52 protein-coding genes (2 of these 52 cut by a window edge) are annotated in these 56504 nt (G+C 72.0%); 20 read left to right on the top strand and 32 right to left on the bottom strand.

Annotated elements, in window-relative coordinates; translation table 11 throughout:
• Window positions 1-594, bottom strand: partial view of a response regulator transcription factor gene (locus tag BKA14_RS42750; protein WP_184956407.1) — the 5' portion only. The gene continues 12 nt to the left of window position 1, outside the view; 594 of the gene's 606 nt are visible here — the first part of the coding sequence; the start codon lies at window positions 592-594; its stop codon lies beyond the left edge, outside the window.
• Between the two features lie 313 nt (window positions 595-907).
• Window positions 908-2227 (bottom strand): FUSC family protein, encoded by a 1320-nt coding sequence (locus tag BKA14_RS42745; protein ID WP_184956406.1) that lies wholly within the window; start codon window positions 2225-2227, stop codon window positions 908-910.
• Between the two features lie 150 nt (window positions 2228-2377).
• Between BKA14_RS42745 and BKA14_RS42740 the strand changes: the two genes are divergently transcribed.
• Window positions 2378-2890: a SigE family RNA polymerase sigma factor gene (locus BKA14_RS42740; RefSeq protein WP_184956405.1), complete on the top strand. Its 513-nt coding sequence runs from the start codon at window positions 2378-2380 to the stop codon at window positions 2888-2890.
• Window positions 2887-4275, top strand: a complete 1389-nt coding sequence (locus BKA14_RS42735) for a hypothetical protein (RefSeq protein ID WP_184956404.1) — start codon at window positions 2887-2889, stop codon at window positions 4273-4275. Before BKA14_RS42740 ends, BKA14_RS42735 begins: the two co-directional genes overlap by 4 nt.
• Window positions 4276-4287: 12 nt before the next feature.
• On the opposite strand, the gene BKA14_RS42730 is transcribed toward BKA14_RS42735, so the two are convergent.
• Window positions 4288-5085: an SDR family oxidoreductase gene (locus tag BKA14_RS42730; RefSeq protein WP_260417728.1), complete on the bottom strand. Its 798-nt coding sequence runs from the start codon at window positions 5083-5085 to the stop codon at window positions 4288-4290.
• A gap of 202 nt (window positions 5086-5287) precedes the next feature.
• On the opposite strand from BKA14_RS42730, the gene BKA14_RS42725 reads away from it, so the two are divergent.
• From BKA14_RS42725 to BKA14_RS45465, 4 genes are read left to right on the top strand one after another with little or no spacing between them, the layout of a single operon-like run.
• The gene (locus BKA14_RS42725; RefSeq protein WP_184956402.1) at window positions 5288-6250 is read left to right on the top strand and encodes a nucleoside hydrolase; all 963 of its coding nucleotides are present in this window, start codon (window positions 5288-5290) and stop codon (window positions 6248-6250) included.
• Window positions 6251-6262: 12 nt separating this feature from the next.
• The gene (locus BKA14_RS42720) at window positions 6263-7549 is read left to right on the top strand and encodes a sugar ABC transporter substrate-binding protein (protein WP_184956401.1); all 1287 of its coding nucleotides are present in this window, start codon (window positions 6263-6265) and stop codon (window positions 7547-7549) included.
• Complete coding sequence (locus BKA14_RS42715) at window positions 7546-8436, top strand: carbohydrate ABC transporter permease (protein ID WP_184956400.1); 891 nt, start codon at window positions 7546-7548, stop codon at window positions 8434-8436. Before BKA14_RS42720 ends, BKA14_RS42715 begins: the two co-directional genes overlap by 4 nt.
• Window positions 8437-9333, top strand: coding sequence for a carbohydrate ABC transporter permease (locus tag BKA14_RS45465; RefSeq protein WP_184956399.1), 897 nt, complete (start codon window positions 8437-8439; stop codon window positions 9331-9333).
• Here the strand turns inward: BKA14_RS45465 and BKA14_RS42705 are convergent.
• The 12 genes from BKA14_RS42705 to argC form a co-directional block, all read right to left on the bottom strand.
• Window positions 9291-10142 carry an inositol monophosphatase family protein gene (locus BKA14_RS42705; protein WP_184956398.1) on the bottom strand — a complete coding sequence of 284 codons (852 nt, stop codon included), beginning with the start codon at window positions 10140-10142 and terminating at the stop codon, window positions 9291-9293. The genes BKA14_RS45465 and BKA14_RS42705 overlap by 43 nt on opposite strands.
• Window positions 10135-11448: a hypothetical protein gene (locus BKA14_RS42700; RefSeq protein WP_184956397.1), complete on the bottom strand. Its 1314-nt coding sequence runs from the start codon at window positions 11446-11448 to the stop codon at window positions 10135-10137. The genes BKA14_RS42705 and BKA14_RS42700 overlap by 8 nt, the downstream gene beginning before the upstream one ends.
• Window positions 11449-11475: 27 nt before the next feature.
• Window positions 11476-12933, bottom strand: a complete 1458-nt coding sequence (locus BKA14_RS42695; RefSeq protein WP_203722110.1) for a mannitol dehydrogenase family protein — start codon at window positions 12931-12933, stop codon at window positions 11476-11478.
• A 108-nt stretch (window positions 12934-13041) separates the two neighbouring features.
• A complete protein-coding gene (locus BKA14_RS42690; RefSeq protein WP_239092622.1) occupies window positions 13042-14214 on the bottom strand; it encodes a sigma-70 family RNA polymerase sigma factor in 1173 nt (390 codons plus the stop codon).
• Window positions 14215-14330: 116 nt separating this feature from the next.
• Window positions 14331-15071 carry an HAD family hydrolase gene (locus BKA14_RS42685; RefSeq protein WP_203722112.1) on the bottom strand — a complete coding sequence of 247 codons (741 nt, stop codon included), beginning with the start codon at window positions 15069-15071 and terminating at the stop codon, window positions 14331-14333.
• 193 nt (window positions 15072-15264) lie between these two features.
• On the bottom strand, window positions 15265-16686 hold the full coding sequence (argH, locus tag BKA14_RS42680; RefSeq protein WP_184956396.1) for an argininosuccinate lyase: 1422 nt from the start codon (window positions 16684-16686) through the stop codon (window positions 15265-15267).
• On the bottom strand, window positions 16679-17191 hold the full coding sequence (locus tag BKA14_RS42675) for an arginine repressor (protein WP_184956395.1): 513 nt from the start codon (window positions 17189-17191) through the stop codon (window positions 16679-16681). The genes argH and BKA14_RS42675 overlap by 8 nt, the downstream gene beginning before the upstream one ends.
• Window positions 17188-18117 carry an ornithine carbamoyltransferase gene (gene argF, locus BKA14_RS42670; RefSeq protein ID WP_184956394.1) on the bottom strand — a complete coding sequence of 310 codons (930 nt, stop codon included), beginning with the start codon at window positions 18115-18117 and terminating at the stop codon, window positions 17188-17190. Before argF ends, BKA14_RS42675 begins: the two co-directional genes overlap by 4 nt.
• Window positions 18114-19268: an acetylornithine transaminase gene (locus tag BKA14_RS42665; protein ID WP_184956393.1), complete on the bottom strand. Its 1155-nt coding sequence runs from the start codon at window positions 19266-19268 to the stop codon at window positions 18114-18116. Before BKA14_RS42665 ends, argF begins: the two co-directional genes overlap by 4 nt.
• Window positions 19265-20134 (bottom strand): acetylglutamate kinase, encoded by an 870-nt coding sequence (gene argB, locus BKA14_RS42660; protein WP_184956392.1) that lies wholly within the window; start codon window positions 20132-20134, stop codon window positions 19265-19267. The genes BKA14_RS42665 and argB overlap by 4 nt, the downstream gene beginning before the upstream one ends.
• Window positions 20131-21303, bottom strand: a complete 1173-nt coding sequence (gene argJ, locus BKA14_RS42655; RefSeq protein ID WP_184956391.1) for a bifunctional glutamate N-acetyltransferase/amino-acid acetyltransferase ArgJ — start codon at window positions 21301-21303, stop codon at window positions 20131-20133. Before argJ ends, argB begins: the two co-directional genes overlap by 4 nt.
• On the bottom strand, window positions 21300-22301 hold the full coding sequence (argC, locus tag BKA14_RS42650; protein WP_184956390.1) for an N-acetyl-gamma-glutamyl-phosphate reductase: 1002 nt from the start codon (window positions 22299-22301) through the stop codon (window positions 21300-21302). Before argC ends, argJ begins: the two co-directional genes overlap by 4 nt.
• A gap of 156 nt (window positions 22302-22457) precedes the next feature.
• Here argC and BKA14_RS42645 point away from each other — a divergent pair, with 156 nt between their 5' ends.
• Window positions 22458-22691 carry a hypothetical protein gene (locus tag BKA14_RS42645; protein ID WP_239092623.1) on the top strand — a complete coding sequence of 78 codons (234 nt, stop codon included), beginning with the start codon at window positions 22458-22460 and terminating at the stop codon, window positions 22689-22691.
• A gap of 114 nt (window positions 22692-22805) precedes the next feature.
• Entirely contained in the window at window positions 22806-25052 is a 2247-nt protein-coding gene (locus tag BKA14_RS42640; protein ID WP_184956388.1) for an exo-beta-d-1,3/1,6-glucosidase, read from the top strand.
• Here BKA14_RS42640 and BKA14_RS45460 read toward each other — a convergent pair.
• Complete coding sequence (locus BKA14_RS45460) at window positions 25045-25767, bottom strand: GNAT family N-acetyltransferase (RefSeq protein ID WP_275412378.1); 723 nt, start codon at window positions 25765-25767, stop codon at window positions 25045-25047. The two genes, BKA14_RS42640 and BKA14_RS45460, sit on opposite strands and share 8 nt — an antisense overlap.
• A gap of 316 nt (window positions 25768-26083) precedes the next feature.
• On the opposite strand from BKA14_RS45460, the gene BKA14_RS42630 reads away from it, so the two are divergent.
• Together BKA14_RS42630 and BKA14_RS42625 are read left to right on the top strand one after the other, a co-directional pair.
• Window positions 26084-26350, top strand: a complete 267-nt coding sequence (locus BKA14_RS42630; RefSeq protein ID WP_184956387.1) for a hypothetical protein — start codon at window positions 26084-26086, stop codon at window positions 26348-26350.
• 366 nt (window positions 26351-26716) lie between these two features.
• Window positions 26717-27382: a SanA/YdcF family protein gene (locus tag BKA14_RS42625; protein ID WP_184957282.1), complete on the top strand. Its 666-nt coding sequence runs from the start codon at window positions 26717-26719 to the stop codon at window positions 27380-27382.
• Window positions 27383-27414: 32 nt separating this feature from the next.
• On the opposite strand, the gene BKA14_RS42620 is transcribed toward BKA14_RS42625, so the two are convergent.
• Genes BKA14_RS42620 through BKA14_RS42610 form a run of 3 tightly spaced genes read right to left on the bottom strand, consistent with a single transcriptional unit; the run spans window position 27415 to window position 30565 of the window.
• A complete protein-coding gene (locus BKA14_RS42620; RefSeq protein WP_221477441.1) occupies window positions 27415-28692 on the bottom strand; it encodes a glycosyltransferase family 2 protein in 1278 nt (425 codons plus the stop codon).
• Complete coding sequence (locus tag BKA14_RS42615) at window positions 28686-29657, bottom strand: glycosyltransferase family protein (protein ID WP_184956386.1); 972 nt, start codon at window positions 29655-29657, stop codon at window positions 28686-28688. Before BKA14_RS42615 ends, BKA14_RS42620 begins: the two co-directional genes overlap by 7 nt.
• Window positions 29654-30565, bottom strand: a complete 912-nt coding sequence (locus BKA14_RS42610; RefSeq protein WP_184956385.1) for a WcbI family polysaccharide biosynthesis putative acetyltransferase — start codon at window positions 30563-30565, stop codon at window positions 29654-29656. The genes BKA14_RS42615 and BKA14_RS42610 overlap by 4 nt, the downstream gene beginning before the upstream one ends.
• Before the next feature lie 174 nt (window positions 30566-30739).
• Here BKA14_RS42610 and BKA14_RS42605 point away from each other — a divergent pair, with 174 nt between their 5' ends.
• Genes BKA14_RS42605 through BKA14_RS42585 form a run of 5 tightly spaced genes read left to right on the top strand, consistent with a single transcriptional unit; the run spans window position 30740 to window position 35708 of the window.
• Window positions 30740-31843, top strand: a complete 1104-nt coding sequence (locus BKA14_RS42605; protein WP_184956384.1) for a glycosyltransferase — start codon at window positions 30740-30742, stop codon at window positions 31841-31843.
• Window positions 31840-32937 carry a glycosyltransferase gene (locus BKA14_RS42600; protein ID WP_184956383.1) on the top strand — a complete coding sequence of 366 codons (1098 nt, stop codon included), beginning with the start codon at window positions 31840-31842 and terminating at the stop codon, window positions 32935-32937. Before BKA14_RS42605 ends, BKA14_RS42600 begins: the two co-directional genes overlap by 4 nt.
• Complete coding sequence (locus tag BKA14_RS42595; RefSeq protein WP_184956382.1) at window positions 32928-33893, top strand: glycosyltransferase; 966 nt, start codon at window positions 32928-32930, stop codon at window positions 33891-33893. Before BKA14_RS42600 ends, BKA14_RS42595 begins: the two co-directional genes overlap by 10 nt.
• Window positions 33890-34678: a glycosyltransferase family 2 protein gene (locus BKA14_RS42590; protein ID WP_184956381.1), complete on the top strand. Its 789-nt coding sequence runs from the start codon at window positions 33890-33892 to the stop codon at window positions 34676-34678. Before BKA14_RS42595 ends, BKA14_RS42590 begins: the two co-directional genes overlap by 4 nt.
• A gap of 13 nt (window positions 34679-34691) precedes the next feature.
• Window positions 34692-35708, top strand: coding sequence for an LLM class flavin-dependent oxidoreductase (locus tag BKA14_RS42585; protein WP_239092624.1), 1017 nt, complete (start codon window positions 34692-34694; stop codon window positions 35706-35708).
• Here the strand turns inward: BKA14_RS42585 and BKA14_RS42580 are convergent.
• Window positions 35701-36147, bottom strand: a complete 447-nt coding sequence (locus BKA14_RS42580; protein ID WP_184956379.1) for a hypothetical protein — start codon at window positions 36145-36147, stop codon at window positions 35701-35703. The two genes, BKA14_RS42585 and BKA14_RS42580, sit on opposite strands and share 8 nt — an antisense overlap.
• A gap of 140 nt (window positions 36148-36287) precedes the next feature.
• On the opposite strand from BKA14_RS42580, the gene BKA14_RS42575 reads away from it, so the two are divergent.
• Both BKA14_RS42575 and BKA14_RS42570 read left to right on the top strand, forming a co-directional pair.
• On the top strand, window positions 36288-37031 hold the full coding sequence (locus BKA14_RS42575; protein ID WP_184956378.1) for an ABC transporter ATP-binding protein: 744 nt from the start codon (window positions 36288-36290) through the stop codon (window positions 37029-37031).
• A 10-nt stretch (window positions 37032-37041) separates the two neighbouring features.
• The gene (locus BKA14_RS42570; RefSeq protein WP_260416702.1) at window positions 37042-38913 is read left to right on the top strand and encodes an FtsX-like permease family protein; all 1872 of its coding nucleotides are present in this window, start codon (window positions 37042-37044) and stop codon (window positions 38911-38913) included.
• 4 nt (window positions 38914-38917) lie between these two features.
• On the opposite strand, the gene BKA14_RS42565 is transcribed toward BKA14_RS42570, so the two are convergent.
• Together BKA14_RS42565 and BKA14_RS42560 are read right to left on the bottom strand one after the other, a co-directional pair.
• On the bottom strand, window positions 38918-39982 hold the full coding sequence (locus BKA14_RS42565; protein WP_184956376.1) for a DUF3616 domain-containing protein: 1065 nt from the start codon (window positions 39980-39982) through the stop codon (window positions 38918-38920).
• A 35-nt stretch (window positions 39983-40017) separates the two neighbouring features.
• Window positions 40018-41379 carry a M20/M25/M40 family metallo-hydrolase gene (locus BKA14_RS42560; RefSeq protein WP_184956375.1) on the bottom strand — a complete coding sequence of 454 codons (1362 nt, stop codon included), beginning with the start codon at window positions 41377-41379 and terminating at the stop codon, window positions 40018-40020.
• A 110-nt stretch (window positions 41380-41489) separates the two neighbouring features.
• Here BKA14_RS42560 and BKA14_RS42555 point away from each other — a divergent pair, with 110 nt between their 5' ends.
• Both BKA14_RS42555 and BKA14_RS42550 read left to right on the top strand, forming a co-directional pair.
• Window positions 41490-41909 (top strand): hypothetical protein, encoded by a 420-nt coding sequence (locus BKA14_RS42555; RefSeq protein WP_184956374.1) that lies wholly within the window; start codon window positions 41490-41492, stop codon window positions 41907-41909.
• Between the two features lie 109 nt (window positions 41910-42018).
• The gene (locus tag BKA14_RS42550) at window positions 42019-42762 is read left to right on the top strand and encodes an SDR family oxidoreductase (RefSeq protein WP_184957280.1); all 744 of its coding nucleotides are present in this window, start codon (window positions 42019-42021) and stop codon (window positions 42760-42762) included.
• Between the two features lie 19 nt (window positions 42763-42781).
• Here the strand turns inward: BKA14_RS42550 and BKA14_RS42545 are convergent, their stop codons facing one another.
• From BKA14_RS42545 to BKA14_RS42535, 3 genes are read right to left on the bottom strand one after another with little or no spacing between them, the layout of a single operon-like run.
• The gene (locus BKA14_RS42545; RefSeq protein WP_184956373.1) at window positions 42782-44257 is read right to left on the bottom strand and encodes a hypothetical protein; all 1476 of its coding nucleotides are present in this window, start codon (window positions 44255-44257) and stop codon (window positions 42782-42784) included.
• A 12-nt stretch (window positions 44258-44269) separates the two neighbouring features.
• Complete coding sequence (locus BKA14_RS42540; protein ID WP_203722116.1) at window positions 44270-47095, bottom strand: ATP-binding protein; 2826 nt, start codon at window positions 47093-47095, stop codon at window positions 44270-44272.
• A complete protein-coding gene (locus tag BKA14_RS42535) occupies window positions 47092-48963 on the bottom strand; it encodes a DUF2267 domain-containing protein (RefSeq protein WP_184956372.1) in 1872 nt (623 codons plus the stop codon). Before BKA14_RS42535 ends, BKA14_RS42540 begins: the two co-directional genes overlap by 4 nt.
• Window positions 48964-49122: 159 nt before the next feature.
• Here BKA14_RS42535 and BKA14_RS42530 point away from each other — a divergent pair, with 159 nt between their 5' ends.
• The gene (locus tag BKA14_RS42530) at window positions 49123-49410 is read left to right on the top strand and encodes a hypothetical protein (RefSeq protein WP_184956371.1); all 288 of its coding nucleotides are present in this window, start codon (window positions 49123-49125) and stop codon (window positions 49408-49410) included.
• A 58-nt stretch (window positions 49411-49468) separates the two neighbouring features.
• On the opposite strand, the gene pheT is transcribed toward BKA14_RS42530, so the two are convergent.
• The 7 genes from pheT to infC all read right to left on the bottom strand — a co-directional run.
• A complete protein-coding gene (pheT, locus tag BKA14_RS42525; protein ID WP_184956370.1) occupies window positions 49469-51946 on the bottom strand; it encodes a phenylalanine--tRNA ligase subunit beta in 2478 nt (825 codons plus the stop codon).
• Between the two features lie 4 nt (window positions 51947-51950).
• Window positions 51951-53012, bottom strand: a complete 1062-nt coding sequence (gene pheS, locus BKA14_RS42520; RefSeq protein WP_184956369.1) for a phenylalanine--tRNA ligase subunit alpha — start codon at window positions 53010-53012, stop codon at window positions 51951-51953.
• A gap of 160 nt (window positions 53013-53172) precedes the next feature.
• The gene (locus tag BKA14_RS42515; protein ID WP_184956368.1) at window positions 53173-54177 is read right to left on the bottom strand and encodes an alcohol dehydrogenase catalytic domain-containing protein; all 1005 of its coding nucleotides are present in this window, start codon (window positions 54175-54177) and stop codon (window positions 53173-53175) included.
• Window positions 54177-54944 carry a TrmH family RNA methyltransferase gene (locus tag BKA14_RS42510; RefSeq protein ID WP_184956367.1) on the bottom strand — a complete coding sequence of 256 codons (768 nt, stop codon included), beginning with the start codon at window positions 54942-54944 and terminating at the stop codon, window positions 54177-54179. Before BKA14_RS42510 ends, BKA14_RS42515 begins: the two co-directional genes overlap by 1 nt.
• A 244-nt stretch (window positions 54945-55188) precedes the next feature.
• Window positions 55189-55581: a 50S ribosomal protein L20 gene (rplT, locus tag BKA14_RS42505; protein ID WP_133875640.1), complete on the bottom strand. Its 393-nt coding sequence runs from the start codon at window positions 55579-55581 to the stop codon at window positions 55189-55191.
• Between the two features lie 39 nt (window positions 55582-55620).
• Complete coding sequence (rpmI, locus tag BKA14_RS42500) at window positions 55621-55815, bottom strand: 50S ribosomal protein L35 (RefSeq protein WP_184956366.1); 195 nt, start codon at window positions 55813-55815, stop codon at window positions 55621-55623.
• 70 nt (window positions 55816-55885) lie between these two features.
• Window positions 55886-56504, bottom strand: partial view of a translation initiation factor IF-3 gene (infC, locus tag BKA14_RS42495; protein WP_184957278.1) — the 3' portion only. The gene runs 8 nt beyond the window's last position; the window shows 619 of its 627 coding nt (coding positions 9-627); the start codon falls outside the window, past its right edge; the stop codon is at window positions 55886-55888.

Raw genomic sequence — 56504 nt, 5'->3', positions numbered from 1 at the left:
GCCGTCCTTGCGAGCGATCCGGATCGCGTCGAGGCGGTTGCGCGCGCCGGTCTTGGCGATGATCGCGGACAGATAGTTGCGGACGGTGCCACCCGACAGGAACAGCTTGCGCGCGATCTCCTTGACCGGCTCGCCCTCGGCGGCCAGACCCAGCACCTCGAGCTCGCGCGTGGTCAGCCCCTTGTCGGTGAGCAAGGACGCCGTCTGCAACCGGGCCGACACCACCCGCTCCCCACCGGCCAGCCGGCGTACGGAGTCGGCCAGCAGGGCGGCCGACGCGTCCTTGGGCAGGAAGTTGAGCGGGCCGGACCGATGTCGCGGGGGCAGCATGCCCCGCTTGCTGGGGTCGCAGAGCAGCAGCAACGCGCAGGAGGGGTTGGCCGAGCGCACCGCGTTCGCCACGGGCAGCACCTGGCTCACCATGTATTCCGTGTCGATCACGATCACGGAGGGCCACATCTCGGACGCCACCTGCGGCAGATCGTTGCCGTAAGGAAGCGTGCCGATGAAATGCATGTCGGGGTTCGACTCGAGCAGGGCACGTACGGGGACGCCGAAGTATCCCTCGTCTCTGGCCACCGCAACCCGGATCACCACATCACCTCGCCGATGGACGCCAGCACCCGTGCCCGGATCTCGTATCCGGCAGGCACCCCGGAAAGCTCGTTTCTGTGTACTCCTGCCTGTCTATTCGTCGCGCTCGCGTCGACGGATGGGCGGACAGGGAGAAGAATTTCGATCCAGCCAGCTCGTGACACGCTTGTGCCACCGGTCACACGGGCCCCGGCGCCTCCTCACCGTAACCTCTCCGTCACAGTGGGGCGACAGGGCTGTCCGATCAAATGACCCAAGTGCACCGGATCTCCTGATCGGGCACTCGGAAATCAGCTGGAAACGGCCGTCCTCATCAGACGGATGTCTCCTCGCGCCGACGATCCCAGAGGCGGCGGACGGCCGGCAGCACCTCGGAGACCGCCGGGATGCCCGGCTCCGGCGCGGTCTCGCCGACCGCCAGGGCCGGCGCGGACCCGGCCAGCGAGCCGGCCATCCGGTCGACGTCGTTCATGATCGAGCCGGTGAGCACCAGCACGCCGGTGTCGGCGAGCTCGCTGCGCACGGTGCGCAACGTGCGGCGCGGGGCCTCACGCAGGTCGGCCAGCAGGTCGTCCAGGTGACCGGCGTCCTTGGTGACGTCGGTGTCGGCCTCCGACACCAGGTCGGCGTGCGCGGCGAACGCCTCGGCCGCGGTGGTGAGCACATGACCGATCTGCTCGGGCACGCCCGCGGTCATCGGCGTGGCGATCGCGTCGAACATCGAACGAGCCACCGAGTTCACCTGATCCACGCCGTGCTCCAGAGCCCGCAGTGTCTGCTGCAGCGGCACCACCTGGGCCACCGGCGTGGTCAGCGACCAGCGGGCCTGCTTGCTGAGGTCGTCGACCGCGGTCACCGCGTCGGCCAGATTCTCGCCCAGCCCTCGCGAGCGGGCCAGCCATTCGGTGGCCTCCTCGCGGGTGTAACCGCCGCGGGCGCCGGCGCCCAGGTCGCCCAGCAGCAGCGCGATCTCGGCCGAGACGTGCGAGAGCTTCGCGCGGGCCCGCTCGAGCGGCGTCTCCCCGCCGACCAGCGGCGACAGGATCACCCCGACCACGATGCCGAGGGCGGTGGCCGCCACGCGCTGCCACATGTAGGCCTCGGTGATCGAGCTGCCGGCGACCAGGATGCCCAGCGACGTCGCCGGCACCGCGACCGCGCCGTCGCCCAGCCGCAGCAGCCGCCCCGCGGCCAGCCCACAGCCGGCGATCACGGCGATCGACCACCAGTGCAGACCGAAGAAGTGCCACACGGCGACCGCCACCCCGATCGCGGCCACCGTGGCCAGCAGCCGTTTGGCGCCCTCGCGGACCGAGGCGTGCGAGCTGATCTGCACCGACAGGGTGGCCGAGATGGCCGCGATGACCGGGCCGGCCAGGTGCAGCAGGCCGGCCGCGGACCAGGCCAGGCCCGCGGCCACGCCGGAGACGAGGACGGTCCGGGCGGCGGCGCCGTCGATCCGGTCGAGACACCAGCGGGCGACGTTGCGGACGCGCTCGGGCAGGTGGGGTTGCACCCGGGCGTGCATGGCGTGATAGCCGGAGTGAACAGCGGGACGGACGGTGCGGCGCAGCAAGGTTGCGATCACGGCGCACAGGGCGAGGCCCCCGGCAACAATCAGCCACTCCAGCAACGAATCGTCTTTCTCTCATCACCCTCTGTTACAGCCAGTTCTCAAATTAGTCGTGACCGAGCGGCTTCATGGTGATATGAGAGGAATGTGATGGGGGTCGCGCCGTAAAATCCAGTCAACCTTTTGGATCCCGGGCGGCGTTAGCTTCACATGTCATCACATGCACCGCCGGACGACGGCTTCCGCGCCTTCGTCGAGCAGCACTGGGCGCCGCTCGTGCGGATCGCCTACCTGCTGACCGGCGATCGCGGCTACGCCGAGGACCTGGTCCAGGCGGCCCTGGAGAAGACCCACCGCAAGTGGGGACGCGTGGCGAAGATGGAGGCGCCGGTCGCCTACGTCCGCCGGGCCATGGTCAACACCGCGACCTCGTGGCGCCGGCGACGCCGCGTCGGCGAGGTCCCGCTGCTGACCACCGACGGCCCCAGCACCGACCCGTACGGCTCGGTCGAGCACCGGCAACAGGTCGTGGCCGCACTGCGCACGCTGCCCCCGCGGATGCGGGCGGTGCTCGTGCTGCGCTACTTCGGCGACCTGACCGAGGCCGAGATCGCCGAGACGCTCGGCTGCTCGGCCGGCACCGTCAAGAGTCAGGCCTCCCGCGGGCTCGAACGCCTGCGTGAGCTGATCACCCCCGCCGCGTTGGAAAGGACCCGAGGATGAACACCGAGACCGCCCTCAAGGACGCGCTCGCGGCCGAGGCCGACGCGCTCGGCGCCATCGACAACCCGTGGCCCGGCTTCCAGCAGCGCGAACGCCGGCACAAGCTCCGGCGCCGCACGGCCCTGGCCGGGGTCGCGGCCGTGGTCGCCGCGGCGGGCGGGGTGCAGGCCGGAGTGGTGCCGCTGCCCGGATGGGCGCCCGGCATCGCGGTGGCCGGTTTCAACCCCGTGCTCAACCAGGGCCCGGTCCGGGGGTCGCTGGCCGGCGACAAGGCCTTCCTGGAGGCCATGCGGCAGCAGTTCCAAGACGTCCAGGACCCCGGCGAGACCTGGCGGATCGCCGACCGCAACCAGATCGATTTCGTGTACGCCGCTGACGTCGGCGACACACGGCTCGTGCTGGCAGTCGTCCCGCTGCGCTTCGGCTTCCTCGAGGACAAGTCGCTGATCTGGTACGACGGCCCGGCCGGGGCGCCGGCGAGCAAGATGACCGAGGGCGGCCGCACCGACGCCGGCGACACCGTGGTGACCTACTCGCAGCGCAGCGCCGAGAAGCCCGGCGTCCTGGTGGTCGTCGCGCCGGCCGGGACCACGGTCGCGGTCAGCGAGGGCTTCCGCTACACCGCCGAAGGCCGCGTCGAACACGACCCGGCCAAGGTGCAGCAGCCCGGCACCGGGCTGACCGAGATGGTGCTACCGCCCGCGCCGAAGCCGCCCGAAAGCAAGATCACGGTGACCGACGGGGCCGACGTGATCTATGAGGGCGGCGCCGCGACCGGCTGGTCAAGCAGCCGCGACTACCGACCCGACGAATTCTCCGCGGCCACCGTGACGAAGGCGCTCGGCGGCCGAACGTTCGACCGCGAGACCATCGTGCGCTGGGCCAACTCCGCCCTGCAGGACGCCCGGCTCGGGGCCGAAGGCACCCGGCTCGAGATCCGCTGGACCGGCACGGTCAACGGGCAGCCCGCCGCGCTGCTGACCGTCCAGCCGCGTGGGGGCGGCGTGCTCGCGTACGCGTTCCACGGCAAGGCGAGCGCCTACCGCCAGGACCTGCGCCTGCTGCTGCCGGCCGCGAACGTGACCGAACGGCCCATCGGCTGGCGGCTGCGCGCCGAGAACAGCGACGACAAGACCGACCAGGTGATCGTCGTCGGCCCGGCCGGCACCGAGCGGCTGACCCTGCAACTCGGCTCGGCCGCACCCACGCAGCTCACTGCGGACGCGACCGGCGCGGCCACGACATCGGCGCCGCCGCAGGAAGAGGCGCGCGTGACCGCGTACGGGAAGGACGGGGTGGAACTGGGAACCACGCCGGTGCCGATGTTCGAGTACGACTCCGGCGGCCTGCCCGGCGACACCCCGAAGACCCGGATCGTCGGCTGAGGACGACAGGCCTCAGGACAACGGCTGACCGCCGGTCACGCCGAGCACCTCACCGGTGACGTAGCTGGACTCCTGCGACGCGAAGAAGACGTACGCGGGAGCCAGCTCCGCCGGCTGCCCGGCGCGACCCATCGGTGTCTGCTCGCCGAACGACTCCACCTTCTCCGACGGCATCGTCGCCGGGATCAGCGGCGTCCAGATCGGACCGGGCGCCACCGCGTTGACCCGGATGCCCTTCTGGGCCAGGCTCGCGCCCAGCGCCTTGGTGAACGCGACGATGCCGGCCTTGGTGGTGGCGTAGTCCAGCAGCTCCGGTGAGGACTGGTAGGCCTGGATGGAGGCCGTGTTGATGATCGTCGACCCGGGTCCCATCTGCTCGACGGCGGCCTTGCTCAGCCAGAACATGGCGTACAGGTTGGTCTTCAGCACCCGGTCGAACTGCTCGGTGGTGATGTCGCCGATGCCGCCGGGCTGGGCCATCTGGAAGGCCGCGTTGTTGACCAGGATGTCGAGGCCGCCGAGGTCGCTGACAGCGCGCCCGATGATGTCCTTGCAGTGCTGCTCGTCGCGGATGTCGCCCGGCACGGCGACCGCCTTGCGACCGGCCTTCTCGACCAGCTGCACGGTCTCGCGGGCGTCGTCCTCCTCCTCGGGCAGATAGGCGATGAGGACGTCGGCACCCTCACGGGCGAACGCGACGGCCACCGCCCGGCCGATGCCCGAGTCACCGCCGGTGATGATCGCCCGCTTGCCGGTCAGCCGGCCACTGCCCCGATAGCTGTCCTCACCGTGGTCCGGCTTGTCGTCCATCTGGCCGGTCGTGCCGGGATGCGGGATCTCGCTGCTCTGTTGTTCGTCCGCCTGCGGGAACTGATCCTGCGGGTTCTGCTTGCTGTACTGGCTGTCGGGCACGATGCCGCCTCTCGGGTCGATGGCGCGGCGTACCCCGTTATTCGGAACTGATGCCCGGCAACCGGCTGTTTGCGGGCGCAGGGCCCGGGTAGGCCGCCCGATGCCCAACCGCCGGATCATTCTCGACACCGACATCGCCATGGGCGCGCCGGGCTCGGACATCGACGACGGCTTCGCCCTGGCCCTGGCGATCGATCTGAGCGATCAGTCGCTGGAGCTGGTCACCACGGTGAACGGCAACATCGACGTCGACACGTCGACCGTCCTGGCGCTCAACCTGCTCGACCGGTTGGGCCGGCCGGAGATCCCGGTGGTGCGCGGTGCCCGGACACCCCTGCGACGCCCGGTGCACGAGCACCCGGCCCGCGACCGGGTGGCCGGCGTGCGCGCGGAACTGGCCGGCCGGGCCCCGGCTCCGGGCCGCGCGCCCACCGCGATCATGGAGCACGTCCTGGCCTGTCCCGGCGAGATCACGATCGTGGCGATCGGCCCGCTGACCAATGTGGCGATCGCCCTGGCCCTGGAGCCGGCGGTGGCCACCGCGGTCAAGGAAATCATCGTCATGGGCGGCGCTTTCATGCGTACCACCAGCCTGCTGTCCATGCCGGGCGAGTTCAACATCTGGGTCGATCCCGAGGCCGCGTCCATCGTGCTCGGCTCGGGGGCCCCGCTGCGCTTCATCGGGCTGGACGTGACCCTGCAGGTCGCGCTGGGCCGCGCCGACGCCGATCGGCTCATCGCCACCGGCCGGCCGTTCGCCGAGTACGCCGGGCGGTGCGCGCACGGATGGATCGACTACCTCCGGGAGGCCTACCCGGGGCAGGAGTTCCTGACGGCGCCCATGCACGACCCCCTGGCGGTGGCCGTGGCCAGCCGTCCGCACCTGGTGACCTGGCGCCCGGCCCGGGTCGAGGTCGAGGTCTGCAGCGACATCACCCGGGGCGTGACCGTGGCCGACCTGCTGGCCTCCCGCCACCCGCCCGAACCCAACTGCCTGGTGGCGACCGACGTCGACAGCCCCGCCTTCATCGACTTCTTCCTCAATCACGTCTACTCCCTCTGAAAGGGCACCGCCATGTTTCGCATACGCACCTTCGCTCTCGGCGCGGCCGCGCTGATGGCCCTGGCCACCGTTGGCTGCGGGGACGACTCCGGCGCCGAGGCCGGCGCCGACGGCAACGTCACGCTGACGTTCGTCAACGCGCAGGATCCGGGCACCTTCGACAAGGTCATCGCCGACTTCGAGAAGGCCAACCCCACTATCAAGATCAAACAGCAGGTCGTCCCGTTCGACGATCTGAATTCGACGGTGCAATCGCGGCTGGGGGCCCGGGATGCCGACATCGACCTCTACGACGTCGACGAGCCCCGGCTGGCGGCCTTCGCGTCGCGCGGCTTCCTGGAGCCGCTGGACGACCTGAAGTCGCAGGCCGAGGGCCGGATCGATGCCAACGCCCTGAAAATCACGACGTTCGACGGCAAGCAGTACGCCATGCCCCGCTGGACCTCGACCCAGCTGCTCTACTACAACAAGGCGCTGCTGGCCAAGGCCGGCATCAAGGCGCCCAGCAGCAATCCGGCCACCCCGGTGACCTGGGAGCAGGTGACCGCCGACGGCAAGAAGGCCCAGAGCGCGGGCGCCCGGTACGGCTTGATCTTCGACCAGGTCGACCGCTACTACCAGCTCCAGCCGCTGCCCGAGTCGCTCGGCGGAGGGCCCGGCCTGACCGGCGACGGCCTGCTGCAACCGGACGTGACCAACGCCGGCTGGACCAGCGCCTTCACCTGGTATCACGACCTGTTCGCGTCCGGGGTGGCACCGCGCGGCATCAACCCCGAGCAGACACCCGGCCTGTTCGCCACCGGCGCCGTCGCCTTCTTCGCCGGCGGGCCGTGGAACGCCGCCGCGTTCGACAAGGAGAAGGCCGTCGACTACGGCGTGGCCCCGTTCCCCCGCTTCGCCCAGGGCAAGCCGGCCACGTCGACCGACTCCTGGTCGACCGGCATCAGCCCGTTCTCCGACAGCAAGGACGCGGCCAAGAAGTTCCTCGCCTACATGACCACCGACCCGGCCGGCGCGACCGCGACCACGAGCAACAACATCCCGGTGCAGCAGCAGGCCTTCCAGACCTACCTCAAGGGGCTCGGCGGCAAGGGCGCCCGCTACCAGCAGATCGCCGACATCATCGAGCACTCGGTGGCCGGCACCGCGGTGTCCCGGCCGATCACCACCGGGTACGTCGACTTCGAGTCGGTCCTCAACAAGGCGTTCGCCGACATCCGCAACGGCACCGACGCGACCACCCGGCTCACCCAGGCCGGCGAGGAGCTCGAGCGTGCCCTGGCCAAGTACCGCAAGTGACCGCGCCGACCAGATCCAGGCGGGGCCGGTGGGGCGACCTGCCGGTCGCCGTCACCTTCCTGCTGCCGGCCCTGCTGGCCGCGGTGCTGCTGCGGCTCTGGCCCACCGTGCGAGCGGTCTGGGACAGTCTGCGCAGCACCGCGCTCGGGGTGGAGCCGACGCACTGGGTAGGTGCCGAGCAGTACCGTGCGCTGCTCGACGACCCGGCCTTTCTCAATGCGCTGAAGGTCACCCTGCTGTTCGGCATCGTGGTCAACCCGCTGCAGATCGCCGTGGCGCTCGCGCTGGCGGTGCTCTTCAACGAACGCATCCGCGGTGCGGGGCTCATGCGGACCCTGGTCTTCCTGCCCGTCGCCATCCCGCAGAGTGTGTCGGCGGTGATCTGGGCCGTCGCCTTCCGCCCCGACGGCCCGCTCAACGGGGTGCTGGCCCGGCTCGGCATCGCGCCGCAGGGCTTTCTGACCTCGTCCGGCCAGGCGCTGCCGTCGATAGTCGTGGTGGTCTCCTGGATCGGGGTCGGCTATTGGATGATGTTCCTGATCGCCGGGCTCAAGGAGATCGACCCCACGCTGTACGAGGCGGCAGCGCTGGACGGCGCGGGCCGGTGGGCCCGGTTCCGCAGCATCACGATCCCGCAGCTGCGCCGGCAGCTCGCCTTCGTGCTGGTGGCCGACACCATCTCGAACCTGCTGGTGTTCGCGCCGGTGCAGATCCTGACCGGCGGCGGACCCAACGGCCGGACCAACCTGATCATGAACGACGTGTTCGAGCGCGCCTACGTCCGGGCCGACGCGGGCGCGGCGGCCGCCGGAACGGTGATCGTGGTGCTGATCGCCCTGGCCGTCGTCCTGGTGCAGTTCCGCCTTCTGTCGAGAGGAAGTGACTGAGTGTCCACACAGACCCGGCAACGGCCGTCCGGGGCGAAGCCGGCCCCGGCTCCGCCCCGGCCCCGGCGACGGCCCTCACGCCGCATCGGCATGATCCTGCTCGGCTCGCTCATCGCCGTGCTGTTCGTCCTGCCGTTGTGGTGGGCGGCGGTCAGCGCACTGCGACCGCAGCGGGAGACGTTCGCCACCCTCTCCCCCGTGTCGCTGTGGACGCTGCTGCCCCGCGGGCTCACGACCGGCAACTTCGACCGGCTGTTCGACGCCGAGTTCGGCCGGGCGCTGCTCAACTCGACCGTCGTCACCGTGGCCACGCTGGTGGCGGGCCTGGCGATCTGCGCCACCGCGGCGTTCGCCCTGGCCGTGCTCAACTTCCCGGGGCGCGCGGTGGTGTTCGCCGTCATGGTGATCTCGTTCCTCATCCCGTTCGACGCCATCGCCATCCCGCTGATGTCGATCTTCCGGGAGGCGCGGCTGGAGAACACGTACGCCGCCCTGGTTCTGCCCGGTATCGGCAACGGCTTCGCGGTGTTCCTGCTGCGCGGGTTCTTCCTGGGCGTGCCGGCCGAGCTGGCCGACGCGGCCCGGGTCGACGGGCTCGGCTGGTGGGGTGTCTTCCGGCGGATCTATCTGCCTCTGTCCCGGCCCGCCCTGATCGGCGCCGGCCTGATCCTGTTCGTCTTCCAGTGGCAGGCCTATCTGTGGCCCCTGCTGATCGCGCCGGACCCGGAGATGACGGTCGCCCCGGTGGCCATCGCGCAGTTCGCGGGTCAGCAGGGGGTGGACTTCGGTGCGATCTTCGCGGGCGCGGTGCTGACCGCGCTCGTGCCGCTGCTGATCCTGCTGTTCTTCCAGCGCTACTTCACCCAGTCGGTGACCGCGTCGGGCCTCAAAGGATGATTCCCGTACGCGGGTGACAGCAGGCCGCGCAGTGGCTCGAACAGTCCCTTCGACGCCGCGAGGACGTCACCGCTGCGCGGCCAGGTGCCCTCGTGCCGCCCGTCGAGGTCACCGACGACCCCACCGGCCTCCAGCACCAGCAGCACACCCGCGGCGCAGTCCCACGGCTGCAGCCCGGGTAACCAGGCCGCGTCGGCCCGGGCCGTGGCGACGTTGGCCAGCGCGGCCGCAGCACTGCCGCCCCGGCGCAGGTCACGCACCCGGGACGCGAGCGCGCCGACCATGGCGGCCGCCCGGGGACGCTGCTCCGGCCGCCCCAGGTTGACCTCGACCAGGGTCCGGGCGAGATCGTCCTGTTCCAGGACGGCGACCGGTGCGCCCCGGGTGCGGGTGCCGCCGCCGCGGCGGGCCTCGGTCATCCGGTCCAGTTCCGGTTCCACCACCACCCCGGCCAGCAGGCGCCCACCCGCCGCGTCGCAGGCCGCCACGCTCACGGCCCAGTCGGATCGGCCGTAAAGGTAGCTCGTGGTCCCGTCGATCGGATCGACGAGCCAGCGCACGCCCGAACGCCCGTCGAGCGCACCGTGTTCCTCGCCCAGCACCCCGTCGCCGGGCCGGTGCGCGGCCAGCACGGCACGGATGGCCGTTTCGGTCTCGCGGTCGGCCTGACTGACCAGGTCCGCCGGTCCGGCCTTCTCCTCCACCAGCAGGCGGTCGGCGTGGGCCCGCCAGTCGAGCGCGACCCGCGCGCCGGCTCGGGCGGCCCGGCGCGCGGTGGTCAGCAGCTCGTCGAGCTCGCTGTCACGCACGAGCCGACCCGCGGCCGTGCAGCACCTGCCACGTCTCGCGCCCCAGCGTCGCCCGCGCGACCGGCGCGAGGGCAACACCGAGACGCGCGCGTACCCGATCGCCGAGCGCCCCCAGTGTCCGCAAAGAACCGGCCACGCACCGCACGTACGCGCCCATCACCACGGCCCACGGCAGGGCCGCGAGCATCGGTGCGCCGGCCCAGGCCCACACGGTGAGCGCCACCAGCACGGCGCCCGCCCCTACGACGGCGGCCCGGCCGCGCCCGGCCAGCACGACCGCCGTCGCTGCGACGGCCCCGGCCACGCCGGCCACCGCGACATCACCGGCCGTCGCCGGGCCGGTCAGCAGGCGACCGGAGATCACGGCGGCCGTTCCGGCGACGATCGCGGCGAGATTCCACGGGGCGCTGAGCGGGGTGCGACCGCGCAGCGCCGCCCACCCGGTGACGGACCCGTCGGCGGGACCACCGATGTGCCGTGCGTCCAGCCGCTCCGGCAACCACCGCACCAGGGCCAGCAGATGCTCGCGGGCGTGCCGGGCCTCGCACCGCCAGACGAGACGGTCGTTGCGCAGCCGGGCGAAAGCGGTCGACTCGATCGCCCACCGGCTGGTCACGAAGGCCACCCCGTACGCCCAGAGGGTGACGCCGGCCGCCACGCCGGTCCACGGATGCCGCGGCAGGTCGATCACCAGGGCCAGACCCGTCAGGCCACGAACGACGTAGCCGGCACCCACGACGATCCAGAGCAGGACGAGAGCGGGACTCAGGGGCGCCGGGACCGCACCGGAGCGGCCGGTCGCGGCGGCCCGCAGCCCCTCGTAGGCGATCGCCACGCCGAAGACGCCCAGCACCATCCAGAGCACGATCGGTCCCAGCTGCAGGCTCGGCAGCATCAGCACCAGAGCTGCGGCCAGGACGAGTCGGAGCAGGGCGACAGCCGCACTGGCTGTTATGTGCGAGTGCGCGCGGTCCAGCGGTCCCGGCAGGCGCCCGCGGTCCGCCTCGGCCGGATGGCGCTGGTCGGCCGCGAAACCCCGGATGTCGTTCCACTGATACCGGGCCGGATAGACCAGCAGCTCCAGCACCACCAGCGCCACGGCCGCCCGGAGCACCGTCCAGGCGTCCACGCCACCCGCTGCGAGCGTTGCCAGTCCGAAGGTGAGCGGCATCAGCAGGCCCTTGATCAGATCCTTGGGCCGGGGCATGAGGAGATAGCCGAGCAGGCTGCGTGCGGGGCGAACCGCAGGCACCGGGGGTGCCACCCGCGGCAGCACACCGGAATCCACGATTTGTGCGGTTGTCATGGCGCGGCCTTCCCACCGGGGCGAGCGTCAAACGACGGGTCGACCGGTGAGCAGTTCGGTCGCCAGATAGTCGCAGATGGTGGCGGCCGGGCCGTACACCTCCAGGTCGTGCAGGGCGTTCTCGAGCGTGCCGGCCAGCCCCGGATCCGCGGCCAGCGACCCGAAGAGGCGATGCTCGGCCAGCAGCGGGCGGGGGTCGTTGCCGCCGGCCCGGGCTCTGGCCTGCAGCGTTTCGGCCAGGGCGTCGCGGACCTCGATCGGTGCGCCGTTCAGGTCGTACCCGCGCAGATAGCAGAACCAGGCCGCCACCGCGAGGCTCAGCAGCAGGGCCGGGCGGCCGGTCCGGCGGGCGTCGGCCAGGCTGGGCAGCAGGTAGGCCGGCATCTTGGTCGAGCCCCGGCCGCACAGGCGGGAGAGCTGGTCGCTGATCCTGGGGTTGGCGAAGCGCCGCAGCACGCGGGCCTGATAGGCGTCCAGATCGATGCCGGGGACCTTCGGCAGCAGCGGCGCGATCTCCTCCCGCATGAGCACCGCCAGGTAGTCGGCGATGACCGGGTTCGTCATGGCCTCGCTGCTGGTGCGGTACTCGCCGGTCAGCGAGCCGAGGTAGCCCAGCGCGCTGTGACCGGCGTTGAGCAGCCGGGTCTTCATCAGCCGGTACGGCGTCACGTCGGGGACGAAGTGGACACCGAACTGCTCGAGCGGCGGCCGGCCGTACGGGAAGTCGTCCTCGACGACCCACTGGCGGAACGGCTCGGTCACCACCGGGCTCCGGTCGTCGATCCCGAACCTCGACGCCACCAGTCGCCGGGTGGCCGCGCCGGTGGCCGGCGTGATCCGGTCGACCATGCTCGCCGGGAAGGAGACGTGAGCATCGATCCAGGCCGCGAGGGCCCGGTCACGCAGGCGGGCCGGCCCCAGCACCGCGGCCCGCGCCGCAGCGCCGTTGTCCGGCAGGTTGTCGCACGACAGCACGGTGAAGCCGGGCAGGCCGGCCCGGCGGCGCCGGTCCAGCGCCTCGACGAGGAACCCGGCGGCGGTGGTGGGCCGCGCCGGGTCGACCGGACGGCCGGGGTGGTGGTAGCCGTCACCGGTGACGGTGAGCGTGACCAGCCGGACCCGTGGGTCGGCCAGGGCGTCCAGCACGGCGGCCGGACGGTCGGGCGCGTACCGGTAGCCGGTCATCGCACCGACCACGCGTCCCCGATCGCCGTCCTCGTCGCTCTCCACCACGGTGAACAGGCAGTCCTGCGGCAGCAGCGCGTCACGCATCCCCGGGGAGCGCAGGCCGACGCCGACCACGCCCCAGCCGAGGTCACCGCTACGGGCCAGATCGTCGAAGTAGACGGCCTGGTGCGCACGGTGGAACCCGCCCACCCCGAGATGCACGACGGCGGGGACGAGCGCGGACCGATCATAGGTGGGAACGTCGATCCGGTCGGCCAGAGAACGTACGGTCCGGTTGCTGAGGGAGATGCGATCCACGTCGGGCCCTTCGGTCGGGCCGTCCGGCGGCCCCTGAATGCGGTTCCGGCGCTTGCCCTCGAAAAGTGCTGAGAAACAACGAGTTTGCTGCTCCCGCCACCACAGTGGTCAGTTGGGCTGACCGGCCTCACCCGGGGGCAGGAGCGGGGTCAGGCCCACCACCGCGGCGAACCGCCGGACGAACGGCTGCATGGCCACGACGCTCACGACGACACCGCGGACACGGCCGGCGTCGTACGCGGCCAGCAGCGCCCTGGCCCCGGCCGCGGACAGCGACGGCACCCCGCCCAGGTCGACCTCCAGCTGCGCACCCGCGGGCGCCCGCGCGATGATCCGCACCAGCTTGCGCTGCAGGCGGCCGGCGTTGTCCCGATCCACCTCACCGGTGACGACGACACGCGTCGGTCCCGTCGCCGACCGGCGGATGGCCACGGCCGGTCCGGTCTGCGCCGGGTCGGCCGTGTCGCCGGGCCACAGCGGCGTCTCGTCGGTCAGCATGGCCGTCCGCAGCCAGCCGAGCACGCGGCTGATCAGCCGGGACACATGCATCTGGGAGATGCCCAAGTCGTCGGCGATCTCCGACTGGGAACGGTTGCCGTAAAAACGCTCCAGCAGGATCCGCTTCTCGCGGGCCGGCAGCCGCTCGATCAGCCGGCGCAGGGTCAGCTGATCGGTGACCAGCTCGAGATTCCCGTCGGCGTCGCCCAGCAGGTCGCCGAGCGCGGCCCCGGAATCACCCACCGGCAGGCTCAACGACACGGGCCGGTAGCCCGCGCGGGATGCGAGCGCCTCCGCCACCTCCGCCACGCCGGCACCGCACCGCGCCGCCAGCTCCTGCTCGGTCGGCGGGCGGTGCAGCTCCGCCGTCAGCTCCTCGGTGGCCCGCCCGGCCACCCGGGACAGATCCTGCAGCCGGCGAGGAACCTGCACGCCCCACGTGTGATCGCGGAAGTACCGCTTGAGCTCCCCCGAGATGGTGGTGACCGCGTACGCGGTGAAAGATCCGCGCTCCGGGTCGTAACGGTCGATCGCCTTGACGAGGGCGAGGCGGGCCACCTGCTCCAGATCGTCCATGGACTCCCGGCTGTGCCGGTACCGACCGGCCAATCGGCCCGCGAAGGGCAGCAGCCGGCGGATCACGTCGTCGCGCAAGCGCCCCGCCCGTACCGGGTCGAGAGCGGCACGGTCACGAATGTATCGCTCGGCGATCTCGTCCAGATCATCGGACAGCTCGACCGGCGCGTCGGCGCGGGCCATGACGCCATAGTGGTCCGTGAGCATGGTCACCCTCCGTGACATTTGCTCCGCGGACACAGGGCGGAAGGGGTCAGTACTCGAACCACGCTAGCCGCCTTACGCCGGATCGACACCTCGGGGCCACCGTCCGGCCGGCGCGATCACTCCACACTGACCGGCAGCGCGGCTTCGAGCTCCTGCCACGACTCGATCACGAGGGCGACGCCCGCGTCCTCGAGCGCCGCGCGGCGGGCCACCCGTTCGGCCGGGGGCACGAAGACCAGGTTGCCCACGGTGGGGATGCCCGCGGCCACGGCCGACCGGGCGCCGGGCCACGAGTCCTCGACGGCGACAGCCTGCGCCGGCGCGACACCGAGCTGCCGCACGGCGTACAGATAGATCGCGGGGTCGGGTTTGCTGGTGGGCCGGGGCAACGAGTCCTCGGCGCTGTACCGCCGCCCGGCCGGGAGCAACCCGGCCAGGCCGGTGGCTCGGAAACACTCGTCCAGCCGGGACAGGGCGCTGGAGCTGACCACTGCCAGCCGGTACCGACCCGCCAGCCGATGCAGAGGTTCCAGCACGGCCGGGTCGGGGCGCAACACCTGGCCGAGGTAGTCGGAGACGACCTTCTTCTCCTCGGCCACCCAGTCCGCGAGCACCTCAGGGGTCAGCACCCGGCCGTGCCCGGCCGCCAGATCGGCGGCCGTGGTGCGGAAGTTCTTGCCCGTCGTGGTCAGCCGCAACTCCTCGGCCGTGTAGGCGCGGGAGACGCCCAGCGAGGCCAGCAGGCGGTTGGTCACGTCGGCCGAGGCGACGAACGCGGGCTCCTCCGACGGGAACAGGTTGCCGTCGGCGTCCAGCAACAGGGCGCGCACCTCACCGGCGCGGGGGAGATCGATCACGGGACCGGGCTACCCGGTGGGCCAGGCCCTACACAGAGGACTTCAACCCGCCCGTTCCCCGTTTACTGACCGACGACCTGGTCGCGACCGGGCTCGCCGCCGGCGTCAGCGGCTTCCTGCAGAAGGGCGCAGACCCCTACACCCTCCTGCAGTCCGGCCGCGACGTCGCGCTGGGCTTCACCCGGGCCGTCGCTCAGCGCGGCACGACCTTCTCGACCGCCCACTGACGCCACGTGTCGAGGTGGTGCTGCACCTGCGCCAGCTGGTCGGCCACGGGGCCGGGGCCGGTCGAGCCGGGTGTGGTGCGCGAGGCCAGCGCCGAGTCGACGGTCAGGACCTGGCGCACCGTCGGGTCGAGGTGCTCGCTGACCGTCTTCAGGTCGTCGTCGGTCAGGTCCTCCAGCTCGCACTCGCGCACCGAGCAGATCGCGACCAGCTTGCCGGTGATCTCGTGGGCCTCGCGGAACGGCACACCCTTGCGCACCAGCCAGTCGGCGACCTCGGTGGCCAGCGAGAACCCGACGGGCGCGGCCGCGGCGAGGCGGTCCACCCGTACGGTCATCGTCGAGATCATGCCGGCCAGCGCGGGCAGGAGCAGCTCGAGCGTCTCGATCGCGTCGAAGACCGGCTCCTTGTCCTCCTGCATGTCGCGGTCGTAGGTCAGCGGCAGGCCCTTGAGCATGGTCAGCACCGCGACCAGCCCGCCGATCAGCCGGCCGCTCTTGCCCCGGGCCAGCTCGGCGATGTCCGCGTTCTTCTTCTGCGGCATGATCGACGACCCGGTGGCGAACGCGTCGTCGAGCTCGACCCAGCCGAACTCCGTCGACGTCCAGAGCACCACTTCCTCGCCCAGGCGGGACAGGTGCACCCCGATCAGCGACGTGATGAAGAGGAACTCGGCCACGAAGTCGCGGTCGGCCACGGCGTCCATCGAGTTGGCCGCGGGCGCGGCGAAGCCCAGCTCCTTGGCCACGGCGGCCGGGTCGAGGGGCAGGGAGGAGCCGGCCAGCGCGCCGCTGCCGAGCGGCGAGACCGCCGTACGGGCGTCCCAGTCCTTCATCCGATCGAGGTCGCGCAGCAGCGGCTGCACGTGGGCGAGCAGCCAGTGGCCGAACGAGACCGGCTGGGCGTGCTGCACGTGGGTCAGGCCGGGCGCGGGCGTGCCGACGTTGCGGGCGGCCTGCTCGGTCAGCGCGTCGGCCAGCTCGACCAGCGCGACGGCCACCCCACGGGCGTGGTCGCGCATGTAGAGCCGCAGATCGGTGGCGACCTGGTCGTTGCGGGAGCGGCCGGCGCGCAGTTTGCCGCCGAGCGCGCCGAGGCGTTCGAGCAGGCCGCGCTCGAGGGCGGTGTGCACGTCCTCGTCGTCGATGGTGGGCCGGAACTCGCCGGACGCGCAGGCCGCCTCGAGGTCGTCCAGGGCGGCCAGCATCTGGCCCAGCTCGTCGGGGTCGAGCAGCCCGGCCGCGGCGAGCACCCGGGCGTGGGCGCGGGAGCCGGCGATGTCGTACGGGGCGAGGCGCCAGTCGAACTGGACACTCACGGACAGCCGGGCCAGGGCGTCGGCCGGGCCACCGGCGAACCGGCCACCCCACAAAGAAGTCTTCTCAGTCATTGTCTTCCATTTTGCCGTGTTCAAGTTCGTGGTTGTGACCGGCCCAGTCGGCGAGCTTGGCCGCGAGCGCCTTGCCACCGGTGACGTCGCGGGAGACGACGAGGATCGTGTCGTCGCCGGCGATCGTGCCCACGACGTCGGTCAGCCCGGCCCGGTCGAGCGCGCTGGCCAGGAAGTGCGCGGCCCCGGGCGGGGTGCGCAGCACGGCGATGTTGCCGCTGGAGTCGACGCCGGTCAGCAGTTCGCGCAGCAGCCGCAGCAGCCGGGCCGGTCCCTGTTCGGTGGTCTCGCGCAGCGGGCGCTTGCCGTCCTCGGGGATCAGGTAGGCGCCGCTGACCTTGACCGCGCCGAGCTCCTCCAGGTCGCGGGAGAGCGTGGCCTGGGTGACCACCACGTCCCAGCCGGAGAGTTTCTCGGCCAGCTCGGTCTGGGACCGGATCTCAGAGGCGCGGATGAGTTCCACGATCCGGGCGTGCCGGCCCGCGCGAGTCACCGGCCCGGTCATGACTTGTTCACCGCCAGCAGCCAGGCCAGCAGGGCCTTCTGCGCGTGCAGGCGATTCTCGGCCTGGTCGAAGACAGCGCTCTGCGGCCCGTCCATGACCTCGTCGGTGATCTCCTCACCGCGGTGGGCGGGCAGGCAGTGCAGCACGATCGCGCCCTCCGCGGCCGCGCCCAGCAGCTTGCTGTTGACCTGGTAGGGCCAGAACGGGGTGAGCCGGTCGCGCCCGTCGCCCTCCTGCCCCATCGACGTCCACGTGTCGGTGGCCAGCACGTCGACACCGTCGGCGGCCTCGAGGGGGTCGCGCAGCACCTCGACCGAGCCGCCGGTCCCGGCCGCGATCTCGGCCGCGCGCGACACGACGGCCGGCGCCGGGTCGAAACCGGACGGGCCGGCCACCCGTACGTGCATGCCCGCGGTCGCCCCGGCCAGCAGGTAGGAGTGCGCCATGTTGTTGGCCGCGTCCCCCACGTACGCGAGCTTCTTGCCCTGCGGCGAGCCGAGACGCTCGCGGATGGTGAGCAGGTCGGCCAGCAGCTGGCAGGGGTGGAACCCGTCGGTCAGCGCGTTGATCACCGGCACGTCGACGTCGGAGGCGAGCTCGGTCAGGCGTTCGTCCCCGGTGGTGCGGAACACCATGGCGGCGACGTAGCGGGACACGACCTGGCCGGCGTCGCTGAGCGATTCGCCCCGCCCGAAGTGGGTGGCGTGCGTGTCGACGATCATCGGCTGGCCGCCCAGTTCGGCGATGCCGGCCTCGAACGACAGCCGGGTCCGCAGGCTGACCTTGTCGAAGAAGACGGCGACCGAGCGGGGGCCCTCGAGCGGCCGGTACGCGAAGCGGTCGGCCTTCATCTCGGTCGCCAGCTCGAGGACGGCGTTCTGCTCGTCGGGGGTCAGGTCGTCGTCGCGCAGGAAGTGGCGGGTCACAGCGCACCCCGCAGGGCCTCGATGAGCGCGTCGGCCTGCTCGGTGCTGATGATCAGCGGCGGGGCCAGGCGGATGACGTCGGGTTGCGGGGCGTTCACGAGGAATCCGGCTTCCTTGAGGGCGGCGGCGATGCGGGTGGCCTCGGGTGCGGTGAGCACGATCCCGAGCAGCAGTCCGGCGCCGCGCACGTGGGCGATCAGGGGGTGGTCGAGGCCTTCGATGCCGTGCCGCAGCTGCTCGCCGACGCGCTTGACGTGGTCGAGCAGGCCCTCGCCGGCGATCGTGCGGATCACGGCCAGGCCGGCCGCGCACGAGATCGGGTTGCCGCCGAAGGTGGTGCCGTGCGAGCCGGGGGTGAACAGCTCGGCGGCCGGGCCGAACGCGATGCAGGCGCCCAGGGGCAGGCCGCCGCCGAGGCCCTTGGCCAGCGTGATGACGTCGGGTTCGACGCCCTCGCTCTGATGGTGGAACCAGTGCCCCGTACGGCCGATGCCCGTCTGCACCTCGTCCAGCACCAGCAGCGCGCCGTTCTTGTCGCAAATTTCCCGTACGCCGGACAGGTAGCCGGGCGGCGGCACGACTACGCCGTTCTCGCCTTGGATCGGCTCGAGGATGACCATCGCAGTCCGGTCATTGACCGCCGCTTCCATCTCGGACAAATCACCGAACGACGTATGGGTGACGTCGCCGGGCAACGGCCGGAACGGGTCCGACTTGGCCGGCTGGCCGGTGAGAGCGAGCGCCCCCATGGTGCGTCCGTGGAATCCACCGTGGGTCGCGACCACATGCGTACGGCCGGTCAGTCGGGAAATCTTGAAGGCGGCCTCGTTGGCCTCGGCCCCCGAATTGGTGAAGACGACCCGCCCGGCCCGGCCCGCGAGCGCCAGCAACAGTTCGGCCAGGGCGACCGGCGGCTCGGCGACGTAGAAGTTGGACACGTGCCCCAGTTGCTGCACCTGCTGGGTGACGGCGGCGACCACGGCCGGGTGGGCGTGCCCGAGCGCGTTGACCGCGATGCCGCCGAGGAAATCGACGTACTGCCGGCCGTCCTCATCGGTGATCACCGCACCCTCGCCTCGGACGAAAGCGGCCTGCGGGGTGCCGTAGTTGTTCATGCCCGCGTGCGACCAGCGTTCGATGAGCGAACTCATGAGGGGACCACCATCGTTCCTATTCCTTCCGGGGTGAAGACTTCGAGCAGCGTCGAGTGGGCGACCCGGCCGTCGATGACGTGGGCCGCGGGCACGCCACCGCGGACGGCGCGCAGGCAGGCCTCCATCTTGGGGACCATGCCCGACTCGAGCCGGGGCAGCAGCTTGGCCAGGGCGTCGGCGTCGATCTCGGTGACCAGCGACGACGTGTCGGGCCAGTCGGTGTAGAGCCCGGGCACGTCGGTCAGCACGACCAGCTTCTGCGCGCCCAGGGCCTCGGCCAGCGCGGCGGCGGCGGTGTCGGCGTTCACGTTGTGCACCACCCCGCCGGCGTCGGGGGCGACGCTGGCGATCACCGGGATGCGGCCCGCCGCGATCAGGTCGTCGACGGCCGAGGTGTCGACGCGGTCCACGTCGCCGACCAGCCCGATGTCGACCTCTTCACCATCGATCAGAGCCCCCCGCCGTACGGCGGTGAACAGGTGGGCGTCCTCCCCGGAGAGCCCGACGGCGAGCGGGCCGTGACGGTTGATCAGCCCGACCAGTTCGCGGCCGACCTGCCCGGTCAGCACCATCCGGACGACCTCCATGGCCTCCGGGGTGGTGACGCGCAGGCCGCCGCGGAACTCGCTCTCGATGCCGAAGCGGTCGAGCATCCGGCTGATCTGCGGGCCGCCGCCGTGCACGACGACCGGGCGGATGCCCGCGTACCGGAGGAAGGCCATGTCCGCGGCGAAGGCCTGCTGCAGCGAAGGGTTGATCATGGCGTTGCCGCCGTACTTGATCACGATGGTCGAGCCGTGAAAGCGCTCCAGCCACGGCAGCGCCTCGATCAGGACCTCGGCCTTTTCGACAGGATCGCTCACGACGAGTACGCCGAGTTCTCGTGCACGTAGGCGTGCGAGAGGTCGGTGGTCCAGATCGTCGCGTCCATCTCGCCCTCGCGCAGGTTGATCGTGATCCGCACGTCGCGCCCGGAGAGGTCGACCTTGGACCTGTCCTCCGCGGCCGCCCCGCCCTTGCAGATCCACACGTCGTTGATCGCCACGTCGACCCGGTCGGGCTCGAAACGGGCCCGGGTGGTGCCGACCGCGGCCAGGATGCGCCCCCAGTTGGGGTCGTTGCCGAACAGCGCGGTCTTGACCAGGTTGTTGCCGGCCACCGAGCGGCCCACCTCGACCGCGTCGGCCTCGCTGGCCGCACCCTTGACCTCGATCGCGACGTGCTTGGTGGCGCCCTCGGCGTCGGTGATCAGCTGCTGGGCCAGGTCGTGGCAGACCTGAGTGACGGCGGCGGTCAGCTCCTCGGGCGTGGGCTGCACGTCCGAGGCGCCGCTGGCCAGCAGCAGCACGGTGTCGTTGGTCGACATGCAGCCGTCGGCGTCGATCCGGTCGAAGGTCAGCCGGGTCGCCTCGCGCAGGGCCGCGTCGAGCACCTCGTTGTCGGCGCTGGCATCGGTGGTGATCACCACGAGCATGGTGGCCAGGGCGGGGGCGAGCATGCCGGCACCCTTCGCGATGCCGCCGACCGACCAGCCCTCCTTCTCGACGACCGCGTTCTTGGCGACGGTGTCGGTCGTCATGATCGCCTCGGCGGCCCTCTCGCCGCCGTTCGTCTCCAAGGCGCGAGCCGCGGCGGCGACTCCGGGCAGCAGCTTGTCCATGGGCAGCAGCTCGCCGATCAGACCGGTCGAGCAGACGGCCACGTCGCCGGCGCCGATGAGCTGCGGCTTGGGGCCGCCGCGGAGCACGGCCGCGGTGTGCTCGGCGGTGGCGTGCGTGTCGCGGAAGCCCTGGCTGCCGGTGCACGCGTTGGCGCCGCCCGAGTTGAGCACGACGGCGCGCACGATGCCGCCCTTGAGCACCTGCTGGCTCCAGAGCACGGGCGCGGCCTTGACCCGGTTGCCGGTGAAGACGCCGGCCGCGGTGAAGTCGGGGCCGTCGTTGACGACCAGGGCCACGTCGAGGTTGCCGGTGGGCTTGAGGCCGGCGGCGACGCCCGACGCCCGGAAGCCCTTGGGGTGGGTGACGGTCACGGTGCGACTCCGAACACGGACAGGCCCATCGTCTCGGGCAGGCCGGACATGAGGTTGGCACATTGCACTGCCTGACCCGCGGCACCCTTGCCGAGGTTGTCGAGCGCGCTCACCACCACGATGCGGCCCGAGTCGACGTCGACCGTGGCCTGCAGGTGGCACGAGTTGGATCCGGCGGTCGCGGCCGTGTGCGGCCAGGCGCCCTCGGGGAGGACATGCACAAAAGGCTCATTCCCGTACGCCTGAAGCAGCACCTCACGCGGGTCGCCCTGCGCCGCGCGACGGGCCGTGACGGTGGCCAGGATGCCGCGCGGCATCGGGGCCAGCACCGGGGTCATCGACAGTGACGTCGCCCCGGTGGCCTGCTTGATCTCGGGCACGTGCTGATGGGCACCCACCTTGTACGGCGAGAGGTCGCCCATGATCTCGCTGGCCAGCAAGTTCACCTTGGCGCTGCGGCCCGCGCCGGACGTGCCGGAGCTCGCCACCACGACCACGTCGGCCGGGTCGGCGAGGCCCGCGGCGATGAGCGGCGCCAGCGCGAGTGTGATGGTGGCCGCATAACAGCCCGTATTCGCCACCCGGCTCGAGGACGCGATCAGCTCGCGATGGCCCGGCAATTCGGGCAGGCCGTACGTCCACGTGCCGGCGTGCTCGCCGCCGTAATACCGCTCCCACAGCGCCGCGTCCCGCAGCCGGAAGTCCGCGCCCAGATCCACGATCTTGACGGACTCGGGCAGCTGCGCCGCGATCGCCGCCGACTGCCCGTGCGGCAGGGCGAGAAACACCAGGTCGGCGTCGCTCAGGCCGGCCGCGTCGGTCGCGGTGAGCGTGAGGTCGAGACCGGCCAGCTGCGGGTGGACGGCGGTGACGTGCGCACCGGCCTGTGAGTGGGCCGTGGCGGCCACGAGATCGAACTCGGGGTGCCCGGCGAGCAGTCGCAGGAGCTCGCCCCCCGCGTATCCGCTTGCACCGGCGACCGCGACCCGGATTCCCATACCAACCTCCGCATGACTATGCAGAGGACCGTATCAACCGTGAATAGGGCCCGGCAACACCATTCCCCGTCCGAGTTGTTCCCGGCCGGCCCCGACGGGCCCACCGGAGGGTTCTCGACCGGGCCGGTGTCGTCCCCTGGTGATATGACTTCATCCATGGCTGACAAGACGATCATTGCCCTCCGGGAAGCCGCGGCGGCGTACGCGGAAGCGGTTCGCACCACGCAGCGGTTCTTCGACCGCGTGGAAGACACCGACGACCCGTCCGTGCTGGTCGAATACGCCACCCTCGTCGAGCGCGAGAAGGAGGCGGCCGAGGCCCGGCGCGACGCTCTGGAGGCCGCCGGCATCGAGGTGCCGAGCATCGAGGAGACCGATACTGACAACTAAGTGAAAAGTTCCGGAACCGGCCTGGTCTCCCGTAACCGGTTCCGGGCTGGAAGACTCCCGGTTGTTCGTGTTTCGCAGACCGTGCCACCGCGGTCATGACGACCGGAGGCGCACGTGCCTGCTGACGTCCCGTACCGGGATGCATCGCTCCCCGTCGACCAGCGTGTCGACGATCTTCTGGGCCGGATGTCCCTGCCCGAGAAGGTGGGGCAGATGCTCCAGCTGGACGCCCGGGGTGATGTGAAGGAGATCGTCAGCGAGAAGCTGGCGGGCTCGATCCTGCACACCTCCCCGGCGAAAATGCTCGAGGCGATCGATCTGGTCGCCAAGACCCGGCTGCAGATTCCGCTGCTCACCGCGGAGGACTGCATCCACGGCCACTCGTTCTGGCCGGGCGCGACGATCTTCCCGACCCAGCTCGGGATGGCCGCCAGCTGGGACGCGGAGCTGCTCGAGCGGGTCGCCCGGGTCACCGCCGTCGAGGTGGCGGCCACGGGCATTCACTGGACCTTCTCCCCCGTCCTGTGCATCACCCGCGACCTGCGCTGGGGCCGGGTCGACGAGACGTTCGGCGAGGACCCGTTCCTGATCGGCGAACTGGGCTCGGCGATGATCCGGGGCTATCAGGGCGGCGGCCTCGGCGACCCGACCGCGATCCTGGCCACGGCCAAACACTTCGCGGGCTACTCCGAGACACAGGGCGGCCGCGACGCCAGCGAGGCCGACATCAGCCCGCGCAAGCTGCGCTCGTGGTTCCTGCCGCCGTTCGAGCGCGTCGCCAAGGAGGGCTGCCGGGTCTTCATGCTCGGCTACCAGTCGATGGACGGCGTGCCCATCACGGCCAACAAGTGGCTGCTCAACGACGTGCTCAAGGGCGAGTGGGGCTTCACCGGCACGCTCGTCACCGACTGGGACAACGTCGGGCGCATGGTCTGGGAACAGAGGGTGTGCGCCGACTACGCGGAGGCCGCCGCGGTCGCCGTGAAAGCCGGGAACGACCTGGTCATGGTCACTCCGGGCTTCTTCGAGGGCGCGCAGGAGGCGGTCGAGCGCGGGCTGCTGGCCGAGGAGGAGATCGACGACGCCGTCCGGCGGATCCTGCGTCTCAAGTTCGAGCTGGGCCTGTTCGAGAACCCCCGCGCGCCCTCGCCCGAGCTGATCGGCACGGTGATCGGCTCTGCCGAGCACGCCGAGCTCAACCTCGAGGTGGCCCGGCGTTCGCTGGTGCTGCTGAAGAACGACGGCGTGCTGCCCGTCGACCCGTCGGCCAAGTTCCGCCGGATCGCGGTCCTCGGCCCCAACGCCGACGACGTGTCGGCGCAGCTGGGCGACTGGGCCGGCGACTCCGGTCAGGTCGACTGGCTGCCCGACGGCCACCCGCGCGAACTGACCGAGACGGTGCTCGACGGCTTCAAGACGGTCGCCCCGGCCAACTGGGTGATCGAATACGCGCGCGGCGCCGAGATCGAGCGCCTGGTGGCCGACCCCGAGGGTGACACGTACCCCGACGGGCAGCCCCGGCCCCCGATCTCGCAGGGCGCCCCGATCGACCACCACATGATCGACGTGGCCCGCGACAAGGCGCTGCGCTCCGACTACGCGGTCGTGGTGGTGGGCGACACGGTCAACCTGACCGGCGAGCACAAGTCGACCGCGACGCTGGAACTGCTGGGCGGCCAGATCGCCCTGCTCGACGCGATCGCGGCCACCAAGACCCCGATGATCGTCGTGCTGGTCAACTCGAAGCCGACCGTGCTCCCGCCCTCGGCCCTCAACGCGGCCGCGATCATCCAGGCCTTCAACCCCGGCATGCGCGGCGGCCGGGCCATCGCCGAACTGGTGCTGGGCCTGATCGAACCGAGCGGCCGCCTGCCCCTGTCGGTCGCCAGGCACGTCGGACAGCAGCCGGTCTACTACAACACGATCCGCGGGCAGCACGGCAGCCGCTACGCCGACCTCACGCAGGACCCGCTGTTCGCGTTCGGCGAGGGACTGTCCTACACCACCATCTCGTACGGGGACCTGACCGTCACCACCCCGGCGGTCGGCGCGTCGGACACCGTGCGCGCGACGGTCACCCTGACCAACAGCGGCACCCGCCCCGCCCTGGAGACCGTGCAGGTCTACATCAGCGACCTGGTCACATCGGTCACCTGGGCGGGCCGCGAGCTGAAGGCGTACCGGCAGGTCCCGGTGCCCCCGCAGTCGCAGGTCACGGTCGACCTCGAACTGCCCGCGGCGGCCTGCTCCCTGGTCACCGCGGACGGCCGCCGCGTCGTCGAGGCCGGCGACTTCGAACTGCTGGTCGGCCCCAGCTCCCGCGAACGCGACCTGCTCCGGGCCACGTTCACGATCAGCTGACCTGGTGGGCGGCGGCCAGCGGACCGAGGGCAAAACCGAGCTTCCGGTACGTGGCCACCGCCGCCACATTGTCGTAATCGGCGAACAGAGCCACCCGCTCCCGGCCGCGCAGCAACTCCCTGACGACGAACGAGCACAGCGTCGCCGCCCGGCCCCTCCCCCGATGGCCGGGCCGGGTGGTGACGCCCGCCAGGAAACCCGTACGCGGGCTCGACCAGGCGTCAGCCGCTATCGCCACGAGGCGCCCGCCCTCGTCCCGCAGACCGGCCCACCGGGCCACCCCGGCCGCGCCGACCTGGGCGTAGGACGCCGGAAACGCCTCCGCCAGCAACGCGGCCGCCTCGCCCAGCTCACCCTCCCGGAGCCAGCGCGGCTCCCCCGCTTCGTTCGGCTCGCCCGGCGGCGTGCTCGTCTCCATCCACGCGAACCGGCCCGCCACCGACAAACCGGGCACGCGCTCGGCTACCGCCACCACGAGCTCCTCGGCACCCAGCGGCCGGAACGACGGCCCCACCTCCGGCAGCACCTTCCCCAGCAACGCCGCCACCGCACCCGGCTCACCGTGAACCACCAGCCGATCCCGGCGCGACAACCCCGGCGCGGCCACCACCGCAGCGCCCGGAACAGCCCAGATCGAGGCCCCCGGCCGCTCGGCGGCCCACATCGTCAACGGGTCGGCCCCGGTCACATCGGCAAGCTCGGCAGTTGTGGGCACCGGCCCATCCTGCCCCGCCCACCTTCCGCACCGCTGCCGCGTACCCCACCAGTCGAGCCTTCGCCACAGGTGGCGGCGTCCCAGCCGACCGGCCGTCGCTGCGGAGCGTCCGCCGGGTCGGGCAGGCCGCCGCCAGTGGTGCCCCCTGACCACGCGGCAGCGAAACGTGGGGAACGCTGACTCGGACAACGGTGAATCCGGGTCACCCGCAATTCCGGAAGCGGCCCTCTACCGCTCGTCGCTTCAATCCCGCTTTGACGATCGGCAGGACACTGCCTGGCCGGGCAGACCGTCGCTACGGGAGCTGCCCGTCCGAGTGGATCAGGCCCTGCCGACCCTGCGGGAGTGTTGTTTTTTGCAGGGCGTGGTGGCGCAGGGCTTGTTGGACGTGGGAGAACATGTCGCGGGCTATGTAGCGCTTGAGGCAGCGTTTGATGTCGCGTGGGCTCAGGCCTTGGGTGGTTCTGCGTTCGATGTAGGCGCGGGTGGCTGCGTGGTGCTGGTTTCCGAGCGCAACCGTTGTGGGCTGTCTGCGGCGGTGATCAGTAGTTGCGCGGCGCTGACCGGACCGACTCCGGGCTGATCGACCATGCATGGAGCGAGTGAACCGGGTGGCACACCGCCGGGCAGGGGTGGACACTTCTAGCCAAGCTCCTGTTACGTCACATTCCCTGCCTGGTTATGGCCTCGGCGACGGCCGACAGCTCAGCCGGAAGGCAGCCGTACGGACGCCTGGGGAACACGGGTCAGACCATCACCGAAGATCCACCAGTTCTACCGCGGACGCCATGTGGACAACGAGTCAAGGCCCGCCGAGGCCCATCCAGCATCTCAACGTGGACGGCCCGGAATTGTGGACAAGTCCGGGGCCGGCCGCCGAAGGGCCTACCGTGTGCGGGCAAGCGACGGGTTGTTGACACGGGCTGGCATCGTTTCGCGGGTGAGGATCATGCGGGGGCGGTGGGTGCGGCGGGGGCTGACGGCCGGGGCGCTCGTGGTGGCGCTCGGGGTGCTGGCCTCGGCGGGCGGCGAGTTGTGGACCCGGGGCTCGGCGCGGGGTCACGTCTACAGCGAGGCCGGCGTGCCCGCGGCACCGGTCGCGATCGTGCTGGGCGCCCAGGTCTACGACGACGGGTCGCCCTCGCCGTTCCTGGCGGCGCGGCTCGACATCGCCAAGCGGCTGCTCGATGCGGGCAAGGTGCGGGCCATTCTGGTGTCGGGCGACCACTCGCGCTGGGAGTACGACGAGCCTGGTTCCTCGGAGGTCTACCTGGTGGCCCGGGGTGTGCCCGCTTCGCGGATCGCCCTGGACTATGCGGGTTTCGACACGTACGACTCGTGTGCGCGGGCCAAGCGCATCTTCGGGGTGGGTGAGGCGATCGTCGTCACGCAGACCTACCACATCGACCGCGCGGTGGCGCTCTGCCGCACGCTGGGCATCGAGGCCACCGGGGTGGGCGACGACTCGGTGCGCGTCTACTCGGAGCCGTGGCGCAACTCGGTCGTACGGGAGCGGGGTGCGGTGCTCAAAGCCGTGGCCGACGTCGTCACCCGGCGCGACCCGGTCTTCCTGGGCCGTCAGGAGACGACGGTCCAGGAGGCGCTGGCCGGCTGAGAAGCGAGGCCGGCAAGCGACGGCCGGAAAGGTCAGTCCCACCCACCGAGGTAGCCGGCCAGGCCGGGGTCGGCGCCGAGCGGGGCCGCCAACGCCGAGGACACAGCGCGCGTCTCGAAGAGCTCCTTCCCCCACACCGTGCGGCGGGCCCGGGCCCGCGCGGAGTCGATGCGCACGGGGCCGAGCAGAACGGTCCCGAGGGTGCCGACACCGACCGAGTCCACCGCCTCGCGCAGTTCCTTGGCAGCACGGTCGACCCGCACCGCCTGCGGCACGTCGACGAGGACCCGCGCCGCGGGCTCCGCACCACCGCTGGTCACCCGCTGGTCCGCGACGAACAGTGCGGCGAACTCCGGCGGCACGCTCACCACCGCCGAGGGCAGCACCGCGAGCAGCGAGTCGACGCAGACGAACGCCGCCGCCGGGGAGGGCGCCGAGCCGAGCCGGATCGCGACGTCCACGCCGGCGCTGCGCAGCCCGTGCCCGCGGGAACCGGCGACCGGGATGCGGTCGGTCAGCAGCAGCGTCTCGTCGTCCTTGCGGGCCCGCCGGGCCGGGTCGTCGAGGTCGCGCCCCGCCCAGTCGGGCCCGTCGTGCCAGGCCACCGCGTCGGGCACGTGGGCCAGCACGGCACCGCCGAGCCAGGCCCGGTACGCCCACTCCCAGTCCTCGCCGCCGTACACGGTGAAGGTCTCGTCGAACCCGCCGACCCGCTCGAAGAACCAGCGCGAGCAGCCGAGCGCGGCGCTGATCACGTACCGGTAGGACCGGTCGTCGGCGTCGAGCAGGTCGTGGGAGAGCCGGTAGCCGTCGCGCAGCCACTGCGGCTCGGGCAGTTCGCCCGCGGGGCCGGCCTCCTCGACGGGGGCGTCGACGGGCAGCCCGGCCAGGTCGGCGTGCCGGCGCCGGCCCACGACGACCGCCTCGGGGGCGAGGGCCGGCAGCCGGGCCATCCGCGTGAGGTAGCCGGGTTCGGGCACGGTGTCGGCGTCGAGGAAGCAGAGCACGTCCCCGGTCGCGGCGGACGCGCCGAGGTTGCGGGCCGCCGCCGCGCGGAAACCCTCGTCGGCCTGGCGCAGCAGCCGCACCCCGGCCGGGACCCGGGGCGGTTCGGGGGACCCGTCGTCGACCACGACGACTTCCGTACGGTCCGCCGGATGGGTCTGCCGCCGCAGGGCCGCGAGCGTCCGGTCGAGCTCGGCCTGCTGCTGGTAGTGCACGACGACGACCGACACGGTGGGCGGCCGTTCGGGTTCGATGCCGTCGAGCAGGTCCCAGCGGTTGCCGGGCACGGATCGGCCGTTCACCATGTGACGTCTCCTGTCCACCAGCGGAGGTAGGCGGCGGCGGTGTCGTCGAGGTGCGGCCGGGTGACCGCGTCCTCCGCCAGCCAGGTCGGGCCGGGGTCGGCCAGGGCGGCGGCGAGCTCGCCGGCGGGGACCAGGTGGACGGTTCCCGGCCGCAGCGACGCCATCTCGCGGGTGTAGCGGCTCTCTACGACGAGCGGGCGGCGACCGGCGGCGATCCAGGTGGCGAGGGAGCCGGAGGCCGAGAAGTGCCGGTGGGCCACGACGGGCACGGTGACCGCGCGGCAGCGGGCGATCAGGTCGTCCTCGGGCACGTATCCGGTCACTTCGACCGTGACTCCCCGCGCCTCGGCCCGTTCGGTGAAGGCCCGCAGGTCGGCTTCGTGACCGGCGGACGGGCCGCCGAGGACGGTGAAGCGTGTCCCCGCGGCCATCGCGTCGACCACTTCCGCGTGGCCTTTGCCCGGATAGAAGAAGCCGAGGACGGCGACATCGCGGTGATCGTTGGCAGGGACGACCCCGGCGGGCGCCGGTGTGACGGGCAGGGGCACCACACCGAGCGCCCGGGGCACGATGCCCACCTCGGCCAGGTGCGCCGCCTCGTGCCGGCTGTTGACGACCACTCCGCGTGCGACGGCGGCCACGCGGGCGTAGCAGTCGGTGCGGCGCGGCAGGTTGCGCGGCCCGTCGGAGGCCTGCGGCACGTCGTGCAGGGTGACGGTCAGCGCCGTACGGGCGGCGATGCGTTCCACGAGGGCGGCCGCCTCTTCCGGCGAGCCGGCCCAGAGCCGGTCGGTGAAGTGCAGATGCGCGCGTTCCGGCGGGTGCTCCCCGAGGAGGGTGCCGGACGCGACGGTGAGGCGTCGGCCGGTTGCCGCCTCCGCCGCCGTGGCGAGGTCGCGGGCCGCGACGGTGACTCCGTGCCGGGCATCGGGGGTGACGGCCAGCGCCGGCAGCTGTCCGCTCACGCGACACCCACCAGGCGCAACGCGTCCGCGTGCCGGGCCAGACCGGCCTGCACCGCGTCGGGGTGCCGCGCATACCAGTCCAGGTGGGCCTCCCGTACGGCCTCGGTCTCGACGGTCTGCCCGCCCACGACCCAGTGCGGCCGTACGGGGTCGTCGAGTTCCCAGGCCTCGATCACCACGGATTCGCGCGGCGCGTGCACGGAGTCGAGCAGCGGCCGCCCCGGGTCGACGGCGTGCCCGGGCAGGCCGAGGGCCGAGCGGACGCGTGCGGCCAGCGCCGCCCAGATCGGGTTGCCGGGGTGGTTGAGGGTGCGCATCTGGTTGAACAACGGCGCCGCGAACAGGTCGGACACGACCACCGTGCCGTGTCCGGCCTCCCGGGCCCGCAGCTGGTGCAGCGATTCCTCGGCGATCGCCCGGACGGCCGGCACGTCGAGCGCCGCGCGCAGCCGCAGCCCGGCCGCCTCGGCCAGCACGCGCAGGTCGTGGTAGGCGACGACGGGCGGGGTCAGGCCGGGGTCGGAGGGTGGCCGGACGATGGCGTGGGCCGGGTAGAGGCCGGCGAACCGGATCACCGGCACCCGCAGCGTGCGGGCGTCCCGGTCGAGTCCCGCGGCCAGTTCGGCCGACCCGAGCGGCAGGCCGCGGTAGCCGTCGCGGATGGGCTGCGTGATCAGCACTCGCGTACGGGCCAGCCAGCGCGCGAGGTGCGGCAGGTCGGCCGGGCCGAGCTCGTGCACCGGCGGCACCCGTACGGTGCGCAGTTCGCCGTCGTCGAGCATGAGGCGCAGCGACTCGGCCTGGCAGTTGCCGATGACGAGGAGCACGGGGCCGTCACCGGCCGGTTCCTCTATGCCGTAGAAAGCCCCGAAATGCCTGGTCCGCGGATCGGGTGACGATGGTGCCATGGGCCTGCTATACCCGCGGGGCGGCCCGGCACCAGCATCTGCCACGTCTTAGTGATCTTGTCGTCGAACAGCATTATTTTCCGTACGGCAAGGGAATAGGCGAGCCGACCCTCTCGACACGGCTCCCGGTCTCGCGTTGGTCGTATCTGCCCGACCGACCTGCGAGGACGCCCGATGACGCTCACCGCTCCAGCCGTATCCGCGATCCAGGTCGCTTCCGTGCCGGCCGGTCACCCGTACGTGCGGAACGTGCTCTCCGGAACCGGTATAGGCGTGTTGCCCGATCCGACGCCGCCGGGCGCGCGGGACGGCCGCTGGTGGCCGCCGGTGATGTGCGACGCCGCGTGGGTCGCCGCCCACGCGGACCGCTTCGACGTCATGCACGTGCACTTCGGGACCGAGTCGTACCCCACCAGCCACCTCCGCTCGCTCGTCCACGCGCTGCGCGCCGCCGGTCGCCCGCTCGTCTACACGCTGCACGACCTGGAGAACCCGCAGCTGACCGACCAGGCCCCGCATCGCGAGCACCTCGACGTCCTCGTGCCGGCCGCCGACGAGCTGGTCACGCTGACGCCGGGCGCGGCCGCCGCCATCGAGCGGCGCTGGGGCCGCACGGCCGAAGTCATCCCGCACCCGCACGTGCTGCCGCTCGACGCGCAGGCCCCGGCGGGGACCGGTTCCGACCCGTACGTGCTGGGCGTGCACCTGCGCGACATCCGCCCCGGCACCGACGCCGTCCGTACGGTCGCGACCCTGCTCGATGCCGTCGACCGGCTGCGCGCCCGGGGCGTCGTGGCGATCGGCCGGGTGCACGTGAACGAACGCGTCCGCGACGAGGCCGCCCGCGACCAGGTCGGCGCACTGATCGCCCGGCATCGCGACACCACCGAGCTGCGCCGGACCGAACGGCTCGGCGACGACGCTCTGGCCCGCTCCATCGCCGACCTCGACGTCGCGATCCTGCCCTACCGCGCGGGCACCCACTCGGGTTGGGCCGAGCTCTGCTGGGATCTCGGCGTGCCCGTAGCCGGCCCGCCCGTCGGGTTCGCGAGCGAACAGCATCCGGACGACTTCGCGCTCTTCGACGCGGGTGACGGCGCCGCGCTGGCCGAGGCCGTACGGCGGCTCCTGACCGGAACGCCCCGTCCGGGTTCGGCCGCGCGCGCGGTGCGTCAGGCCGACCGGCGCCGGCAGCGCGTGGCCGCGGCGGCCGCGATCACCGCCGCCCACACCGCCCTCTACGAGCGGGCCCTGAGCCGTACGGGGAAGGTCGCGTGAGCCGCCGCCGACGCACCATCGCCGTGATCGCGCCGCTGCGGCACCCCATCCGGGAACCGCACGCCGGCGGGCTGGAGGCGATGGTGTGGGACCGGGTGCGGATGCTGCGCGCCCGCGGGCATCGCGTCCTGCTCTGCGCCGTGGAGGGTTCGCAGTTCCTCGAGGACGGCCCGGCCGAGTTCCGGCTGCCCGCCGTCGTCTGGCCCGACGAGCGCGACGCCACCGACTCCACGTTCCCGCCGGGGCATCTCGAACGGGCGCTCCCGGCCCTGGAGGCGGCGCTCGACTTCATCCGCCGCCATCGGGACACCATCGACCTGGTCGACAACCACAGCCTGCACCCGCAGCCCCTGACCTGGGCCGGTCGGCTCGGCGTGCCCGTGGTGACCACCCTGCACACCCCGCCGCTGCCCCGGCTGGTGGCGGCGGCCCGCTCGGCCCAGCATCACGGCAAGCTGCTCGCCGTCAGCGCGCACACGGCCGCCGAGTGGCGTGAGCACGGCGTGGAGGCGCGGGTCATGCCCAACGCCGTCGACGCCGACCGCTGGCGTCTCGGCCCGGGCGGACGCGACCTGGTGTGGTTCGGGCGGATCGTGCCGGAGAAGGGTGTGCACGTCGCCGTGCAGGCGGCCCGGCTGACCGGCCGGAGGCTGCGCATCGCGGGCCGGGTGGGCGACGTCGCGTACTTCCAGGAGCACATCCGCCCGTTCCTCGGCCGCGGCGTGGACTACCTCGGGCCGCTGGGCCAGCCCGAACTGGCGGACCTCGTCGGCAGCAGCGCCTGCGCCCTGGTCACGCCGCTCTGGCCGGAGCCGTTCGGGCTCGTCATCGCCGAGGCGCTGGCCACGGGCACCCCGGTTGCCGCGTTCGACACCGGGGGCGTCGGCGAGGTCGCGGGCACCGCCCCGGCGGTCCGGCTCGTGCCCATGGGCGACGCCGAGGCCCTGGCCCGGGCGGCCGGACAACTCGCGAGCGGGTGTCACCGCGACCGCCGGCGGACCAGGGCCGAGGCGCTGGCCCGTTTCTCCCTCGACCGCCGGGCGGCCGAGCTGGAAACCATCTTCGACCAGGCAGGAGCCGACGCATGGGTCTGACCGGCTGGTACATCCACCACCACGGCGCGGGGCACCTGACCCGGTTCCGCGCGGTCCGGCCGCACCTGCCGGGCGAGGTCGTCGTGTTCAGCTCGCTGCCGCGGCCCGGCACGCTCCCGGCCGGGACGACCTGGGTGCGCCTCGACCGCGACGACGACGGCGACCCGGCCGGCGCGGATCCGACAGTGGGCGGGCTGCTGCACTGGGCGCCGCTCGGGCACGCCGGGCACGCGCGCCGGTTCGCGGCCATCACGGGCGCCCTGGCCGAGCGGCGCTTCGACCGGTTCGTGGTGGACGTCTCCGTCGAGGTGGCTCTGCTCGTACGGCTCCTGGGGGTCGCAACCGTCGTGGTCACCCAGCCCGGCGACCGCAGCGACACCCCGCACCGGCTCGCCTACGCGTCGGCGAGCCGGGTGCTGGCGCCCTGGCCCGCGGGCGTGCACGGTCTCCCCGCGCAGCCGGCCCTGGTCGAGGTGGGCGGCATCTCCCGCTTCGACGGCCGTACGCGGGAGGTCGGCGCGACTCCCGGCACGGTGCTGGTGCTGGGCGGGGGCGTGACCGAACGCGACCTCGCCGCCGCCGCCGCGGCCACCCCCGACGCCCGCTGGCAGCTGGCCGGCAGCTCGGCGCGGACCTGGATCGAGGACCCCTGGGACGCGTTGCAGAGCGCCGAGGTCGTCGTGGCCGCCGCCGGGCAGAACAGCGTGGCCGACATCGCCGCGGCGGGCGCCCGTGCCGTTGTCGTGCCGCAGCCCCGCCCGTTCGACGAGCAGGTCGCCACCGGCCGCATCCTGACCGGCCGCGGCCTCGCCGTGGTGCGCCCGGCCTGGCCCGGCCCCGACGAGTGGCCCGCGCTGCTCGACCAGGCCCGCAGCCTGCGGCCCGACTGGTCGCAGTGGGGTGTCACCGGTGCCGCGCGCCGGGCCGCCGAGGCGATCGCGCAGGTGGGCGCATGACCGCCGTCATCACGCTCTGTTCCACGGCCCGGCTCGACCACGTGCGCCGGCAGCAGCGGCTGCTGGCCGCCGAGCCCGTACGGCGGATCGTGGTCTGGCTCGACGCCGACCCGCCCCCGGCCTTCGGAGGCGCCGAGGTGCTGCACGTCCCGCCCGGCCCGTACGGCATGCGGCTCGCGGCCGGCCGCAACCGCGGGGCCCTCGCCGCCGGCGACGCCGACCTGCTCGTCTTCCTCGACGCCGACTGCCTGCCCGGCCCCGGCCTGTTCGCCCGCTACCGGGCGGCGGCCGACGCCCACCCGGACGCCCTGCTGTGCGGACCGGTCACCTATCTGCCGGAGGGGGTGCGGCCGGAGCACGCGGACGCGCTGCCCGCGCTGACCGCACCGCACGCGGCCCGGCCGTCCCCGCCCGACGGGGAGAACGTGGTGGCCGGCCCGGACGACTACCGGCTGTTCTGGTCGCTCTCGTTCGCCGTCACCGCGAAGACCTGGAGCGTGCTCGGCGGCTTCGACGAGGCCTACGAGGGCTACGGCGGCGAGGACACCGACCTGGCCTGGACCGCGCGGCAGGCCGGCGTGCCGCTGGTCTGGACCGGGGGCGCCCACGCTTATCACCAGTACCACCCGACCTCGTCCCCGCCGTGGCAGCACCTCGACGACATCCTGCGCAACGGTCGCCGCTTCGCCGGCCGGTGGGGCTTCTGGCCGATGCAGGGCTGGCTCGACGCGTTCGCCGAGGCCGGTGTCATCGAGCACACACCGACCGGTTGGCAGCGGTCGTGACATGCTGGGCGTCGTGACGTCGCGACCACTGCGCAAGCTCGGGTTCCTGACCATCGGCCTGTTCGACGGCGACGACCCGCGGCCCGGTCACGAGTCCACGCTCGAGGTGATCAAGCTGGGCGAGGAGCTGGGTTTCGACAGTGCCTGGCTGCGTCACCGCCACCTTCAGTACGGCATCTCGTCGCCGATCGCCGTGCTGGCCGCGGCCTCGCAGCGCACGTCGCGCATCGAGCTGGGCACGGCCGTGATCCCGCTCGGCTGGGAGAATCCGCTGCGCCTGGCCGAGGATCTGGCCACCGTCGACGTCCTCTCGGGCGGTCGCATCAACCCCGGCGTCAGCGTCGGCCCGCCGATGAACTGGGACAGCGTCAAGGAGCCGTTGTATCCGGACACCGCCGACGCCGAGGACTTCAGCTATCGGCGGGTCGAGCGGCTGCTCAGTTTCGTCCGGGGCGAGCAGGTCACCGATCTCAGCGGCGCCCAGGGTGTGGTCGAGGTGTTCTCGAGCCGGGTCGAGCCGCACTCGCCGGGTCTGGGCGCCCGCATGTGGTACGGCGGGGCCAGCTTGCGCTCGGCGCAATGGGCCGGCGAGCACGGCATGAACTTCCTGACCAGCAGCGTGGTCAAGGCCGAAGAGGCGGAGGACTTCGCCGAGATCCAGCTGTCGCACGTGCGGACGTTCCGTAAGCACCACCCGGCGGGTGAGCAGGCCCGGGTCTCCCAGGGCCTGGTCGTCATCCCCACCGATTCGGCGTCCGCCGGGCAGAAAGCCAAATATTCCGCGTACGTCGAGAAGCGCACCCCCCGTACCAGGGAACCGCAGGGCCCGGCCCGGATGCTCTTCTCGCCCGACCTGCTCGGGTCCTCCGCCGAGATCGCCGACCGCCTGCAGGCGCACGCGGCCTATCGCGAGATCGACGAGGTGGCGTTCGCGCTGCCGTTCAGCTTCGAGCACGCCGACTACGTGCAGATCCTCACCGACATCGCCACCCATCTGGGGCCCGCGCTGGGGTGGCGGCCCGCTACCTGAGGGCGGGCACGGTCACCGGCTGCCCCTCGACGAGGCTCGTGACCGGGATCCGCGCCGACGGGCCGCTGCCCATCAGCACCAGGGTGGTGGCGCCGGGGTTGGCGGCGGCGATCCGCTCGAGCCCGGCCACGTCGCCCGCGGCCACGGTGACCTTGCCGTCCTTGCGCTGCGCCTCGACCTCGCCGAGCGGGCCGCTGAGCACGATGCACAGCTTCCGGTCGCCCTCCTCGGCGTAGTAGGTGTCGGCGTCGCACATCCGGAACAGCCCGGGGTCCCTCTGCGTCTCCCCCGTGAGCTCGTCGTCCTGGGCGTACACCTCGACCGTGTGGCTGCCCGGCAGTTTGAGCGGGTCGGCCCACACCGCGGTGCCCACCCCCGCCCCGGCCACCGCCGCCGTCAGGATTGCCGCCGTCCAGACCAACTTCCGTCGCTTCGTCATGGGTAAGAACCTATGAATCGGCGCGCGCCCGAACCTGAGTAGCGGCACTCAACCCCACCCCGGTGGTGGGCCTAGCACCACCCGGGCCGGGATGCTGGCCGTAGCGACTTCGCGGCCGTCCGGCAATAGCGTTTTCTTCCATGACGACGACGCTGACCACCAAGAACACCGCCATTTCCCTGTACGGCGTGAGCCGGGTCTACGGCCGTGGCGCCGCGGCCGTCCACGCGGTCGACAACGTGACACTCGAGTTCCCGCGGGGCGGCTGGACGGCGGTGATGGGCCCGTCCGGCTCGGGCAAGTCCACCCTGCTGCATTGCGCGGCCGGGTTGGAGAAGGTGGACTCCGGGCGGGTGCTGCTGGGCGACACCGACCTCACCGCGGCCGGCGACACCGAGCTGACCGCGCTGCGCCGCACCCGGATCGGGTTCGTGTTCCAGAGCTTCAACCTGATCGGCGCGCTCACCGCCGAGCAGAACGTGGCGCTCCCCCTGCGGCTGGCCGGGCAGCGTCCGCGCCGATCCGAGGTGCGCGCCACCCTCGACGCGGTGGGCCTGGCCGACCGGGCCCGGCACCGGCCGCGCGAGCTCTCCGGCGGGCAGCAGCAGCGGGTGGCGATCGCGCGGGCCATGGTGACCCGGCCCGAGGTGCTCTTCGCCGACGAGCCCACCGGCGCCCTCGACTCCACCGCCGCCCGGACGGTACTGGACCTGTTGCGGGCCATGGCCGACGCGGGGCAGAGCATCGTGATGGTCACGCACGACCCGGGCGCCGCGGCCCGCGCCGACTCGGTGGTCTTCCTGCGCGACGGCCGGGTGGTCGACATGCTCGCCGGGGCCACCGCCCACCAGGTCGCCGACCGCCTCGCGGCATGGGAGCGCTGAGATGCTGGGGATGAGCCGGGCCGGCTTGGCCCAGCGCTGGACGCTGTTCGTCGGCGCGCTGCTGTCGGTCGCCCTCGGGGTGGCGCTGGTGCAGTCGTCGTTGCTGCTGCTGATCTCGGCGGCCACCTACGACCCGCCGCCCGGCCTGAGCGAGGCCCAGCGGATGCAGATCTCCGACGGCACGACGGCCGCGGTGGCGATGCTGGGCGTGGTGCTCGGCGGAGCGGTCTTCCTGGCCGGCTTCGTGATCAGCTCGACCTTCGCGTTCACCGTCGACCAGCGCCGCCGCGACCTGGCCCTGCTGCGCCTGGTCGGGGGCAGCCGCGGCCAGGTCCGCCGGCTGCTGCTGGGTGAGGCGCTGCTGCTCGGCCTGGCCGGGGCGAGCCTCGGCATCCCGGCCGGTCTGCAGGTGATGGCCCTGCAGGCGTGGCTGATGCGGCGGTTCGCGTTCGTGCCCGAGGGCTTCACCGGTCAGTGGCGCATGTGGATCCTGGGCGTCTCGTTCGGCACGGGGGTGCTGCTCGCGGTGGCCGGGGTGCTGGTGGCCGCGCGGCGGGCGGCCCGGGTGCGGCCGCTCGAGGCGCTGCGCGAGACCGGCGCGGCGGCCCGCGTGATGACCGCCGGGCGCTGGATCGCGGGCCTGCTGTTCTTCGGGGGCGCGCTGGCGCTGATCATTGTGGCCCCGCACGGCGGCCCGGCCGGTGGCGTGGCGATGGCGATGAACGTCGCGATGCCGGCCTCGGTGGCCGTGGTCGCGTTCGCGCCGCTGCTGGTGCCCGTGATCGCCCGGGTGATGCCGTTCGGGGGCGGGGTGCTGGGCTCGCTGGCCCGGGCCAACGTGCGCGACGCGCGCCGCCGCTCGGCCTCGGTCGCGGCCCCGCTGATCGTGCTGGTCGCGCTGGTGGTGGGCAACACCGCGGCCGGGGCGTCGTTCACGGCCGCGGGCGTCGACGAACTGAAGCGGACCACCCACGCCGACTTCGTGGTGGAGGGCCGCGGCCCGCTCGGCTCAGTGCCCGGCGTGGCCACGGCGTCGACCGAGCTGTCCCTGCCCGGCGAGCTGACGTACGGCCAGGGTGAGGACGAGGAGTCGGAGGGCGTCTCGGTGCTGGTGGTCGACCCGGCGGCGTATGCGGCGGTCCACGGCACCCCGGTGACGCTCGGCGGGCGGGCCGTGGTGGCCGGGCCGGGTGGTGACGTGCCCGCAAGCGGGACGGTGCGGCTGCGCCTGCCCGGCGGTGACCTGGGCGAACTGCCGGTGACGGGTGCGGTGCCGACCACCATGAGCGGCGGGGCCAACCTGCTGCTGCCGCCCGGTCTGGTGCCCGCGCTGCAGCTGGCCGAGGCGTCCGCGTTGTCGTTCGTGGCGCTCGAGCCGGGCGCCGACCGCGCCGCCGTGCGGGCCGCGCTGGCCCGCACGGGACCGGTGTCCGACCTGGACGACTGGCTGCGGGCCGACGCCGCCGGCCGCGACGACACCAACCGCAAGGTCATGCTGATCGTGCTCGGCCTGGGCGGGCTGTACGCGCTGATCGGCGTGATCAACTCGATCGTGATCGGCGCGGCCACCCGGCGGCGCGAGTTCGCCGAGGCGCGGGTGACCGGCCTGACCCGCGGGCAGGTGGTCCGGGCGGCGCTGCTGGAGGCGTACGCGGTCACCGGCGCCGGCCTGGTGCTGGGAGCCCTCGCGGCGGGCGGCGCCCTCATCGCCGTGCTGGCCACCACGTCGGCCGTGACCGGCACGGCGACCCTCACCCTGCCCTGGCCCCTGGTGGGCGGCGTCGCGCTGGTGGCCCTGACCGTCACCGGCCTGACCAGCCTGATCACGTCGTGGTCGGCCACCCGCCAGGCCCCCGTGACGCTGCTGGCCGCCCGCGAGTGAGCAGCTAGGACGGCATGCGGACCACGTCGGCGATGACGGCGTCGTCCTCGGTCAGGCGGACGGCGGCCGGGCTGTCGTAAACGATGAGCAGGCGGCCGTCGCCGTAGTTGCTCAGGCCCTCGGCGTGGTCGTCGCCCTCGCCGAACGTCAGCTCGAGCACCCGGCTGATCAGGTCGCCCCGCACGATCGTCGGCTGCTCGGAGCGGCAGGCGCCGTGCCAGCGGTAGACGCGCACCGGCCCGTCCAGGTCCATCGTCGGGCCGGCCAGGATCAGCAGGTCGTCGCCGTCGGGGCAGAGGTCACGCACGCCCAGGCCGTCCAGCCGCAGCACGTGCTTGCGATAGGTGAAGCCGTCGGGGAACTCGTGCAGACGCAACCGGTCGGGCTCGTGGGGGTCGATGTAGGGGCGCAGTTCGAGCACGAACGCCCAGCCCCGCAGCACCGGCCCGCGCAGGCCCAGATAAACCCGGTCGCCGCTGACCGCGATGCCCTCGATGTCGAGCCCGTTGTCCTTGCCGGGGATGGGCAGGAACGGCGCCAGGTGGTCGTCCTTGCGCAGCAGGTGCCGCAGGTCGTCCTTACCGCCCAGGGCCGCCGCGTAGTGCTTCTCGCCGTCGATGTCGATTTCCCGTACGGGCGTGGGCAGCCCGTCGACGTCGGCGATCGGGAGCCGTACGAGAATCTGGCGGTTCTCCTGGCCCTCGATGCGGGCCAGCCGGCGCAGCGCCTTCTCACCCACGTGCCGGTCCTTGATCTGCTTGCGCCGCAGGCTGTGCGAGCCGATCGCCCACAGGAAGTGGCCGGTGCGGGCCAGCCCCTCGACGTCAGCCTCCTCCTCGATGTCGGTGCCGGGCAGGCTGATGAAGTCCCCGAGGCGGTACGTGGTCTCGGCCCCGAACTCGGTGGGGGCCTCCGGGTTGTCGGCGACCAGCCGCTCCACCGTCGCGGTCTCGTCGCCCGCGATCCACAGCACGGGCCCGTCGAGCCGTACGGCGGAAAGGTTGGTATGGGTTGCCGCGGCGCGCGACTTGTCCCCGAAGCGCAGCCGGACCGTGTGATCGAGCGTCATGGTCCGATCGTGTCATCGCAAGACCACTCAGGGACTCAGCTGGACGGCTTGGGTGCCGCGACCGGGCTGCGGTGTCCCTCGGTGTCCACCGCCCGTACGCCGAAGAACACGTTGTCCTTCGACAGGTCGATCGTCACCGTCGTCACCTTTCCGACGGCTCGCGAGTGCTCCCAGTCGGAAGCGGTCGTCTCGCGCCACACCACTTCGTAGCCTGCCAGGTCCGGCTCGGTGCCCAGCTCCCAGCGCAGGGTCGTCTCGTTGGTCAGCTGCGTCGTGTCGATGACCACGCCCCGCGGCGTGCCGGGCGCCTGCGCCAGCGACCACAGCACCGCCGCGTTGATCCGGGCCACCCGCGCGATGTAGCCGAAGTCGCAGAACTCGATCAGGTCGCCGTACTGGACGCCGTTCTCCACCCGTACGTCCTGGTGCTCGTGGGCGAAGTTCTCGCGCGGCTCGGTGAACCGGGCCGCCGGATAGCCCCGGAGCAGGAACGAGATGTGGTCGCTGCCCCGCAGGTAACGGTCCCGGCGCCAGATCACCCGCACGTCGGTGCCCTCCGGTTCGACGTCCTTGACGAACCGGCCCAGCTGCCGCGACGGCCCGTCGTTCTCGCCGCCCACGCTCTTGCGGACGGTCGCCTCGGCCGCCGTCTCCGAAGTGGGCACGCCCTCGACGAAGAGCCGCACGGTCCGGTTGGCGGGCCGGGTGCCGTCGTGCGCGTCGCCCGTGCCCACGATGTCGTTGCTGAACATGGCCTGGACGTCGGTGTTGCGGTCACGGTAGACCTGCGCCATGTGGTCGGAGCCGTAAAGCCCCTGCTCCTCACCGGCCACCGCGGCGAAGACGATAGTGGCCTCGGGCCGCCGGGTCGCCAGCACGCGGGCCAGCTCCATCGCCACGGCCACCCCGGAGGCGTCGTCGTCGGCGCCCGGGGCGTCCTTGACCGCGTCCATCACGTCGGTCACCCGCGAGTCGTAGTGCCCCGTCACGACGTACGTCCGGTCGGGGGTGACACTGCCCCGCAGGGTCGCGATCACGTTGGTGATGGTGGTCGGCACGGGCACCCGCGGCGACACCGGCTGCACGAACGACTGCAGCTCCACGGTCATCCGGCCCCCGGAGGTCGCGGCACAACGCTGCAGCTCGGCAAAAATCCAGTCCCGAGCAGCCCCGATCCCCCGTACGGGATCATCTTGGCTGGACAGCGTGTGCCGGGTGCCGAACGACACTAGCTTGCGCACGATCGCCTCGATCCGCGCGGGGTCGATCTCCCGCAGGATCGCGCGCAACTCCCGGCTCGGAGCGGCCCCACCGGCCCGGGCCTCCCCCGCCACCAGCGGCGCGGCCGCCGCAGCCGCGCTGACCGACAAGAACGCACGCCGACTCGACTTGGCCATGCCCCTCACTCTGTCCCACCAGATGGGCAGATGTCTACAGTCATCGATCTCTGCGGCCGGTATAGCGTGTCAGTCGGCAACGCTGAGACGACCGGAACCCTGGGGGGCGTGTGGAACGCGGCGAGGTGTGGTGGGCGCAGATCGACGAGAAGCGGCCCGTCGTGTTGCTCTCGGGCGGGGCGGGGCCGGAGTTCGCGGCCATCCAGATCGTCGAACCGGCCACCCCGGCGCAGAAGCTGGGGTTCGTCCTGATGACCGGGGAACAGGCGGTCGACGTCGGCGAGCGTCGCCGGATCCTCGCGACGGCCGGCCCGGACACGCGGGCCATCGGCATCGAGGTGTTCTTCGGGGCCGACGAGGGCCTGGCGCACAGCGGCGTGGTCCGGCTGGCGCTGCCCCAGGACGGCACAATCTTCTGCACCTGGGACACGACCGTCGACGCGGAGTCGCTGCTGGAGCGAGCCGGCCGCCTGTCCCCGGCCAAACTGCACGAGCTGGACGTCGCCTTGGCGCTCGCCGGTCGCGAGTGACCTCCCGCCTCGCATCACCTGACCGGCCGACGCGCCCACCGGCACCAACGGCCCCGGAACCCACCGCCGGAGCCACCCAGCGTGCCCGCAGGGCTAGCCTCGTGCCGTGATGAACGTGGGAAGTGTCCTGGTCAGTGGGGCCTCGCGCGGCCTCGGCGCGCACCTCTGCCGGCGCCTCGCCGCGGACGGGTGGCCGGTCGCGGTCAACTACCGTTCCGACGCGGACGGGGCGGCCCGCGTGGTAGCCGGCATCGTGGCCGCGGGTGGGACGGCGGCCGCCTTCCGGGCCGACGTGACCGACGAGCAGGAGGTGCGGCGGCTCGCGGCCGAGGTGAAGGAGACCCTGGCCCCCGTACGGGTGGTGGTCGCCAACGCCACCGGCCCGCAACCGGAGGCACGGGCCGAGGACGTGACGTGGCAGGACCACCTCGACCAGCTCACGTTCTTTGTGAAAAGCCCGACTTTGCTGCTGCAGGCCACGCTCCCGCACATGCGGCGCCTGGGTGGCGGCCGCTTCATCCACATCGGCTCCGAGATGACGGAACGGGCGCTGCCCGGTTTCTCGGCCTACAACGCCGCCAAGGGCGCCCAGCTCATCCTGGCCCGCACGTGGGCGCGCGAACTCGGCGGCGACAACGTGACGGTCAACGTGGTCGCCCCGGGCTGGATCCCGGTCGAACGCCACGGCCCCCTCACCGACGACGACACCCGCGACTACGTCGCCGGCATCCCGCTGGGCCGCATCGGCACCCCGCAGGACATCGCCGACGTGGTGGCTTTCCTGGCCTCCGACGCCTCCCGCTTCATCACGGGCGAACGCATCACCGTCAACGGCGGCTACACCTCCGGCTAGCCGATCGGCCTCGGAGATCTCACCTGCCGTCCGGCGGCAGGTACGGGTCGGGGAAGACTGCGTTGTCACCCCGGTCGACGCCCTGACGCCAGGCGCCGAGATCCCGGTGCACCTCGTCCTCCATGGTCGAGAAGTCGCCCGGCCCGTTACCGTTCCGCGCCTCTTCCGAATAGCCGATGGTGTACGTGTCCGGCCGCCAGACGCCGTCCGGACCTGGGTGACCCGCGTTGTCCAGGGCGATTTTGCCGGTCCACCCGATGTTCTGCGCCAACTGGTTCGGCTTGTGGTCCTCGTCGGGGAAAGCGTCAAAGGTGTGCACATCCGGGCCCATTTCCGCCGCGGCCGGTATTACCCGGGCTTCTTGCATGTCACCGGTCATGATGCGACTGCCTGGCTCAGGGTATTTCTCGAAGAGCGGCTGGTAGTGCTCATACCGTCCCGAGCCACCGTCCCCCGAGTCCGGCGTCAGCGGCGCGGACGCTCGGTCCCGCTGCTCGTCCGTGCGGCTCTTCACCCACGGGTCGACCACGTCGGGGTCGCCGTCTCCGAGATCAACGATGCGGGCGCCCTGGGCCTTCATCGCATCGATCTGCTCCACGGTCAGACTGTCGGCGTCCACGACGTCGGCCGGATCCATCCGGTATTCAGCTTTCTCGTGATTCTCCGCCCTCCGCCGCACCGCGTCGAGGTAGTCGGACTTGAAGAGCTGGTCGCCGCCGATCACAACGATCGGCTCAGGCCGCCCACCAGTTTGCTCGCCCGGTCTGCCCGTCGCTTGGTCGAATCCGACCGCGTTCTCCAGCCTGCGGCTCTTGGCGTCGGCAACCGCGTCACGAAGGCCCTGCCGCTGCACCTCGCTCCGGTCAGCCCGAGGCTGATCCTGGCCGGGATCCCGGTAGTGCGCGCCTTGCGGCCTTTCGCCTGGGTTCTTCTCCGCCGCCCGGATTTGCGGAGCCTGGCCCCGCAGATCGGCTTCAGGCTTCAGGTGCTGGGCCTGATGAAGGCGCCGGTCTCCGGCTTCGCCTCCGGGGCCCCGTGGCGGCGGCTGGAACCGCTCGATGTTGGGCGCGCCCGGCCGTTCTCCCGCCACCGCCTCCCGGGCCGGCGTGGCCTTCGATGCTTCCGCGGTCCTGGGGGCGACGTGACCCTCGGCGGCGCGCTGATGACCGGCCGTGGGCCGGTCGGCGTGGCGGGCCGCGGTGTTCTGCGCCTTCTCCGCGCGGTGGTCGACGTACTGGCCGGCGTCCTGCTTGGCCTCCTTGTGGGCGCGGAACGCGTCCAGCTTCTGCTGGAAGTCTGGGGTCGGCTCGAGGCCACGGGAGGGTGTCCGGTCGGATGGCTTGACCCCGCCCTGGTCGTGGGGCGTCGTGTTGCCCTCCCGCTGCGCCCGCAGGGTGTCCATCTTCTGCTGGACGTCCGGCGCGGGCCCCTGCTCCGGAGGCTTCGGCGGAGGCGGCGGCGGGGTGTCGGTCCGGGTGGTCGGGCTGTCGGCCATGGCGCAAGCTCCTCAGTCGGGCGGCCGGACGGCGGCGTTGAGCAGATCGGGAATCCACTCGCCATCGCGGAAGGTGTCGGTCAACGCGATAGCCAGACGGTTGGCCCACTCGTACGAGCCCGGGGCGGCACCGACCGCGTTCTCGATGGCCGACGGCTCGGACCGCCCGAACGCCACGACCGCCCGGAGCGCGTGGGCGGGCTGATCGATTCCCATCCAGAACCGCACCCAGTCGGCCTGTTCGGCGATCGTGGCGCCCACGATCTCCCGTCCGATCGCCTCCGACCAGACGGCGGCGCGCGAGTCGGCCGGCCCGTCGCCGTCCTGCGCGGACAACGCGCTGAGGATCGAGCCGTGGCGGTAAGCCGGGGCCACATAGGCGGGCTCGTCGGGCGTGCAGGACCCGGTCAGTACATGCGCGGACAGGGCGAACGGGTCGGTCGCCCGGCCCATTCCGGCCGACCGCGAGGCCACCCCCGCGTCCACGGCCTGTGACAGTGCACATTCCCGCAGGCGGGCGGGCATCGCGGCCAGAACGGCAGTCTTCTCCGCCCACAGTTCCGGTCGCGGTTTGCCGGTCAGGTGGGCGACCACCCCGATCTCGGCCCATAAGGTGATCCACGGTTGTTCCTCGAGTAACCGCTGCGCCGTGCGAATTTCGCGCAGTGTGCAGGCGCGGCCGGAACATTCGAGACCGCACGTCGGGCTGCGTCGTCCGATGATCGGGTCGACCGCGGCCGTCGGCGTGTGACCTCCCTGCTCGCGCGGGGTGCCGTCGGGCATGCGGACGAGGACGGGCTGGTCCATGCCGTCGGCGAACACCGCGGCCGTGCCGGGCGGCAGCGTGACCAGGTACTCCGACTGACGAGCGGTGAGGTTGGCGGTAGCGCCGACCGCCTGCCGGTCGTCCGCGGCGGGCAGCCGGTGCATGATCTTGACAGCGGTGTTCTTGATGACGTCCGGCATCAGCTTTCCGGGGATCTGTTCGGCGATGACAAGGCCTTCTCCGTACGCCCGGATCTCCGCCAGCAGCGCGGCGAACAGTTCCACTGCGTGCGCGGCCGGCCCGCCCGGTTCGGTACGACGTAAGAGCCGATGCGCCTCCTCGAATACGCTGAGATGCCGGAGCCCGGCCCGAGCCACGGCCGGGTCGCGCCGGGTCTCGACACGCAGGTGCTCGGTGAGCTGAATGAGCAGCCCGCCCATCAGGAAGGCCTTGTCCCGGTCGTCACCCACGTCCTCGATCTCGAAGACGACGTTGCGCCGCATCAGCTCGGCCAGGTCGAGCGGGTGCCCGCCTTCGAAGAACCGGCCGGTGGTGCCCGTACGCAGACTGGACAGCCGCACCCGGATGAAGCCGCGGACGTTGTCGGTGATCTCCTGCCCGTAGCCGATCCGGTCGACCACGAGTTCGGCACAGCGTTGCAAGTCGTCCAGCGTCGGATAGCGGGGCTGGTGACCGGCGACGCGCGGCTCGCTCAGCGCGAGGTCCCAGCCCAACTCCTCGTAGCAACGGGTCAGCGCCGCGCTCAGCACCTGGGGAAACGGCTCCTCGGCGTCGAACGCGGCCAGGAACAGCGACTGGGTGAGGTCGAGATGGGTCTGCAGCGGGAACCCTTCGGCCGGCCGCAACGGGTTGAACCCGGCCGGCGGCGCGAGCGGGTCACCAGGACGCACCGTGATTACCCGTTCGCCCCCGACACGGTCGGCCATTTGGCGGTACTCGGCCTTCGCCGGTTCCACCACCAGCCACGGCAGGCCCTGGTCGGCCGCGTTCTCAAGCAGGTTGCGGACGGTCTGGGACTTGCCCGCGCCCGTCGCCCCGCAGACGAAGGTGTGCCGGTTGAGGCTGCGGCGCGGCACCTCGAGCGCGCCCGCCGGCTGCCCGCCCCGGTCGAGCACGACGCCTACCGGGACCGAGTCCGGACCGCTCTCGGTCTCGGGTGTCACGTCGAACTCGGAGCGCATCGCGAAACGCAGACCCGGCACCTCCTCGAGCGGTGCCACGGCCAGCGAAGCGAGCAGCGGCGAGCCGGCCAGCACAGGCGAGCCGGGCACGTCCTCCGCGGCCAGCACCTTGTCCAGCTCGCCGACAACGCCGGTCGGGGCCAACGCGTACGGCTGCCGGCCCAGGTCGGCCGAGGCACACAGCAGGCCGCTCACGGCAGACGCGGCCGACGACGAGTCCCCGCCGACGAGCACGTGCACCCGCCACATGCCGGTGGACCGTCCCTGCTGCAGCTCGCGGTGCCGGCGCTGGAGGCGGGTCGCCGCGATCGCCTGCTCGGGCGACTGGGCTTTGGTTTGCGCCTGCCGCTCTTCCTGCGCGACTGCCTTGGCCATGCTTACGATCTCGCCCGGTGGCACCGGCTCCGCCAGCACGAACCAGGCGAACCCGCCGTGCCAGACATGCAGCAGGCACTCGTCGAGAGTCGGACGCAGGTCGTCGTCACGCTGAGCCGGGTCGTCGACCAGCAGGCCGTCGGTAAGTCCGGCCAGGCGGGTCCAATGAGGTACCCGGCGCAGATTGTTCATGAGTTCACCGGGCGCGTACGGCCGGCCCAGCGCGCCCGGCGGCAGGGAGAGCGGTGTGAGGCCGTTCCCGGGGGCGCCCGCGATGCCGCCGGCCGCGAACACCTCGACCGGCGCGCCGGCGGCCCGGCGGCTCCAGCCCAGAAGCATCCCGGCGCCGCTGTGGTAGGCCGACACGATGCCGGCGAGGCGCCGGCTGCGGCCGGCATCAGCGACCTGCTCGTCGCGGGTCGGCGTCGACCGGCGTGGCAGCTCGAGGATCCGGCTGACCGGTAACCCTTCGATCAGGTCCCCGGCGATCCTCACGACCGGCCACCCCAAGGACCCCGGGAGGGCTCAGCCGAATGTGCACCCTCGGTGACCTGCTGTTTCGTCCGCACCGCAGCATCTGGCCGCGGGTACATCGAGACGTGCGGCAGCATGACGATGGCCGGGTCGACCTCGACGGCCTGGATCGTCGTCTCGCGGCCTTCGGACCGGACGTGCACCATCGCGTACTCGGGAAGGTCCTGCAGCGCCCGCGGCTCCACCGTGTACTCGTAGGTTCGCTGCACCGACGAGGCGTCACTCCAGTTCTGGCCGCGGGCTGTCGCCACCGTCTGGGACCAGTTACGGGTCAGGTTCCAGGTTTTCCCGTACGCCCGACCGCGCGTCCGCCGGTTTCCGAACGACATGGTGCCCGACCCGCCGTCCGTACTGGATTGCCCGCTGGTGTCCGAGAGCGTGTGCGTGTCGCTGCCGCCGAGCGTGCGGGTGAGCTGGCTGAGAACGAACTTGTGCCCCTTGCCGATGTAGTCAGCGGCCTGGCTCGCCTCGTGATGGTTGCCGAGCCGCATCAGGGCGACCTCACCCCCACCGATGGTGTGCAGCGCCTCGGCCCGCAGGTGGGCGAAGAACAGCACCAGCCGCACGCCGTTCCGCTCGCACAGCGTGCTGAGTTTCTCGATCGCCCGGTGATCCACCTCGTCGGCGCCCAGCACGACGAGGGAGCCCATCGGCCGCAACCGGCGCCGCACGAGCCGGGTCAGCCAATGCAGGATCAGATCCCGCAACAGGTCATTCTGCGCGTCGCCGCCGTCGGAACCGGTGATCAGGCAGGTCAGCGAGGCAGGCTCCACGGCCTGGGCGGCGCTGCCCATCGCCGCCAGCGGATGCAGGAACGCCTCGATCCGTCGCAGTTGCGGGTAGAGCTGGCGGCGGTTCTCGTCCGGATGCTGGTCGAGCAACCGCTCGATCTCGTCGGATGACAGCACATCCTGACTCCTGCGGTCCGTGAGTGTTCGCAGCGCGGCCAGCAGCCGGGCCAGGCTGGGCCGTTCGCCGAGCACCTCGCAGATCTCGGTCAGCAACAGCCAGTCCTCGGAGCGGTCGGCCCGCCCACCCCGGCCGTCGCCGTGCATCGCTTCGACCAGGCAGTCGACCAGTTCGCCAGGGCTCAGACCGGCCAGGAGGTCGAACTCGGCCAGATCGGCCGGCAGGTGCAGCCGTCGCACGGATCGTTCGGTCGCGGTGGCGAGTCGCATCAACTCGGCGCAGACCCCGTCACCGGTGAAGTCGACCAGGGTCATGGCCCCGCGGGTGGCGAGCAGCGATGCACCGTAGACGGTGACTACGGCCTCCCAACCGAACATGGTGCCGCCGATGATGTCGACACGCCGGTGGCCGGGTGAGGGTGCCGCCGCGACCCATTCGTGCCGGCCGCCGGCGGCGATCCGTTGCTGTTCCTCGTGGTCATCGCGGCGCGCCTCCCACTGGGCGACGGCCGCCCGGTGGCGCGCCGCATGGCCGGCCTCGGTGACGGTTATGGCTCGCCGGATCAGCCACGGTCCGATGGTGGTCAGAATCGCGCCGCCGAGTCCGCCGCAGAAAGAGATCTTGGCAAGGGTGCCGAATAGCGGATTGAAACCACCGTCCAGGTGAATTCGCCAAATGCCGTAACCGAAACAGGCGAATCCCAATGCAATTCCGATCCGGATCGAGCTTCGCCGCCACCGGGCTTTGCTGCGCACCGCGCGGCGGAGGAATTCCTGCAGTCCGGGCGACACCGGCGTGGGCTCCGGCCCCGGTTCTCCGAACGGCTGCGGGGCGTGGTCACGGTCGGCGTAGATCCAACCGAGCCGCTCCCCGGTGGTGGCGAGAAGAACAAACGGGATGTCGTGCGGCGCGACAGTCATCGGAGCGGTTTTCGCTTTCCTGGGACGAGGGTGACGACCGACAGTCAAACAACCCGGCCTCGCCGTCGGAAAGGTGAGTAACTCGCCCGGGTACGCCCGATCGGCTGCCGATTACCGGCCTGCTCGCGCGGATAATGCGTACTCATGACGTGGCTACTGGTGACATTCGGCCTGCTGCTGATCGTCGGGGCCGCCATCGTTCTCAAATGGCAGTTCAGCGAGACGCGATGGGCCGCGCAGGCTTTCCTCGGTCATCGGGCTGGTCGCCGGCGTCAGATGGCGGCGTCTCCGCGTATCCATTGCCTGCCGTGCCACGGCACGGGATGGCTGGGCCGGGAGCCGGAACGCACGCTGAACTTCACCGGCGACGGCTTTGAGGACCGGCACTCCCCGGCCACGACGTGCCCGTCCTGCGGCGGAACGGGGACAGCGCCGGGCCCGCGGTGAGCGGGCCCGGCGCTGCCGGGAAGGTCAGGCGCCGCGCAGGACGGCGCCGCCGGGAAGATCAGGCGCCGCGCAGGACGGCGCCGAAGCGGGAGGTGACCGCGGCCACGGCGGCGTCGCGGGCGGCCAGGGTCTCCTCGGTGGTGAGCGTGCGGTCGGGGGCCCGGAAGGTGAGCTTGTAGGCGAGCGACTTCTTGTTCTCGCCCAGCTGCTCCGACTCGTACAGGTCGAACAGGGACACCGACTCCAGCAGCGGGCCCGCGCCCGAGGCCAGCACCGCGGAGACGTCGGCGGCCGGCACCGCGGCGTCGAGCACCAGCGCCACGTCGATCAGGGCGGGCGGGAACGACGAGATCACCGGGGCCTGGGTGACCGGCGGCAGCGGCAGCGCGTCCAGGTCGAGCTCTGTCACGCAGGTGCGCTTGGGCAGCTCGAACGCGGACACCACGGCCGGGTGCAGCTCGCCCGCGTGGCCCACGACCGTGCCGTCGACCGAGATCGCCGCGCAGCGGCCCGGGTGCCACGGCGCGAGCTCGGCGGCGGCCACCGACACACGGTCGGCAGTGACCCCGGCCGCCGCGATCGCGATCCGGGCCGCCTCGACCGCGTCGGCCCAGGTGGCCGCGCGACCCTCGCCCCACCAGCCGGCCGGCTCGATCTGGCCGGTCAGCGCGACCGCGAGGTGCCACGGCTGCACGGGCACGATCTCGTTGGCCGCGGCCCACTCGTCAGGCGTGGGCCGGCGGTCGACGCCCATCGCGGGCGGGGCGGTCGAGGCCAGGCGGGGCAGGAAGACCGTGCCCATCTCGAACAGCGCCACGTCCCGCTGGCCCCGGCCCAGGTTGCGCCGGAGCGTGCCGAGCAGGGTGGGCAGCAGCGACGTGCGCAGCAGCGGCTCCTGCTCGCTGAGCGGGTTGGTCAGCCGCACGGCGCTGCGCCGCGGGTCGTCGGCCGGGTAGCCGAGCTGGTCGGCCGCGGCCGGCGCCACGAACGGGTACGACAGGACCTCGACGTAGCCGTTCTCGGCCAGCGCGCGGCCCACCGTGCGCCGGCGGTGCTGCACCGCCGTGAAGCCGCTGCCGCCGCGCGCGGGCGGCAGGAGCGACGGGATGTCGTTGTAGCCGCCCAGCCGGGCCACCTCTTCGACCAGGTCGATCGGGGCCAGCAGGTCGGGCCGCCAGGACGGCGGGGTGACCTCGAGCGGGCCGGCCCCGGTGACGTGACAGCCGACCTGCGACAGCAGCGCGGCCACCTGGTCGGTGTCGTAGGCCAGGCCGATCCGCCGCGACGGCAACGCCGGGTCGAGCGTGATCGTCGCGGGCGCGGCCACGTGGTTGATGTCGAGCACGCGCTCGTCGGGCGTGCCGCCGGCGTGCTCGGTCAGGATCTGTACCGCGCGCTCCAGCGCGACCAGCGTGAGCTGCGGGTCGACGCCCCGTTCCCAGCGCTTGGCGGCCTCGCTGAACAGCTTGTGGCGGCGGGCCGTGCGGCCGACCATCACCGGGTCCCAGTGGGCGGCCTCGAGCAGCACGTCGACCGTGTCGGGCTGCCACTCGCTGGTCTCGCCGCCCATGACCGCGGCCAGTGAGATCGGGCCGGTGTCGTCGCAGATCACCATGTCTTCGGCGTCGAGCACGCGGGCCACGCCGTCGAGAGTAGTCAGCTTCTCGCCCGGCTTGGCCCGGCGCACGACCAGGCCGCCGTCGAGCCGGTTGAGGTCGAACACGTGCATCGGCTGGCCGAGTTCGAGCATCAGGTAGTTGGTGATGTCGACGGGCAGCGAGATCGTGCGGATGCCCGCCGCGACCAGGCGCCGCTGCATCCACTCGGGCGAGGGCGCGTTCGGGTCGATGCCACGCACCACACGCGCCGAGAAGCGATCGCAGCCGAGCGTGTCGTCGATCTTGACCTCGTACGGCGTCTCGCCGGTGGCGCCCGCCGCGGGCACAGCGGCGGGGTCGGTGTAGGCGGCGGAGAACACGTACGACAGCTCGCGGGCCAGGCCCCGCAGGCTCATCTCGTAGCCCCGGTCGGGCGTGATCTCGACCTCGACCAGCACGTCGGCCAGCCCCACCACGGGCCGTGCGTCGTCGCCGGGCCGCGCGGCGTCGGGCGCGAGCACGATGATGCCGTCATGATCGCCGCTCAGGCCCAGCTCGGCGGCCGAGCAGATCATGCCGTTCGAGTTCCGCCCGTACGTCTTGCGGGCGCCGATCTTGAAGCCGCCGGGGAGCTCGCCGCCGGGCAGGATGACCGCCACCAGGTCGCCCTCGGCGAAGTTGCGGGCGCCGCAGACGATCTCCTGCGGTTCCGCGCGGCCCACGTCGACGGTGGTGAAACGGATCGGCTTCTTGAACCCGGTCAGTTCCTCGATCGTGAGCACGCGACCCACCACCAGGTCGCCCCGGACGGTGGCGGCCTGGTCGACGATCGACTCGACCTCCATGCCGAGGTTGGTCAGCGCGTCGTCGAGCTGTTCGGCGGTGAGGCCGGCGGGCAGCTCGACGAATTCCCGAAGCCAGGAAAGCGAGGTTTTCATGTGCTCAGACCTCCATTCCGAAGTGGGTGGTGAAGCGGACGTCACCCTCGACCATGTCGCGCATGTCGCTGACCCCGTTGCGGAACATCAGGGTGCGCTCGACGCCCATGCCGAACGCGAAACCCGAGTAGCGCTCGGGGTCGATGCCGCAGGCGGTCAGCACCCGCGGGTTGACCATGCCGCAGCCGCCCCACTCGACCCAGCGCGGGCCGTCGCGATGCTGGGCGAACCAGACGTCGAACTCGGCGCTCGGTTCGGTGAACGGGAAGTAGTGGGGCCGCCAGCGGGTGCGCGCGTCGGGGCCGAACATCGCCTTGGCGAAGTGGTCGAGCGTGCCGCGCAGATGGGCCATCGTGATGCCCTCGTCGACGACCAGGCCCTCGATCTGGTGGAAGACCGGCGAATGCGTGGCGTCGAGCTCGTCGGAGCGGTAGGCCCGGCCGGGGCTGACCACATAGATCGGTGGCTGCCGGGTGAGCATCGAGCGCACCTGACCGGGCGACGTGTGCGTGCGCATGACCAGACCGGGCAGGTCGACGTAGAAGGTGTCCATCGACCCCCGTACGGCGTTGTCGGGCCCGATGTTGAGCGCGTCGAAGTTGGCCCACTCCAGCTCGAGCTCGGGGCCCTCGACGATGTCGTAGCCCATGCCCGCGAACAGGTCACCCATGTGCTCCATGAGCGTGGTCAGCGGGTGGCGCGCGCCGCGGGGGCGGCGGGCCCACGGCAGCGTGACGTCGACGCGCTCGGTGACCAGCACCCGGGCCGCGCGCTCGATCTCGAGCTCCTCCAGGCGGGAGTCGTACGCGCCCTGAATGGACTGGCGGGCCAGGTTGACCCGCTTGCCCGCGTCGGACTTGGCGGCCGGCGGCAGCGAGCCGATCTCGCGGCGGGCCAGCGACACGGGGGCGCGGTCGCCCAGGTGTGCGGACTTGAGCGTGGCCAGCGCGTCCAGGTCGGACGCGGCGTCGAAGGCCGAGCGGGCCTCGCCGACGGCGGCTTCGAGCGCGGCCGGATCGAGCAGGGCGGCCTGCTTCGGATCGTACGGATCGTTGCGGTAGGACATGGTCTCCCTCACACCGGGTTTTGCCAGACGGCAGTCTACGGAGGCACGGCTGGGCCGCAGCCCGCCGGTCAGGGAGATGGGTGTGTCAGACCCGCGGCCCGCGACCAGCGGGCCGGCTAAACAGCGTCATCAGGGTCCCCACGGGCTGAAGCATATCGCGTCAGCCGGGCCGGACGGCGACGACCATTCCGGCGTGGGCCGGGATCGGCGAATCCATGGCGGTCAGCGCGATCCCCGCCGCCTCCAGGGGGATCTCCGAGCCGACGAGCAGGCCCGGGTCGAGCCGGCCCCGCGCCACCAGGTCGAGCATGGGCGGGTAGTCGGCCGCGGCCATGCCGTGCGAGCCGACCACCTGCAACTCGCGGGCCACCACCAGATCCCAGGGCAGCGGGGCGCGGGCGTCCGCTCCGAGCATCAGGCCGACCTGCACGTGCCGGCCCCCGCGGCGCAGGGCGCGCACCGAGGCCTCGGCGGTGGCGGCCGACCCGTAGGCGTCGATCGCGATGTCGGCCTCCTCGGTGATCTCGTGGACGATCACGGCGCCGAGCGAGGCGGCCAGCGAGTTGGCGGCCGGGGACGGGTCGACGGCGAGGACCCGGAAGTTGAGCGCGGTTGCGATCAGGATGGCCGACAAGCCGACGCCGCCGCAGCCGTAAACGGCGATGACAGCGTCGTCCCGTACGGGACCATGGCCGGTCAGGGCGCGGAACGCGGTCGCGAAACGGCACCCCAGCGAGGCCGCCTGCACGAAGCCCACGCTGTCGGGCAGGCGCACGAGGTTGGTGTCGGCCGCGCGCACCACGACCCGCTCCGCGAACGAGCCGGCGTGGGTGAAGCCGGGCTGGGTCTGGTCGGGGCAGATCTGGGCCCGGCCCGCGGCGCAGAACTCGCAGGCGCCACAGCCGTTGACGAAGGGCGCGGTGACCCGGTCGCCGATGTCGAAGCCCTTGACCGTGGGGCCGGTGGCCACGACCACACCGGCGAACTCGTGCCCGGGGACGTGCGGCAGCGGCACCGGGTCGTGGCCGCGCCAGGCGTGCCAGTCGGAGCGGCAGATGCCGGTGGCCCGCACCTCGATCACGGCCCCGTCGGGCGGGCAGATGGGCTCGGCGACCTCGGCCACGCGGGGCGCGGCGCCGACGGCGTCGTAGACGATCGCCCGCATCAGCGCTGGGCCCTTGCCGAGGCGTAGAGGCAGACGGCGGCGGCCGCGGCCAGGTTGAGGCTCTCGGCCCCACCGTAGATCGGGACGCGCACCTGCCGGTCGGCCGCCTCGAGCAGCTCACCGGGCAGGCCGTGCGCCTCGGAGCCGAACAGCCACGCCGTCGGCCGCGCGAGCACGTCGTCGTCGGCCAGAGTGTCCAGGTCGTCCGCGCCGTAGCCGCTGGTGGCGAGCACCTGCAGGCCGGCTTCGCGCAGCGGGGTCACGACGTCGATCGGGGTACGCACCACATCTACATGAAACAACGAGCCGGCCGACGCGCGGACGCATTTGCCGTTGTACGGGTCCACCGCGTCCCCCGCGAAGATGACCGTCCCGGCCCCGGCGGCGTCCGCCGTACGCAGGACCGTGCCCGCGTTACCGGGGTCGCGGATCTCGGCCACGACCGCCACCAGCCGCGGCTTCTTGGCCAGCGCCTCCGCGAGCGGCACGTCGACCTGCTCGCACACGGCCACCAGCCCCTGCGGCTGCACGGTCTCCGCGAGCGAGGCCAGCGCCTCGTCGTCCACCTCGGTGAAGTGCACATCCAGATTCGAGTGCCGGCTCATGGCGTCGGCCGTCGCGAACAACTCCAGCACCACCCCGGCCGCCAACGCTTCCCGCACGGCCTGCGGCCCCTCGGCCAAGAACCGCCCGCTCTGCTCCCGATCGCGCCGGCGCTGCAATTTGCGGGCCGCGACGACACGCGGCGTACGGGACGTAAACGTCATCAACCGATCCAGGTTCTCGATCTTGCGGCGGGCTGAGCCGGGGTTCGCTTTTGGGCGCAACCACTCACTCACGTCGCCCGGGTGGATTTCGCGTTCTGGACGCGCCAGCGGCCAGCGAAAGCCGCCCGGGTCCCCGCGGGAGCGACGGTCCGTACCCCACCCCGCCGGGACATCTTGAAGGTGATCCTCAAGAAACGCCGCAGGCGCCCCCCGAACCCGGGAGACGCCTGCGGAAAAGCCTTACTTACGCGGTCTGGGCGGCAGCGCCACCCGTGCCCTCGGCCGCAACCGCAGCCTTGGCAACTTCGACGATCGCCGCGAAAGCCGCAGCGTCGTTCACCGCGAGGTCAGCCAGGATCTTGCGGTCGACCTCGATCTCGGCCAGCCGCAGCCCCTGGATGAGGCGGTTGTAGGTCAGGCCGTTGGCCCGGGCGCCCGCGTTGATGCGCGTGATCCACAGCTGGCGGAAGTCGCCCTTGCGGTCACGGCGGTCGCGGTACGAGTACTGCATCGAGTGCAGCACCTGCTCCTTGGCCTTGCGGTACAGGCGCGAGCGCTGACCGCGGTATCCGCTGGCGGTCTCCAGCAACGTGCGACGCTTCTTCTGGGCGTTGACTGCCCGCTTGACGCGTGCCATTTCAGTACTCCTAACAGGGGAACGTATGTGGCGCGCGCGTCAGCGGCCCAGCAGCTTCTTAACTTGCTTGAGGTTCGACTCGTCGACGACCGTGGTGCCGGTCATGCGGCGGGTGACGTGCGACGACTTGCCCTCGAGCAGGTGGCGCTTGCCGGCCTTCTGTCGGACGATCTTGCCCGAACCCGTGACCTTCACCCGCTTGCCGGTGCCGGTGTGGGGCTTGAACTTAGGCACTTGGAGCCTCTTTCTGATCTTTCCGCACGACAGGGGGCCCGTTGCGGCCCCCTCCGTGCGGAAAAGCTGTCTACTCTGCGGTTGCGGTGGTTTCCGCGGCAGCTACCGGTTCTTCGGCCGGTGCTTCGCCCTCGCGCGGCTCCCGGCCGGGCTTGGTCGCCACGGCGGCCACGGCCGCGGCCTTGGTCGCGCGGTGCGGTGCGAGCACCATGATCATGTTTCGGCCGTCCTGCTTCGGACTGGCTTCCACGAAACCGAGCTCCGAGATCTCCTCGCTGAGCCTGCGCAGGAGCCGGAATCCCAGCTCGGGGCGGCTCTGCTCGCGACCGCGGAACATGATCGTCACCTTGACCTTGTCGCCCGCCTTGAGGAACCGCACCACGTGACCCTTTTTGGTCTCGTAGTCGTGCGGGTCGATCTTCGGCCGGAGCTTCATTTCCTTGATGACGGTCTGCTGCTGGTTGCGCCGTGCTTCGCGTGCCTTCAGTGCGCTCTCGTACTTGAACTTGCCGAAGTCCATGAGCTTGCACACCGGCGGCCGCGCCATGGGAGCAACCTCGACCAGGTCCAGATCGACGTCCGCGGCCAGCTGGAGAGCGCGCTCGAGCGGGACGATGCCCACCTGCTCACCCTCGGGGCCGACCAGTCGGACCTCACGTGCCCGGATCTGTTCGTTAACGCGTGGTTCG

The organism is Paractinoplanes abujensis, assembly GCF_014204895.1.
Taxonomy (GTDB): Bacteria; Actinomycetota; Actinomycetes; order Mycobacteriales; family Micromonosporaceae; genus Actinoplanes; species Actinoplanes abujensis.
This window is presented reverse-complemented; position numbering and strand designations above follow the sequence as displayed.

What these genes read in the sequence shown, in the direction of transcription:
- BKA14_RS42740 (WP_184956405.1), top strand. Translation starts at nt 2,378, where the DNA reads ATGTCATCACATGCACCGCCGGACGACGGCTTCCGCGCCTTCGTCGAG.
- BKA14_RS42735 (WP_184956404.1), top strand. Translation starts at nt 2,887, where the DNA reads ATGAACACCGAGACCGCCCTCAAGGACGCGCTCGCGGCCGAGGCCGAC.
- BKA14_RS42730 (WP_260417728.1), bottom strand. Translation starts at nt 5,085, where the DNA reads ATGGACGACAAGCCGGACCACGGTGAGGACAGCTATCGGGGCAGTGGC.
- BKA14_RS42725 (WP_184956402.1), top strand. Translation starts at nt 5,288, where the DNA reads ATGCCCAACCGCCGGATCATTCTCGACACCGACATCGCCATGGGCGCG.
- BKA14_RS42720 (WP_184956401.1), top strand. Translation starts at nt 6,263, where the DNA reads ATGTTTCGCATACGCACCTTCGCTCTCGGCGCGGCCGCGCTGATGGCC.
- BKA14_RS42700 (WP_184956397.1), bottom strand. Translation starts at nt 11,448, where the DNA reads ATGACAACCGCACAAATCGTGGATTCCGGTGTGCTGCCGCGGGTGGCA.
- BKA14_RS42690 (WP_239092622.1), bottom strand. Translation starts at nt 14,214, where the DNA reads ATGCTCACGGACCACTATGGCGTCATGGCCCGCGCCGACGCGCCGGTC.
- argH (WP_184956396.1), bottom strand. Translation starts at nt 16,686, where the DNA reads ATGACTGAGAAGACTTCTTTGTGGGGTGGCCGGTTCGCCGGTGGCCCG.
- BKA14_RS42675 (WP_184956395.1), bottom strand. Translation starts at nt 17,191, where the DNA reads ATGACCGGGCCGGTGACTCGCGCGGGCCGGCACGCCCGGATCGTGGAA.
- BKA14_RS42665 (WP_184956393.1), bottom strand. Translation starts at nt 19,268, where the DNA reads ATGAGTTCGCTCATCGAACGCTGGTCGCACGCGGGCATGAACAACTAC.
- argC (WP_184956390.1), bottom strand. Translation starts at nt 22,301, where the DNA reads ATGGGAATCCGGGTCGCGGTCGCCGGTGCAAGCGGATACGCGGGGGGC.
- BKA14_RS42645 (WP_239092623.1), top strand. Translation starts at nt 22,458, where the DNA reads ATGGCTGACAAGACGATCATTGCCCTCCGGGAAGCCGCGGCGGCGTAC.
- BKA14_RS42625 (WP_184957282.1), top strand. Translation starts at nt 26,717, where the DNA reads ATGCGGGGGCGGTGGGTGCGGCGGGGGCTGACGGCCGGGGCGCTCGTG.
- BKA14_RS42620 (WP_221477441.1), bottom strand. Translation starts at nt 28,692, where the DNA reads ATGGTGAACGGCCGATCCGTGCCCGGCAACCGCTGGGACCTGCTCGAC.
- BKA14_RS42610 (WP_184956385.1), bottom strand. Translation starts at nt 30,565, where the DNA reads ATGGCACCATCGTCACCCGATCCGCGGACCAGGCATTTCGGGGCTTTC.
- BKA14_RS42605 (WP_184956384.1), top strand. Translation starts at nt 30,740, where the DNA reads ATGACGCTCACCGCTCCAGCCGTATCCGCGATCCAGGTCGCTTCCGTG.
- BKA14_RS42595 (WP_184956382.1), top strand. Translation starts at nt 32,928, where the DNA reads ATGGGTCTGACCGGCTGGTACATCCACCACCACGGCGCGGGGCACCTG.
- BKA14_RS42590 (WP_184956381.1), top strand. Translation starts at nt 33,890, where the DNA reads ATGACCGCCGTCATCACGCTCTGTTCCACGGCCCGGCTCGACCACGTG.
- BKA14_RS42580 (WP_184956379.1), bottom strand. Translation starts at nt 36,147, where the DNA reads ATGACGAAGCGACGGAAGTTGGTCTGGACGGCGGCAATCCTGACGGCG.
- BKA14_RS42575 (WP_184956378.1), top strand. Translation starts at nt 36,288, where the DNA reads ATGACGACGACGCTGACCACCAAGAACACCGCCATTTCCCTGTACGGC.
- BKA14_RS42570 (WP_260416702.1), top strand. Translation starts at nt 37,042, where the DNA reads ATGAGCCGGGCCGGCTTGGCCCAGCGCTGGACGCTGTTCGTCGGCGCG.
- BKA14_RS42565 (WP_184956376.1), bottom strand. Translation starts at nt 39,982, where the DNA reads ATGACGCTCGATCACACGGTCCGGCTGCGCTTCGGGGACAAGTCGCGC.
- BKA14_RS42560 (WP_184956375.1), bottom strand. Translation starts at nt 41,379, where the DNA reads ATGGCCAAGTCGAGTCGGCGTGCGTTCTTGTCGGTCAGCGCGGCTGCG.
- BKA14_RS42550 (WP_184957280.1), top strand. Translation starts at nt 42,019, where the DNA reads ATGAACGTGGGAAGTGTCCTGGTCAGTGGGGCCTCGCGCGGCCTCGGC.
- BKA14_RS42545 (WP_184956373.1), bottom strand. Translation starts at nt 44,257, where the DNA reads ATGGCCGACAGCCCGACCACCCGGACCGACACCCCGCCGCCGCCTCCG.
- BKA14_RS42535 (WP_184956372.1), bottom strand. Translation starts at nt 48,963, where the DNA reads ATGACTGTCGCGCCGCACGACATCCCGTTTGTTCTTCTCGCCACCACC.
- pheT (WP_184956370.1), bottom strand. Translation starts at nt 51,946, where the DNA reads ATGAAAACCTCGCTTTCCTGGCTTCGGGAATTCGTCGAGCTGCCCGCC.
- pheS (WP_184956369.1), bottom strand. Translation starts at nt 53,012, where the DNA reads ATGTCCTACCGCAACGATCCGTACGATCCGAAGCAGGCCGCCCTGCTC.
- BKA14_RS42515 (WP_184956368.1), bottom strand. Translation starts at nt 54,177, where the DNA reads ATGCGGGCGATCGTCTACGACGCCGTCGGCGCCGCGCCCCGCGTGGCC.
- BKA14_RS42510 (WP_184956367.1), bottom strand. Translation starts at nt 54,944, where the DNA reads ATGACGTTTACGTCCCGTACGCCGCGTGTCGTCGCGGCCCGCAAATTG.
- rplT (WP_133875640.1), bottom strand. Translation starts at nt 55,581, where the DNA reads ATGGCACGCGTCAAGCGGGCAGTCAACGCCCAGAAGAAGCGTCGCACG.